Genomic DNA, 57,671 nt, shown 5'->3' on the forward strand with positions numbered 1-57,671 from the left:
CGCCCTCACCCCGCCCGGCACCACGAAGCAGCGCAGCCGACGGCGGCGGCGGCAGCAGCAGCAGCCAACGACGCTCGCTGCGGCATTCCGCACAGGCCCGGATCACCGCGCAGCGGCTCCGCGAGGCCTACGCGGCCGGCGCCCCCTTCTGACCCGTACCTCCCGGCCCGTACGCCCTGGCCCTGGCCTGTACACCCCCGTGACCCGCGATAATGGGCGGGCCCTGAAGGGGGGCCTGCCCATGTACGACCGAACCATCGCAGGAGGCCACGGGTGACCGCCGTCCAGACCAGTGCGGAGCAGAGCGGCACCACGACCGGCCAGGACCAGTACCCGGCCGGTGCCCAGGTGGTCGTGCGGGACGAGGTGTGGCTGGTCAAGAGCTCGATGCCGACGGCCGAGGACGGCACCCGGATCGAGGTCGTCGGGGTGTCGGAGTTCGTACGCGACCAGGAGGCCGTGTTCTTCTCCGGCCTGGACCGCATCGAGCTGCTGGACCCGCGCGCGACCGCCCTGGTCATGGACGACTCCCCTAACTACCGCCGCTCCCGGCTGTTCCTGGAGGCGGTGCTCCGCCGTACCGCGCTCCCCCAGTCGGAGCGCCGGCTCGCCCTCGCCGACTCGTTCCTCATGGACCCGCTCCCGTACCAGCGGCGCCCCGCCGAGCTGGCCCTGTCGGGCGCCAACCTCCGCCCGCGTCTGCTGATCGCGGACGTGGTGGGCCTCGGCAAGACCCTGGAGATCGGTCTGACGCTGGCCGAGCTGATCCGCCGCGGCCGGGGTGAGCGCATCCTGGTCGTCACCCCGCAACATGTGCTGGAGCAGTTCCAGCACGAGCTGTGGACGCGTTTCGCCATCCCGCTGGTGCGGCTGGACTCGGTCGGCATCGAGCGGATCCAGCGAGAGATCCCGGCCGGCCGCAACCCCTTCACCTCGTTCAAGCGGGTCATCGTCTCCATCGACACCCTCAAGAACACCGACCAGTACCAGCACCATCTGGAGCAGATCCGCTGGGACGCGGTCGTCATCGACGAGTCGCACAACCTGATCAACCGCGGTTCCCTGCGCAACCAGCTCGCACGCACCCTCGCGCCCCGCACCGACGCCCTGATCCTGGCGTCGGCGACCCCGCACAACGGCGACGCGAGGTCCTTCGCCGAGCTGATCGGCCTCCTCGACCCGGTGGCGATCCGCGACCCGGAGAACTACCGGGCGGCCGACATCGAGCACCTCTTCATCCGCCGTACGAAGATCAGCCGCAAGGTGCGTGAGCAGATGAAGGGCCAGTGGGCGGACCGCGGCCCCTCCCACTCCGTGCACTGCCCGGCCACCCCCGCCGAGGAGAAGATCTTCGAGGAGCTGGCCGCTGTCTGGCTGCCCCGTGACGGCGGCACCTCGGTGAGCTCGGTGCCCCTCTTCCCGTACACGCTGCTGAAGTCGTTCCTGTCCTCCCACGCGGCGCTGAGGGCGACGGTCTCCGCGCGCATCAAGACCCTGGAGAAGAAGGACGACCCGCAGGGCACCGCGGCCGAACTGGCCGCCCTGCACCGGCTGTCGGAGCTGGCCGTCGATCTGACCGAGGCGGACTCCGCGAAGTTCGCCGCCCTCGTACGACAACTCCGCGAGGAGATCGGTGTCGGGCCCGGTTCGGACGAAAGGGTCGTGGTCTTCTCCGAGCGCGTACAGACTCTGGAGTGGCTGGCCGAGGTGCTGCCCGCCGCGCTCGGTTTCAAGGGCCGTGCCGCCCGCGACTGCGTCCGGATCATGCACGGCGGCCTCTCCGACGAGCAGCAGATGGCCTGTGTCGAGGAGTTCGGCCTCGCGGACACGCCCGTACGGGTCCTGCTGACCGGCGATGTCGCCTCCGAGGGCGTCAACCTGCACCGCCAGTGCCACCAGTTGGTGCACTACGACGTGCCGTGGTCGCTGATCCGTATCGAGCAGCGCAACGGCCGTATCGACCGGTACGGGCAGGCCCGTCCGCCGGAGTTCCGCGCGCTGATCCTGACCAGTGAGGTCGAGGGCGCCAAGGACGACACGGTGGTCGCGGAGCGGCTGCTGGAACGCGAGGACCAGGCCCACCGTTCCCTGGGGACGGCGGAGGCGGTGACCGGCCTGTACCGGGCGGAGGCGGAGGAGAAGTCCCTCATCCAGGATCTGCTGCGCGGCCGGACCGTGGACGAGTCCCTGGACGCGCGCCGCTCCGGCGCGGACGGCGAGGACGCGGGGCTGGACGACTTCCTCGCGGACTTCTTCGGCCCGGTCGGCGAGGAAGCGCCCCCGGCGGAGCCTGCGGAGCCGGGCGGCTCGGCTCGGGCCGTCACGGAGTCGTCGGCCGGCCCGGCCGCCGCGAGTCCCGTGGTCCCCCGCCTCTTCGACTCGACCGCCCATTTCCTGGACGAGGCGCTGCGCGAGGTGTATCCGGACGCCCGCGAGCGGCTGGACCTGGACCGCGACGAGCAGTCGGGCCTGCTCTCGTTCCGTCCGCCGGCAGAGCTCGTCCACCGTCTCAAGGCGCTCCCCACCGACTACCTGCGCGAGCAGCGGCTGCGCGAGCGCGTGCTCGTGACGTTCAACCGCCGCCTCGCCGAGCACTCCCTCCAGCGGGCCCGGGAGTCGTCCACGTCCAGCTGGCCGGAGATCTCCCTGCTGACGGACCTGCACCCGGTCGTCGAGTGGCTCACCGACAAGGTCCTCGTCGGGATGGGCCGCCAGGAGGCGCCGATGATCACGGCGAACGTGGCGGAGCCCATCTATCTCGTGCAGGGCGTGTACTCGAACAAGCTGGGCAGGCCCACCGTCGTGAAGTGGATGGGGGTCACCTGGCGGGAGGCGAGCAAGGAAGGGCTGGTAGACGACGACATGGTGTCGCTGCTGCGCCGCTGCGGTGTCGGCCCCACCATGGCGAACAAGCTCCGCTACCGCGATCCCGTTCCGCTGCGCAAGGTCCTCCCCCAGGTGCTGGACACGGCGGAGGCGTTCCTCAACGCACACCGCGACGCCTGGGACGAACCGCTGCGCGAGCCCATCGAGCAGTACAAGCGGCGGCTCGGCACCTGGCGGCAGCCCACCCTCGCCGGGGAGCGCACGAAGGAGCGCCTCGCCGATCTCGCCGACTCGCTGCTGACGACGGGCAGGCCGCTGCTGCGGGTCCTCGCGGTGCTCCTGCCGGACACGGACCGAAGGCCCGATGACTACGGGCCGCCGCCCGTCTCCCTCACCGCCCCGGCCGCGTCCCCCTCCCGGTTCTGAGAGAAGCCCTGTCATGACGTACGACTCCCTGGTCAACCGCGGCGACTACTTCTCGGCCCACTATCTGGCCGAAGTGCTGCCGAAGGACCTCAAGTCGGGCCTGTTGCAGGCGTGGAAGGAGCGCGAGGAGGCGGCGAAGCCGCCCGCCGGGGGTGCCGCCGCGACCGAGGCCGACGTGCTCACCACGGCGGCGCCCGGCGGCGGCGAGCTGCCGGTGACCCCTCGGGCCGGGCTGCGGGCGCTGCGCCGCGACTACTTCCGGGCCCGGTCCTTCTTCGCCCTCCCCGAGGACGAGGACGGCATCGTCTCCGTACGCGACACCGACGACGAGACGCTGACGTACCACGCCCCCCAGTGGCGGGAGCGCGTACGGGACCTCAACGCGGAGGTGCTGCGCGCCCTCGGCTACGACGCGAAACCGCGCACGCTCACCGTGGAACGTGCGGGGCAGACGTACGAGATCCCGGTCGCGCACGCCGAGAAGGGCCTGGTCGCGCTGGATTGCGGCTGGGCCGCCGAACCGGACGCCGCTCTCGACCCGAAGGGCCGTGGCCGACTGCTGGAGCCGGTGCCGCTCGACGGCCCGACCCCCGTGGAGACCGGCTCCAAGCTGGCCTCGTTCCTGTTCGCCTGCGACGAGGTCGACGGCGACCGGCCGCCCCGGTACGTGCTGCTGCTCGGCGGCGGTGTGATCGTCCTGGCCGACCGCGCGGTGTGGGGCGAGGGCCGCTACCTCGGCGTCTCCCTGGACACGGCGCTCCAGCGCAACGACACCAGGGCGGGCGGCGAACTCGACACGGTGGCCGCGCTGTTCGGCGCGGACTCGCTGCGCACGCCGGAGGAGGGCGGCGAGAACCCGCTCTCCGAGCTCGTCGGCAAGTCGGCGAAGCACGCGGTGGGGGTCTCCAGCGAGCTGCGCGACGGCCTGCGCAAGAGCGTCGAGCTGATCGCCAACGAAGTGCTGGAACGGCTGCGCGAGCAGGGCGTACGCCCGGAGGACATCGGCGAACTCCCGGAGCTGGGCCGCCAGTTGACCCGCGAGTCGCTGCGCTACCTCTACCGCATCCTGTTCCTTCTCTACGCCGAGGCCCGCCCCGAGCTGGGCATCCTGCCCGCCGATTACCCCGAGTACCAGCAGGGGTACGGGCTCGGCCGGCTCGGTGAGCTGATCGCCGACCGGGAGCCGATCAGCGACACCGCCCGCAACGGCTTCTACCTGTACGAGTCCCTGGACCTGCTCTTCGGCAAGGTCCAGGACGGCTACCGCCCGCGCCGCACCCACGGCGTGGAACCGGAGGCCGGCGACGGCATCGACGCGAAGACCAGCGAGGACGTCGGCCTGCGCTTCGAGCCGCTGCACAGCAAGCTGTTCGAGCCGGAGGCGATCCGGCTGATCGGCGACGACAGCCTCCTCGACCCCCGCCACGACTCCGACGAGGCCCTGGCCCGGGGCGAGTCCGTCCGCTACCTCGACACCCGGCTGCGCAACGCCACGCTCCACCAGGTGCTGCACAGCCTCATGATCACCCAGGGCAAGCGGGGCGAACGCGGCGGCTTCATCTCGTACGCCCAGCTCGGCATCAACCAGCTCGGCGCGGTGTACGAGGGCCTGATGTCGTACAGCGGCTTCATCGCGGGCGAGGAGCTGTACGAGGTCGCCAAGGGCGGCGACCCGAAGGACGGCTCCTGGCTGGTCCCCAAGTCGAAGATCGACGAGTATCCGGACTCGGTGTTCGTACGCCGCCGGGACAGGCACACGGGCGAGGACGTCCGGGTGCGGTACGCCCCGGGTTCGTTCGTGTACCGCCTCTCCGGGCGTGACCGGCAGACCTCGGCGTCGTACTACACGCCCGAGTCTCTGACGAAGGTCACCGTGCAGCTCGCCCTCCAGCACCGCATGACCGAGGAGACGGAAGCGCGGGAGCTGCTGGACTGGAAGATCTGCGAGCCGGCGCTCGGCTCGGGCGCGTTCCTCAACGAGGCGATCAACCAGGTCGCGGCGGAGTATCTGCGGCGCAGGCAGCACGAGTTGGGGCGCTCGATCGACACGGATCAGTACGCCGTCGAGCTTCAGAAGGCGAAGGCGTACGTCGCGCTGCACAACTCCTACGGCGTCGACCTCAACGAGACGGCCGTGGAGCTGGCCGAGGTGTCGTTGTGGCTCAACACGATGCACCCCGGCATGGAGGCCCCCTGGTTCGGCCTGCACCTGCGGCGCGGCAACTCGCTGATCGGCGGGCGGCGGGAGGTGTACGGCCCCGACCGCCTGAAGAAGGGCGGCTGGCTCGGGACCACTCCGGAGCGGTTCCCGCTGGCGGACGCGGTGGGGGGTGCGTCGCTTCCGGAAGGGGCGGTGCATCACTTCCTGCTTCCCGCGAAGGAGTGGGGCTCGGTCGCCGCCGAGAAGGAGGCGAAGGCGCTGGCGCCGGAGGCCGCGAAGGCGCTGGGCGCGTGGCGGAAGGCGATCACGAAATCCCCGACGGCGAAGCAGACGGCCCGGCTTCAGGGGCTGGCTCGGCGGGCCGAGTACCTGTGGGGGCTGGTGGTACGGCGGCTGGAGCTGTCGGAGCGGGACATCTCGCGGCGGATTCGGGTGTGGGGCGCGGAGGACGACTGGCTGCGGCGGCCGGAGGTCGCGGTGCAGCGGGACGAGGTACTGGCCGACCTCCAGGCCGAGGACACCCCGTACTGGCGGCTGAAGACCTTGATGGACACGTGGTGCGCGCTGTGGTTCTGGCCGGTGCAGAGTGCGTCACTGCTGGACGGTACGGATGAGCGGTATGCGCGGGCCGAGGCGTTGGCTGAGCGGGCGGCGGAGTTCGAGGGGGCGGGGGCGGCTGGCGCGGCTGGTTCGGCGGCTGAGGAGGACTCCGGGGTTCTGATGGCCTGGGATGTGGATGCGCTTCCGGGTTTCGCGGCCGAGCCCCAGCAGATGACGCTGACCCGTGATTCGGTGTCGCGCCGCCGCACGGGGCGCCGGGCGGAGCAGGTCAAGGGGCAGCGCCGAGAGGTCATTCCGCTGGCGGAGCTGGAGGACTGGCTCGACTTCGCCGAGGCGTTGTTGGGGACGCAGGATGTGCCGAGCGAGTCGCTGGTATCGACGTTCGAGACGCTCGACGACTTGTCCGTGTATGAGGACGAGTTGCCCGAGTGGATGGGCATGGAACGGTTCCATAGGTTGGAGAACCAGTTCCTGTGGGCGGCCACGGCGAAGGATGTGGCCAAGGCTCAGGGGTTCTTCCACTGGGAGTTGGAGTTCGCGCAGGTTTTTGCGCGGGGTGGGTTTGACTTGCAGGTGGGGAATCCGCCTTGGGTGAGGCCGCGGTGGCAGGAGGACGTGGTTCTGGCGGAGTTGGATCCTTGGTTCGTGCTGGAGGAAAAGCCGAGTGCGGCAGAGTGGCGGCTCCGGAAGGACGAGGTGCTGGCCGCGCGTACGGACAGCCAGGGTTTTCTCCTCGATGAACTGGCCACCCATGCGGGTTTCGTCGCCACGCTGGGCAGCCCGGCTACATATCCACTCCTCGTTGGTACCCAGGGCGACCTCTACCGAGCCTTCATGGCACAGGTGTGGCAGCACTTCGCGCCGCACGGCAGGGCAGGCATGATTCACCCGGACACGCACTTCGGTGGCGTCCGCGAGGGTGTCATCCGGGCCGCCACATATCGGCATCTCCGGGTCCACGCACATTTCGTCAACTCGGCCAACTGGGCGTTCGATGACCTTTCCCGTGCCCAAGTGTTCGGGATGCACATCTACGGCACACCTCAAGAGCCCGACTTCCTGCACCTCAGCGAGCTCCGTGACGCCGAGGTCCTACCCGACTCTCTGACCCACGACGGACGAGGCGCGGCGCCCGGCATCAAGCACAACGGCTCGTGGGATATCCGACCACACCGCGACCGCGTGGTGCATGTGGACACAGCCTTGCTGGCTAGCTGGCATGCCCTGACGGGCTCGGAGGGTGGAGCAGCGCAGACCCCTCTGCTGTACCCGGTCCTTGTTGGCGAGCAAGGGGCTATCGAGGCGCTGGCCGCCTATGGCAGCAGCCTGGCCGACTATGGCCCGATGATCACAAGGGGATACGACGAAGCCAACGCCAAGAAGGACGGGCTGATCCGATGGGGCAACCGGGCCGTCCCCGAACTCTCTGATGTCATCCTCCAAGGGCCCCACTTCGCATCAGCGCTTCCCTTGTCGAAGGAGCCGAGGATCCCCTGCCGGAGCAACAGAGACTGGGACTTGCTCGTGCCGACGGAGCTGCCCGAGGCGTACGCTCCCGTGACCAACTATGTGCGGGCCAGCGACAAGGCCACATACCTGGCAGCCCAGGACTCCTGGCTCAATAAGCCGTACACCACATACTTCCGGCTGGCCTGGAGAGTCATGATCCCCTCCGACAACAGCCGCAGCTTGCAGGCCGCCCTCATCCCACCCGGCCCCGCACACGTCGATGCCGTGAACTCCATGTCTCTGGGCGATAACCGTCTCACCGCTCTCAATTCAGGGTTCTGGTCAGCCCTCCCTCTTGACTACCTACTTCGCATCACTGGGCGCTCTCACCTCCGCGTCGCCGAGGCCCGCAAGATGCCTGCCCCCGATCCGGAGCACCCCCTCGCCCCCGCACTGCTCCTGCGCACGCTCCGCCTGAACGCCCTCACTGCCCACTACGCGCCCCTCTGGGCGGAACTGTTCGACCCACGTTGGGCGGGCTACGAGAACTGGGCCAACCCGCACTGGCCCCATCTGAAACCCTTCGCCGCGAGCCTCAAACCGACCTGGGAGTACACCACCCCCCTCCGCACCGAGCACGAACGCCGCGCTGCACTCGTCGAACTCGACGCCCTCGTGGCCGTCTGGCTCGGCATCTCCGCAGACCAACTCGTCGCAATCTTCAAGTCCCGCTTCCCGCAGCTGTACGACTACGAGTCGGCGACCTACTTCGACGCCAACGGCCGCAAGATCGCGGGCGACTTCAACACGTACGGCCACGGCCAGACCAAGCAGGACTACCTCGATCTCCTCGCCCACCTGGAAGACCCGGAGCGCACCCCTCCCCCAGAGGGCTACCAGGCCCCCTTCTACAAGGCCGACCGAGAGGCCGAGATGAGGTCCGCGCACGCGCACTTCCAGGCCCGGCTGGACGCGGAGATCGCCACCGGCCGCTGGACCCCGCCCGTCCGCGAGGCCGTACAGGCGTAGTTCGCGAGCCCGCCGGACACAGGTCTGCCCCTGACACCTTGCCAGGGGCAGACTCAACGACCGGTCGGGCAAGCCCTACCTGACGGCGAAGCCGACAAACGCGGTCCAGGCCGCAGCGTCGACCGCAAGGCCACGGCGGGCTATGTCCTTGGAGTCGCGCACGTGGACGACGTGAGGGCGGACGGCGACCTCGACGCATTGCCCCCCATCTCCGGCGCTGTAACTGCTCTTGAACCAGGCAAGTTCGTCGGTCTCGTACCTGGCACGGTCCACGCTCATCCCTCTCCCAGCAACTTCTCAACCAGGGCAAGCGACTCCTGCGGAGTGAGCGCCTGTGCACGAAGCGTGCCGTACGTGGCTTCCAACTCCCGCACCCTTGTTCGCTCCGTGTGCAGTCGACTGTCGCTCTGCACCTCTGTGTAGGCGATCCTCCGCCCATCCTTCGTTTCCATCAAGGTGAAAGGGCCTGCGAGTCCCGCGTGCTCACCGCGCCGCATCGGCATCACCTGGATGTCGACGTTGCGCGCCTGCCCAACGAGGATGACCTGCTCCAACTGCCCCCGCCAGACATGATCGTCCCCGATGCGCCTGTGCAGTACCGCTTCCTCGATCACAAAGCTCATGTGCGTGAGGGGGCGCCGAGTGAAGATCACCTGTCGCGCCAGGCGTGCAGCGATCCGCTGCTCGATCAACTCTTCGTCGAGCGACGGCCTCCACATCCGGAAGACCGCCCTGGCGTACTCCTCCGTCTGCAAGAGCCCGTTGACCGCCAACGTGTCGTACACGTGCAGCTCGACCGCCTCCCCCTCCAACCGCGCCGCATCCCGAAAGAACGCCGGATACTGCGCCCGCGCAACCTCCTCCTTCATCTCCTGGAGGACCCCACCCGCGTCCAGCACCTCATCCGCCTGGTCGATGAACTTCGGCGGCGGCACCCGGCGCCCCTGCTCGTACGCGGCGATCGTGGACACCGAGTAGCCCACCATCGAACCGAACTCGGGCCGTTCCAGCCCTGCCCGTACCCGGAACCGCTTCAACTGGCGCCCGAAGACCCGGAGGATGCCCGACCCCGACCCCGAACCCGCCTCCCGCTCGGCGTCCTCCGCGCCGGACTCCTCCTCGGCCGTCCCCACCAACTCACTCACGTCCCACACCACCTCCCCGGCCAACGCGACCACCGCGCCGACCGTCACGCTCCGCCCCGCCTACACCCACCGACACACCACGTACAGCGACCGCCCGTGTGCACGTCGTATCTCGTCACGGTAAAACCGGCACGTCAGCGTGGACCACATGAACAACGAAACTTCCCCCGCACAGGGGGCGGCGCCCCGCACCGAACCGACCCCCGCGCAGCACACCGCCGAGGCGGGCAACCGCCCGTGCCCGGTGCGCGAGTTCGCGATGCGGTTCACGTCGTCCACGCGTGGGGCGCGCCTCGCCCGTCGTCTCGTCTCGCACTGGCTGGACTCCTGGGGGCACCCGTACACCGGCCACGTCAACGAGACGCTGACGCTGATCACTTCGGAGCTGGCCGCCAACGCCGTACGGCACGGGCATGTCGCCGGGCGGGACTTCCACGTACGGCTGACCGAGACCGGCGGCAGCCCGCGCACCCTGCGCGTCGAGGTCAGCGACACCCGCACCGAACGCGTACCGCTGGTCGCCTCGCAGGAGCCGCCCGGTGACGAGGAGTCGGGGCGGGGGTTGCTCATCGTGGCGCGGCTGGCGTCGCGTTGGGCGGTGGCTCCGCGCGTCAACGGGCCCGGGAAGACCGTCTGGGCGGAGTACACGTCGTAAAGCCGGAGGGACGCGGCACCCGCCGCGGCGGACGGTCCTGGTCGACCGCGGCGGGGCCGACCCCGACCTGCTGGAACTGCGCGACGCCGGACTGTGCCACGGAGTCACCGCGGGGCATCAGCGGCGATCTCCGTGCCGGTCCGCGTTCCGGTGGGTCTCCTTCTCACCCTCCGGGGTGGATGCAACGGCAAGAAAATGTGGACGGATTGCCAACGACAGTTGCGCGAAGCCTGTGCATGATCGATCCCGCGGGATGCCGAGGACTCATCGGCCCGCACAGCCGATCCGCCTCGCGGGTGCGGGGCGGCAATTGGGGGAAGAGGGAACAATCATGCGTTTCAAGGCCTTGACCATGGCTGTCGCAGTCGCCGGCACTCTTGCTTTCGCGGCCACGCCCGCCAGTGCCGCAGCGAACTGGAAGGAGGTGAGCACCAACTCCAACTGGAATTGCAGCGATTACAAGCCGCACCCGGTGTCCAGCTACGTCAAGTTCAAGGTCTGCCTCGTGATCAATGCGAGTGACGACGCCCAGGCGGTCCTGGTCGTACAGAACACGACGGGTGGGCCGATAACGATCGGCGGCGCGGTGCGCAGCGACTTCGGCAGCAACGTGGATTGCGCCAACAGCACTCTCAACACCAGCTTCACCCGTGGCTGCTTCGCGCCGACCGTGACCGACGCCGGTAGCAGATCGATCCTGAACGCCACGGGATACCTGACGGTCAACGGCGTCACGGCTTCGGTCAGCAACGGAATCGGGCACGTTTAGAAACGAAGGAATTCCATGCGTCGCTGGACCGCTGTTGCCGCCGCTTCAGCCACCGTCCTGTTGTTCGGAGCGAATTCCGCCTCCGCCAGCCCGACAATGAACTGGAAGGAGGTGAGCACGAACGACAGTTGGGTCTGTTCTTCGTACGTCACGCACGTGGACAAGCCGGGCGTGAAATTCAAGGCTTGTATCGTGACCAATCTCAAAGGGCACTCACAAGCCGTGCTTGTCGTCCAGAACGTCTCCGGGAGCGCGGTCACCATTGACGGCCGCATCGTCTTCGACTCGCAGGAGGGAGGCGATGCCTGGTGCGCTTCGTCGACCCTCAACAGCGGCTTTACACGGGGCTGTTTCGGCCCCACGGTCAAGGTCTGCAAGGCCCATGGTGATGCTGTGGTGACTCTCGGGGTCAACGGCAAGGACGACACCACTCGTCGCGAGTGGGACTTCACCGTCATCTGTGGGTGACGAACCTCGTCGCCGAACGAGAGGGGGGCGGCCGGTTCAGCTCGCGGACAGGCAACGGACGACATACGTCATGTGCTGCACGGTGCCCGCCCAGAGCCACTGGGTGTGGTTGCCGGAGCCCTCACCGTCCGTCATGGGGCCGCCGGCACAGTCGCGCAGCCAGGTCTCTCCGGCGCTCGCGGCCGCTCCCCGGAAGTCGGGCAGATCACGGATCCGACGGGCGCCGGCCCGGATGGTCGCCGTACGGTCGGGCCCCGCGTTCAGCACCTTGCACAGCACGAACGAGCGGCCGGTGGTGTAGCGGAGCACACCCCAGGGCGGACCTCCGTTTCCCGGCTCCGTGGCCAGGGCTGTGGAGGGCTGCACCCCGTAGCCGCCGTATCCGAGCCGTGCGAGGCGCTCCCGGCGGCCCGCTCGTATCTCGTGCCACATGTCCCAGGCTGGTGGCTCGGCCTGGCCGCGTTCTCGGCGGTGCGGGATGACCAGACCGGTGCCCCGGTAGCCGCCGTCCGCGATCACGATGGCGGTGCCGACCGAGTTCTTGGCTCCGGACAGTTCCCACGCCTTGCAGTCGTTGCGGTTGCCAGGCACGGGCCGGCCGACCGAGACGACAAGGCGCGAGTCAGCGTCGATGACGACCTGGCGGTTGGTCGAGTAGCGGTAGTTCTTCGACTGCTCGGCCACGGTGTGGTCACGTGTGGGTGTCAGGTTCGTGCGCCAGTAGGCCGCCACCAGCAGAACACGGTCCGTCAGGGGCAGGCCCCAGGGGCGTCCCCGGCGTGCCGCCTCGGCGTCCTCGCGCCGCAATGCGGTCACCGGCTTGGTGAAGCGGCGCGGGCTCAGCCCGGTGAACGGCACTGTCCAGGACGCCGGCGGTCCGATGACAGGGCTATCGCGAGTCCGAAGAAAGGTGACAGTGCGTGGGAAGTCTGTTGAAAGGCGTCTCTGGCGTCCGCTGGGGGGAACTGCGCGACGCGCGACAGCTCACCGCCGGGGACATCCCGCCGCTGCTCTCCCGGATCGCGTATGGAGGCGAGGACGCTGCTCGCCTCGCAGTCGACGAACTGGGGGACCGCGTCTGCGCGTTGGGGTTCGTGGTCGGCGAGGCGACCGCCTTGACGGTCCCGTTCCTCCTGGAACTCGCTGAGGCCCCCTATGCGCCCTGCAAGGCCGAGCTGTTGGATCTACTGGAGAGTATCTACCGGACCGACAATTGGCACTCTTCGGCCGTGGCGGCCGGCGGCTCGAAGCGCACGAACTTCCGGGAGCAGCCTGCCTGGGAGGCGGCCTCCAGGGAAGCCGTGCGCGCAGGCCGACCGGTCATCGAGGGCCTCGCCTCATCCACGCGACCGGAAGAGGCCGAACCAGCACGCAAACTGCTGTTGACGATGGACGAGGCACCACCGTTCCCGGACCTCTGAAAGGGGTCGCAGCTCGCGAACCGCACAGCCTCGGAAGAGCCCAAGGACGACGCTCAAAGATCATTGCGGGACAAGCCTCAGGCAGGTCGGCACCCAGTTCAATGCCATCTGATCGAGCGCTCCGACTCGGCCATCGGCAGGCTCTCGAAGGCAACTGGTCCAGGACAGAAGACGGCACTGCACAAAGATCCAACAGACCGACAGGAATCACCCGAAAGAGTTAGTTCGGTTCCGAAAGTGGTGAGGCCGATCGGAGCTGGATATCTTCGGCCCCTGGGGAGAGGGGAACAAGTGGGGGATTCCTACGTGAAGGACATCGCCGAACATCCGGCGTGCGAGGTGCTTCTCACCGCGTGGCAGTGCCCGGACGCCGAGCAGCGGCGGGCGCTGGTACGGGACATCAACCCTCCTGGACCCATCGCCTTGCGCAGCCGCTACCGCATGCTGCTGGACCCAGAAGCCCCGTCAGGGCCGTGGAATCCGGAGCTGACGCCGGAAGCCTGGGTGCGGCAGTTGCGTCTGGAAACCGAAGGCGACAACGCGGTGAGGTCGGGTTCGCTCGCCGTGGCACTCACCGCGTTCCGGACCCTCCTGGAGGAGGCGACCGGAGGCAGGCCACAGCTGTCCACGGTCCACGCCCACCTCGGACTCGGCAAGATCGCCATGGAGGGCAACGACATCGAGGCCGCTTCCGAGCACTTCGAAACGGCAGCGGCGGTCGCCGACGACTCGATGTACCGCTTCGGCCGCACGCAGACGCTGGTCCACTGGGCGTACATGACCCTGTGGCACCACTCCGCGGAACTTGCCCTTGAGCAGTTCCGGGAGGCGGCCGAGATCGCCGGCGCCCTCGACGACCCGGTGTTCCAGGGCAACGCACTGCTCGGCGCCGCGGAGTGCGCCGAACGGCTCGGCGAGCTGGACCGAATGGAACAGCACGGCAAGGACGCTTATGCCACGTTCTTGGCGGTCCGGTCGGCCCACGGCCAGGGCAACGCCGCCCAAAGGCTGGCCGGATGGCTGCACCGCCGGGGCAGGCACTCCGAAGCCTGGGAGTGGCTCGACCTCGCGCTGGCCGCCTTCCAGCAGGACGGCAACCCGACCGGCCTGGTCAACCTGCACTCGTTACGCGGCGACCTCTACTTGGACGAGCGTCGCTTCGACGAGGCGGAGGCAGAGCACAGCAAGGCCCTTGAACTCGCCATGTCCGCAGGCCTGTCACGGGCACGGGCACACGCCGTGCACGACTTGGGCAGAACGGCACGAGGACGAGGCAAGTGGGCCGAGGCGGCGCAGCGGTTCACCGAGTCACTGGAGCGATACCGGGAGATCGGCGACTTGCTGGGCATGTCCCATGCCCTGGGCAAACTGGCTGAGGCGCAAGAAGAGTGCGGCTGGGTGCAGGACGCGTTGCGGACGTGGCGCGAGGCCGTCGTGGAGGTCGAGTCCTATCGCGCCGACCACCAGGAGGAACGCTTCCAGGAGGAGTACCGGCGACGCTTCCGGGCCGTGTACGAGGGATCGCTGTCGGCGGCCGAGAAGCACGGCTCGGCCGAGACCTTCGCCGTGGTGGCCGACTTCCTGGCCGGTCGCCGGCTGGCGGGCCTGCTGGAGGCGAACAGCACGGCCATGGCCGGCGACGAACTGGATCAGCTCCAGGAACTGCTGGCCGGCGCGGACCGCAGGCTGCTGGCACACCGGCGCACCGCCCGCTCCGATGACGACCGCTTCGGCGACGAACGTCGGGAGAACCGGATACGCCGCCTGGGCGCCCTCGATTTCCGACAGGGAGCCGAACCCCCGGCGAGCAAGTCACTGGACGATCTGCTGGCAGCCGTGTACCTGCCCCCTGCCGACGAGGGCGGCGCGCTCCTGGAGGCACTGCCCGCCGGATGCCATGCGCTCCAGCTCCTCCTCGACCCGGTGGACGAGGATCTGGTGCGCTGGTCGTGGAGCGCCCCCGGGAACCGCTCCTCCATGGGCAGCTTCCGGCTGACGCCGGACGCGCTGGACCTGCTGTCCGTACTGAGTTCCGGTGACCAGGCCGCAGAACGTCAGGCGCTGACGGCCGACGATCTGCGACCGCTGTCCGCACTGCTCCCGCCGCCTCTGATGGCGGCTCTCGCGTCCTCGGGCTCGCATGATCTGCTGATCGTCCCGGCCGGTGAGCTGTGGCGGGTGCCGTGGGGTGCGGTTCCCCTGGAAAGCGGCCGACTCCTGGGCGAGGTCGCGAAGTTCGCGGTCTGTCCCTCGTTGACGATCCAGCGGCAGCTGGCCACACGAACCCGCGACCTGCTCCGCACACGCTCGCCTCTGGATGTCGACGTGTGGCGCAGCCCTCTTGTGATTTGTCATCCCCTGGATGTGTTCCAGGACCGACGATGGAATCCCCGTCGGCTGTCCTCGGCGGCCGAGGCCCGCGGCGCGATCTACGACGGGCGCGAGCTCATGGTGCTGACCGGACACGGCAGGCCCCGCGCCGAGACAGGCCACTATCTCGAACTCGACGACGATGAGTGGCTCCTGCCCACGGACCTTCTCGGCCGGCGCCCGCCCCGGCGACTCGCACTGATCGCGTGCTGGGGCAGCGCCTACCCCGGCCGTACCCCCAGCGACCCGATCAGCATCGCCACACTCGCGCTGGCCGGGGGCTCCGACGAAGTGCTGGCCACGGTGGGGGAACTGGGCGACTCCGTGCCGGCCACCCGTTACGTGGAGATGGTGCTGGACGCCCTGCCGGAGAACACCATGGCGGCGGCCGTGCACCAGGCCACGCGTCGGTTCCTGGCCCGACGGCAGCACCGCTCGCTCCCCATGCACCACTGGGCCCCCCTCATCCCCATCGGTACGCACCGGCCCCTCGGAGGTCAGCAGTGACGCCCCGCGCACACAAGGACCTGGACTACGAACTCGATGAACCACTGGCCTACAGGTGGACAAACGCCGCCTACGACATGTGCAGCGCGGACGACCCGGAACTGAAAGCGGTCGTGGAGAGCTCCGGCAAAGCCACCCGAGTGGTCGTCAGCGGCGCCTGCCCCCGTTGCCTGGGGGACATCTTCAGCGAGGAGATCCTGACCGCCGCCGGTGAGTCGGGCGTGCTCGGCGACGACACAGCGGGGACCCCGGACCCGTACACCCGTGTCACCGTGACGTGCAACTGCGAGCTCGCGCACAAGAACCGGCCCACCGACGTGAAGACGGGCTGCGGCATCACGTTCGCCATCGAAGTGCTCCGGGGCGACATCGCATGACTCCCCCGGCGCGATACCGGAAGCCGGCCGCTCCGCCGAGCGAGCGCGAACTCGCGGAGGACGCGGCGTGGCGTGAGTACGCGGAGGAGTCGCTCACCCGGGCCCAGGCCAGCGCCGAGCAGTGGCGCACCGGGCTGGGGCTGCTGGTCACCGTCATGGCCGCTGGGCTCATGCTGGGCGGTCCCGGCAGGATGGCCGACCTGGACCCCGCCTGGCGCGGTGTCGTGACCGCCGGTCTGGCATTCGGTTTCACCGTGGCACTCTGCGGTCTGTGGGCCGCGTCGCGCGCTGCCGCGGTGGGTGGTTCGGAGCCGATCGACCGGGACCGGGTGCGCAAGGCCCATGGGTCCTTGGCCAGTTACAAGACCGCTGTCGCGGCGCGCAGTTGGTCCGACATCCGCAGGGCCAGGATCGCGCTACTGGTTTCCCTGCCCGTGATCGTCGCCATGACGCTGACGTCCTGGTGGCTTCCCCGTGACACCCCGACCGGCGATCGGGATGCGCGGCCCCGCGTGCTCGTCGTGACACCCGGAGCCGTCCTCTGCGGCGAACTGACCAGCGGGGCCGGAACCTTCACCATCCTCACGGACAACTCCCGGACGCCGCGACGGGTGTCTGCCGCCGACGTCGTTTCCCTGGCGGTCGTCGACTCCTGCCCGCCGTGAACACACACCGCCGCGTCGCCCAGTGGCCACGTACCCGGGAAGGGGAAGTACCTTGAGCAGACCGAGCAGAGCCGCCTACGAGCGGAGCGAGCTGGACTGGAACAGGCTGCGGCGCTATGCGGAAAAGGTGGCCCGGGAGACCCGCGCGCCGCGCGGGACTCGACAGGTCGTCGAACGGTCGGAGCGAACCCGCCAGGTCAGGAGCGGGCCGTTCGGCCTGTTCACGCGACAGGAAACCTACTTCGTCGACGTCCCGCACACGGAGACAGACGACTTCTGGGTGCTGCAGTCCCGGTCCTGGCACAAGAAGGAGCGGGGACACGGGAATCAGGCGGACGAGGACCAGAGCGAGCGGTACGAGTACTGCCTCACCGCGCAGGGCGGCCTGCTGGTCAGGGTGACCTCGGAGACGGAGGTGTTCTCCAAAGGAGCGCCGATGTTCCGGGAGAGCAGCATGTCCGAACAACCGATGACCGCCGAGGATGTGATGCTCTTCGACTTCGAACCCAAGCGGTATTACCGGGAGGAGGGAAGGTTCACGGTCGAGACCAACCGCGACCCCGACCACAAACGGCTCAAGCACCATGCGAAGGGCGTCGGGCTCTCCCTGGCGCTGAAGCGGCTGCACCAGAGCTGAGCACAACCGCTCGGCCAGAAGGGACGGCCGGTTCAGCTTCCGGACAGGCTGCGGACGACATATGTCATGTGCTGAACGTTGCCCGACCAGAGCCACTCGGTGTGGTTGCCGGATCGCTTGCTGTCCGTCATGGGTCCGTCGGCGCAGTCGCGCAGCCAGGTCTCTCCGGCGCTCGCGGCCGCTCCCCGGAAGTCGGGCAGATCACGGATCCGGCCGGCGGCGACCCGGATGGTCGGCGTACGGTCCGGTCCCGCGTTCAACACCTTGCACAGCACGAACGAGCGGCCGGTGGTGTAGCGGAGGACGCCCCAGGGCGGCCCACCACCCCCCGGTTCCGTGGCCAGGGCCGTGGCGGGCTGCACCCCGTAGTCGCCGTATCTCAACCGAGCGAGGCGTTCCCGGCGGCCCGCTCGTATCTCGTGCCACATGTCCCAGTCGGCGCGGGGCTCTTCGTGCGGTTCGCCCAACTCCAGCATGTCGTCCGTTACCTGGGGGAATCCGCCCCCCAGGACGGCGACGGTCCGCCAGTCGTCGGCCAGGGGCACCAGAGCGTCCAGAGCGCGCAGCGCCTCCTTCCCCGCGTCGGGGCGGCCGGGCAGGACGCCGCCCAGGTCCAGCAGCAGGTCGACGGACACCTCCTGGTCGACCCGTTCCAGAAGGCCGCCGACGGCCTCGGCAGTGGCTCCGTCCCACTCCCCCGACATGCGGACACGGATGCCGACTCCGCAGCCACAGCGGCGGGCGGTCTCCACCGCGGCCGTCTGCTGAGCCTCACTCCGCTCGGGCCCGGTCACCGGGCGCAGCAGGCGGTTGAGTGCGCTGTACTCGGCCAGGATCTCGGCGAGTGCCGGTGTCTGCGCGGCCTCGGCGAACGGGGCGTCGAGCCAGCCCGGATGGCGCCGGTGCACGCCCCTCACCCTGCCCAGCTCCTTCTGCCAGTGGGCCCTCTTGAGCTGCGCCGGAGTCGTCCCTGGAGAAGGCGGGAGGTTCCAGAGGGGTGCGACCGCCGCCTGTATGTCGGGCCGGAGACGTTCGTACGCCATCCGGGCATGCTGCCGGACCGGCAGAACGGGAACGTAGAGCGGTTCGGACATCGCGGCTCCCCCTCGGCACTGCCCGCGCGCTTTCCCTTCTTGTCAGGGTCCGCGAGTGTCAATGCGTGTGAAAAGAGGGCCCTTTCGGTCCGACTGGCTGAAGTGCGCAAGTATCTGGTGATGGTGTGACGTAAGTTGTACTCTTCGTGATGCTCGGTGGTCGGACGCACCAAGTGGACGGCACACGTGGGGAACTGAGCGGCACTCAACGGCCTGCCTCGGGACCGTCCACCGTACGCCGACCAGTTCGATGACCGGGCCGTCGTCACCCGGCTGTTCCACGATGGGTGCGAGGCTTGAACCACCGGATACTCGGTCTGACGGTACGCAACTTCCGCACCCTGACCGACACGAAGCTGCCGCTCGGGCCCTTGACCGTCATGGTCGGGCCGAACGCGGCGGGCAAGTCGAATGTTCTGCACGCGCTCGAGTTCCTGGGGGACGTGACCCGGAAGGGGATCGAGCCGGCATTCGAGGAACGTGGCGGCTTCGACGTCCTGGCGTTCCGGGGCGGCCCCAGGCCGGTGTCACGGATCTCCGTCGGCGTCGAGGGCATCTGGTCCGACTTCGCCTCGGAGGAGACCCCGGACCGCTACGAACTGCGCATCTCCCGGCGTAGGCTGGCGCCGACGGAGCGTGGTCGCGCGCAGTACACGACGTACCGGCGGGAGCGGTTCACCCAGCATCCCGTGGAGGGCGCGGAGACGTCCGTCGAGCTGACGAGTGGTTCCCTGACGGTCGACAGTCCCTTGGAAGCGGAGCGGACCTGGGGTCCCGTCGGCGTCGGGCCGATGACCTCCGCCCTGCACAGGGACCAGGCTCTGCCCATGGGCCTGCCGTCGGCCCGCGCCATGGCGGACGTCAGACGCCATCTCTCCCAGATCCGGGTGTTCGACCCCGATGTACGAGAGGCCCGGAAACCTTGGGGCATCAGTGAATCGGGCCGCTATCTGCAGAGCGACGCGAGGAACCTCGCCGACTTCCTCAGAGGGCTTCAGGAAGACGGCGATGCCTGGGAGTTCCTTCTTGAGGACGTCCGGAAGGTCGTGCCGCAGATCCGCGACATCCACCTCGTGGATCCCCCTGACTTCGCGTCCCACCGGACCGCGGTGGAGTTGGAGGAAGAGGGCCTGCGGGGTCGTACCCGGCTGACGGAGGCGTCCTGGGGAACCGTCCGCATCCTGTGCATGCTCGCGATCTTCCACGACCCCGAGCCTCCTCTGCTGACCTGCATCGAGGAGATCGACCACGGGATCCACCCGCATGCGCTGAGCCTCATGGCCCAACGGCTCCGGGAGGCGAGCGAGCGGAGCCAGTACCTGGTCACCACGCACTCTCCGGTCTTCGTCAACGAACTGGAACCCGAGGAGTTCGTGCCCTGCGAACGCCGGCCCAGTGGTGCTTCCGTGATCCCCGCCCGGAAGCCCGCCGACACTCGCCGAGTGGTCGAGGTGGCCGAGTATGAGCCCCTGGGCAATATCTGGTTCTCGGGTTCAGTGGGCGGGACGCTGTGAGCCCCGCCCCGCGTCGGCGACGGTCTGTCATCGTCGTCGCCGGTGAGAGCAGCAACGACCGGGAAGTTCTCCAGCACCTGATACCCGCCCTCTACCCCAGATGCCCCAAAGTCGTCACGATCAACGACAAGATCAAGCTTGCGCCTGCGCTGCTCCAGCTCAGCCCGCGCGTCGAGACACTGCGCGACAGTGCCCTGCGCATGGCGGAAGGCTGTAATGCCGAGCTCGTCGGCTTCGTCGTCCATGCCGATCTGGACGAGGTCTCAGACCAGAGGTACGACCAGGTGCGGGAGAGAATCACGACCCAACTACGCAAGACCCTGCCCTGCCACAGCGCACTGGCGCTCTCCGCCGTCGAGATGGAGTCATGGCTGATGCTCTTCCCCGACGCGTTTCCGAAGGTGCGGCGCGGCTGGACCATGCGACCTGAGGACCGTCGCAAGGACTTCACCAAGCTCGCGAATCCCAAGGAGCACCTCCAGAGGCACCTGGGCAAGCCTCCGTACCGGGAGTCCGACTCCCCGAAGATCATGGCGGCAGCCGTGGCACTCGGCCAGATCAGCGCACGTCCACCCGGCAACAACAGGTCGTTCAGGGACTTCGCGGACCAGTTGGCGGCCTGGAAGAAAAAATAGGGGGCCGCCACCCGTCGAGGGAGACCCGGGCCCCGGTCCACCCCCGACCGGGCTGTCAGCCACCCCCTATACGGTGGTACCGATCACCAGGGCATCGGCATCGCAAGAGGGGGACCGTCGTGAAGCCCACCATGGCCGCCGCGCAGCTTCGTGGCAGTCTGACGCAGTACCTCACGACGACGTACGCCCTCGCCGACGAGGACACCCGCGGCGCGCTCGAACGCTTCCTCGGGCATCCCGAGACCGGTATCTTCCGCGGGCCCTACCTGCGGATCAGGACACCGTTCCATGTCGCCGACGACGGCTGGCAGCGGGACCTGGAGTGGTCGGCCGGGTTCCCGGGGTTCGCTCCGTGGCGGCACCAGGCCAAGGCGTGGGCCCGGCTGTCCACGCTGCACGGACCCGCCCGGCCGACGCTGGTGACCACAGGCACCGGCTCCGGCAAGACCGAGTCGTTCCTGATCCCCGTACTGGACCACTGCCGGCGGCAGAAGGCCGAAGGGCGGGCCGGGATCAAGGCCGTGCTGCTGTATCCGATGAACGCGCTCGCCACCGACCAGGCGGGCCGTATCTCGGAGTACCTGGCGCGGCCGGAGCTGGCCCAGGTCACGGCGGGCCTGTACATCGGCGACCGGCCCGACACGGACTTCCGGCGGGTGATGACGCGGCGCGAGGAGATGCGCGTCTCGCCGCCCGACGTGCTGATCACCAACTACAAGATGCTCGACCTGCTGCTGCAACGGGGCGAGGACCGCACCCTGTGGGACGGCGCCGAGCCCGCGTACGTCGTGCTGGACGAGTTCCACACGTACGACGGCGCGCAGGGCACCGACGTGGCGATGCTGCTGCGCCGGCTGGCCGCCGCGACCGGCGCGTCCCGGCCCGGCAGGCCGCTGGGGTCGATCTGCCCGGTGGCGACCTCGGCGACCCTGGGTGAGGGTGCGCCGGGCAAGGAGGCCGGAGGCATCCTCGACGTGGCGGCGCGGGTCTTCGGGATGCCGTTCCCGGCGGACGCGGTCATCGGCGAGGAGCGGATGACCGCCGACGAGTTCACCGGCACCGTCGACTACGAACTGCCGGAGCCGCCGACCCCGCAGGAGGTCGTGGCGGTGTCCGGCGGGCCGGACGTGGAGGCCCGGCCCGACCTGCTGGACCTGGACGCGCTCGCCACCCGGATGCTGGGGCGCTCCGGCCTGGACGCCTTCCGCGTCGGGCGGCTGCTGAAGCGGCACGACTTCACCCACGGGGTGCTGTCGCTGCTCAGCGGGGAGCCACTGGACGAGTGGGCGCTCAGGGACCGGCTCGCCCGGTTCGGCTACTCCTGGGGCCGCACCGCACGGGAGAACCCGCGGCTGGTGCTTCAGGCGCTGTCCCGGTTCGTGGCCCTGCTGTCGGCCGCCCGTGACCCGGACTCCGACGAACGCAGGCCCCGGCCGCTGCTGCACATCGAGGCACACCTGTGGGTGCGACCCGTGACCCGCGTGCTGCGCGGCGTGGGCCGGACCCCCGAGTTCCGCTGGTACGAGGACGACCGCACCGCCGCCCGCCGGGCCGCACTCAACGCCGCGCCGCCCGGCGACGAGGACCCGGACGCCTCGTCCGGCAGCTGGCCGTCGTCCTCCGCGAGCAGACAGCCGCAGCCGCTGCCGGGCACCGACACCGCGCCGCGCCCCGCCCAGGTGCACCTGCCCGCCGTGTACTGCCGCAACTGCGGGCGCTCCGGCTGGGCCGCCCTGTCCCCGGAGGCCGACCCACAGCAGCTGGTGATGGCCCAGGACCGGATCTGGCGGGCAGGGGTGGGCCGGGACAAGCGGCGTGTCCGGTACTTCATCTCCGCCACCGCCCGCGAGCGGCGGCAGGCCCTCGACGCGCTGACGGGGGCACGGCCCTCGGACGGCGGCGTCGACCCGCTGTCGGTGGTGGTGCTGGACGGTGGGCAGGGCACGTACCGGCTGCCCACCGCCGGGGACGACGGCGACCTCGTCGACGCCTGGTTCGCGCTGGCCGTGCTCGACAAGAAGACGGCGGACCGGGCCGCCAAGGACGACCGGTGCCCGGCCTGCCACACCGACAACAGCATCCGCTTCCTCGGCACGGCCCGGGCGGCCCTCGCCTCGGCGACGGTCACCCAGCTGTTCACCGGCGGCGACATCGCGCTCGTACCGGAAGAGCGCAAGACGCTGCTGTTCAACGACTCCACGCAGGACGCGGCACACCGGGCGGGATACGTCGCCAACGCCTCGTACAAGTTCTCGCTCCGCTCGCTGCTCGCCCACAACCTGGACGAGTCGGGAGCGCCGACCGCTTTGAACGATCTGATCGGCCATGTCCTGGACTCGGTGGACGACCCGGAGGCGCTGGCCGCCGTGGTGCCCCCCGATCTGCACGACGAGCCCGGCGTCGACCGGCTGCTGTCCGGTCGCGGCACCGGCGACGCGCGGACCTGGCGGCTGATCGGCGAACGGCTGGCGTTCGCGACGGTGATGGAGTTCGGCCTGCGCAGCCGCATGGGCCGCACCCTGGAGCTGACCCGGACCGCCGCCGCCGAGGTCGCGGTGGCGGAGCCGGACCGGGTCACGGACCTGGCCCGGGATCTGCACCTCTCGCTGCCCGGCCAATTGCTGGCGGTCGGTGGGCTGCCCACTCCCGAGCGCTACCTCGCGTATGTCCGCGGCCTGCTGGAGCGGCTGCGCCTGCGCGGCGCGGTGCGGCACCGCTGGCTCGACACCTGGATCAAGGAAGCCGGTGCCGACCGCTACCTCATCTCCGGGCGCAGGCCGGACGGCATGCCCGCGTTCCCCGAAGGGGTCGCCCCACCGCGGTTCCTGCTGGACGGGCAGAAGGACAGGTCCGAGTTCGACTCGATCACAGGACGCCTCGGCTGGTACCAGGACTGGACCCGCAGATGCCTGGACCTGGACGCCGCCGGGGCCACCGAGTACCTGCGCAGACTGCTGCCCGCCCTCGCCGACGCGGGCGTCCTCGCGGTGCGGACCGCCCGCGACCGGCAGACCCGCGTGTACGGACTGCAACCCGGCCACATCGAGGTGCGGCTCCTCGATGACACCGTCGTCAACAAGGCCTTCGTCAGATGCGAGGACTGCCGCTGGCAGCAGGTCGTGGCACCCGAGCGGCGCACCCGCTGGTACGGACACCCCTGCCCCCGGTACCGGTGCAAGGGCCGGCTGACCGCGCCCCAGCCCGGCCTGTCCGGCATGGAGGCCGAGGTGTCCCGCTTCGGCTCACTCGCACCGGAGCGGGACTACACCGGCGACTACTACCGCCGCCTCTACCTGACGGGCGGCACGTACCGAGTGGTGACCGCCGAGCACACGGGCATGCTCAGCCGCCCCGAACGGGAGCGCGTCGAGCGCACCTTCAAGGCGGGTACGCACTACACCGACCCCAATGTGCTGTCGTGCACTCCGACCCTGGAACTCGGCATCGACATCGGCGACCTGTCCGCCGTACTCCTCGGCTCCCTGCCGGCGGGCCCCGCCAACTACGTGCAGCGGGCCGGGCGCGCCGGGCGCCGCACGGGCAACGCGCTGGTGGTCGCCTTCGGGGGACGCAAGGCACGCGACCTCTACTACCTGGACGAACCCGGCGAGATGATCGCCGGGACCATCCTGCCGCCGGGCTGCTACCTGTCGGCGGTGGAGATCCTGCGCCGCCAGTACACGGCGCGGCTGCTGGACCTGGCGGCCCGCGGCGAACTGCGGACCTCCGACGGCGAGGTGCTCGCTCCGCTCCCCCGGCTCTCCTCCGCCCTGTTCGGCACCAGCGGATGGTGCCAGGACCTCGCGGACGCCGCCCAGACACACGGCGCGGACCTCGTCGAGGAGTTCCTGACCTTGTTCCCCGCTGACAGCGGTGGGCAGGACGCCGACGAGGCGGGCGTCTCCGAGTACGCGGCGGACGAACTCCGCTCCTACGCGACCGGCGGGATCGTACGGGTGCTGCAAGAGGCCGAGGAGGACTGGACGGGACGGCGCGAGGAACTGCGCCGCAGGATCGCCGCGATCGACGAGGCCGCGGGACACCTGGCCCGGTCCGACGACACACAGGACCGGGAGCGGCGGGAACTGCTGGCCGAACGGCGGGCCGCCGGCGACCTGTTGCGCGAGCTGAGCCAGTCCAGCGCCCACGCCACGCTGGTGGACCTCGGGCTGCTGCCCAACTACAGCCTGACGGACACCACCACCCAGCTGGAAGCGACGCTCTACTGGACAGAGACCCCGGACGAGGAGGACGACACCGACGGAGCAGGTTCCGAACAGGGCACCGCCCGCAAGGTGTACCGCAGCGAGACCCGGGCCTACGAGCGGTCCCGCAAGCTCGCCCTCACCGAACTCGCCCCCGGGAACAGCTTCTACGTCAACGGCTACCGGCATGTCGTACGCGCCCTCGACATCGGCACGCCCGAGCGGCGCGCCTGGTCGGTATGGCGGCTCTGCCCCGCCTGCGGCTATGTGCGCACCGAGGACGCCGAGCGCGACACCCGTCCGTGCCCGCGCTGCCGCGGGCGGGAGATCGCCGACGCGGGTTGCGTCCAGTACGTGCTGCGGCCCAGGCGGGTCCTGTCCCGCGACAAACGGGACGACGCCCGGGTCCGCGACGACCACGACGAACGGGACCGCAGGCGCTACGCGGTCCTCACCACCGTCGACGTCGACCCCGACCGGCTGGCACCCGGTTCCTGGCGGCACGACACCGCCGTGTTCGGCGTGGACTTCACCCGCCACGCCACGATCCGCACACTGAACCTCGGGCTGGACCGCGAGGACGGCAGCAGCACGGTGCCGCTCGCAGGCCAGGACGTACGGCTCAACCCGTTCTACGTCTGCACCACGTGCGGCGGGGCGACGGCCGACGGCCGGCCCGTGGTGGACGTGTCGCAGCACGCGCTCACCGAGTCGGGGGCGGCGAGCACCCCGGCCGCCCAGCACCATCAGCTGTGGTGCCCGCGCCGCCGGGTCCGGGGGCCGATGGCCGGCAAGGGCGAACAGCAGGGCAGGGGTCAGGACGTGCCGCTGCTGCTCGCCCACGAGCTGACCACCGAGGCCGTGCGCATCCTGCTGCCCGCGTCGGTGGCACGCGTCAAGGAGCGCCTCGCGTCGTTCACCGCCGCCCTGTTCGCGGGGATCGCAGCCCGCTACGGCGGCGATCCCGACCACATCGACATCGCCGAGGCGACCATGCCCGATCACGCGGGAGACCTGGACGCGGACTGGCCGAGGCGCTTCCTGGTCGTCTACGACCGGCTGCCGGGCGGCACGGGCTATCTGCACCGGCTGGCCTCCGCCGACGGCTTCCGGGAGGTACTGCTCCGGGCGCGCGATGTCATCGAGGGCTGCCCGTGCCGCGAGAAGGGACTCGACGGCTGCCACCAGTGCCTGCTGCGGCGCGTACCGGCCGCCGACTACGACAAGGTCAGCCGCAACGAGGTCCGCCAGATGCTGGACGAGCTGCTGGGCGCCGACGGTGAACGGTGGCACACCTCGCCGGTGGCGACGACACATCACATCCCGCTGCAGCGGCAGGCCGAGAGCGATCTGGAGATCCTCTTCATCGACACCCTCCAGGACTGGGCGAAGCTGGCGGAGTCGAAGGCCGCGGCGGACTCCTACACCACCTCCGCCGGTACGTACGCCCTCGACCTGCGGCTCACGGCGGCCGACGGCACCACCGTGAGCTGGCGCGTCTCCCAGCAACGCGCCCTGGACAGCGGCACCCGGCCCGACATACTCCTCGAACGGCTGGACACCCCCGGCCCGCGCGTCGCCCTGTACCTCGACGGCTACGCGTACCACGCCACCCGTGAGCACAACCGGCTGGCGGACGACGCCATGAAGCGCACCCGGCTCCGGGCGGACGGCCTTCGCGTGTTCCAGCTGACCTACCACGACGTCAAGGAGTGGCGTCGGCGGATCCAGGACATCGGGTACGCGGGGGCCGGTCCGGCCGCCGCTGTGTGGGAGCCGTACGGCACGCGCGGACAGCAGCGGGCCCGCGACTACTACGACCGCGTGGGCCGGGGCCTGCCCGGTGAGCTCGCCGAGACGGTGTGGGTCAACCCGGCCCGGCTGCTGCTGGCCTATCTGCGCTCTCCCGACCCGGAACGCTGGCGGCGGCGGGCGGAGGCGGCTGCCGCCGGGCTCAGCGGGGCGGACGGGGTCCGCGCCGCGGCACTCACCGGAGAGGACATCGGCGACGGTCTCCGGGAAGCACTGCGTGGCGGCATGCCCGCCGGGGCCGCCGGGCCTGTACGGCTGCTGTCGGGGCCGGACGCGTCGGGCTGCCGTCTGGTGCTCGCCGCGGACGGCAGACGCACCCCGCCCGTATGGACGGGACTCACCGTCCTGGACGACGATGACGCCGCCCTCGCCGACGAGTCGGCCCACAAACGGCGCTGGCGTGCCTGGCTGTACTGGAGCAATGTGCTGCAGTTCCTGGAGCACGGCGGCGGTGACAGCGCACAGCTGACGTCGAGCATGCTCGACGGCTTCGCCACCGAGGTGCTCACCGTGACCGGTGGGGAGGGTTGGCTGACGTCGACGCGTACCCCGGTGCTGTCGTCCGTGGAGGAGCTCGCATCCGTCGGGGTCGTCCCCGCGCCCTCGGTGCCTGCCGTGGGAAGCGGTGAGGCGGTCCCGCCGAGGCAAGCGGCAAGCGATGTATCCGGCGGCGAGGGACCGAGGCGGGATCCCGGCTGGGACCGGGTCATCGAGTACCTCGACCCGGAGGAGCCGGGGCTCGCCGACCTCGCCCACGCCCTGGCCGCCGCGGGGGTGCCCGCACCTCAGGACGGCTACGAACTGGACGGCCACGGCTGGCAGGCCGAACTGGCGTGGCCCGACGCCCGGATCGGCGTGGTCCTCGCACCCCGGGCGGACGGCGACGAGCCCGACTACGAGGCACAGGACCGGGACAAGGCGTTCGCGGCGGCGGGCTGGACGGTCCGCACCGCCACCGCATGGGACCAGGCGGCGGTGATCGCCCGGCTCCTGGAACAGCAGCACGACAGCGACACCACCAGCGACGGGGGGCCGAAACGATGAACACCTCGGGCGTCACACTGCGTCTGCTCGACAAGGCCGACAAGGAGATCCTCAAGCTCCCCCGCACGGTCAAGGGCGCGTTCTTCGACTTCCAGCACAAGTTCCGGAGCAACCCGCACACCACCGGGCTCAAGCTTCAGCAACTCAAGGGCGACAGCAGGCTCTGGTCGGCGCGCGTCAACGACGAGTACCGGGCGCTGCTGCTGCGGCTCGCCGACGACGACTGGCTGATCGTCTCCGTCAAGCACCGCAAGGACGTCTACAACCGGCTGTCGTACGGCGTCAACCAGGTCACCGGCGGCATCGAGTACGTGGACCTGGAGGTGGTCGAGGACAGCGTCCTGCGCAGACTCCCCACCCCGCCCGCACCGGCCCCGACGACCACCGAGGCGCCCACGCCCGCCCAGCCGGAGCCGGCCCGGCCGCTGTTCGCCGACTGGTCCGACCAGCAGTTGTCGGACCTCGGTGTCGCCGAACCACTGCTGCCGGTCATCCGCACCCTCGCCACCGAGGACCAACTGCTCGGACTGGTCGAGTACGCACCGCAGCTCACCGGCGAAGTGCTGCTCGCCCTGTTCGACGGGGCGTCGTACGACGACGTACTGGACCAGGTGACCCGGCCGGTGGCCGCCACCGAGCCGGTCGACCCGGACGACTTCGAGGCCGCCGCACAGCGCCCGGCCACAGTCGTCACCACCACGGACGACGCACTGCGCGAGGCATTGGAGAGTGGCGACTTCGGCCGCTGGAAGGTCTTCCTCCACCCCACCCAGGCCAAACTGGTCGAACGGCGCTACAACGGCCCCGCCCGGGTGGGCGGCGGCCCCGGCACCGGCAAGACCATCGTCGCCCTGCACCGGGTGCGGCATCTCGTACGGCAGCTCCCCCCGGGCCGCGACAAGCCCGTCCTGCTGACCACGTACAACAAGAACCTCGCCGCCGACCTGCGCTCCCGGCTGCTGGAACTGGGGGGCGAGGAACTGCTGAGCCGGGTCGAGGTGAGCCACGTCGACCAGCTGGCGCTGCGCATCGTCCGCGAGGCCGAACCGGGCAACGGGAAACAGGCCATCGACGACAGTCAGGCCGTACGCGAATGGCGCGCACTGCTCGACGAGTTGGGAGAGGACGGCTGGGACCCGGAGTTCCTGCACGACGAGTGGACGCAGGTCATCCTCGGCCAGGCCGTCGGGACCCGCACCGACTACTTCCGTGCCCGGCGCGCCGGACGCGGCAGGAACATCGGCCGCGCCGAGCGCGCCGAGATCTGGCAGCTGGCCGAGCGCTTCGCACAGCGGCTCGACCGGCTCGGGCGGCAGACGTGGGACCAGGTGGCGGAACGTGCCGCGCGGCTGGAAATGGGCCGGGAGCAGCGCATCCAGAACATCGCCCGGCAGCGGGAGGAGGCGGGCGGCCTCGACAACGTCCACCTCCAGGACGGCTCCGGAGGCTGGCTGCGCCACCGGTACCGGCACATCGTGGTGGACGAGGCTCAGGATCTCCGCCCCGCTCACTGGAAGATGCTGCGCGCGATGGCTCCTCGCGGCGCCGACGACCTGTTCCTGGTCGGCGACACCCACCAGCGCATCTACAAGAATCAGGTGACGCTGGGCAGCCTGGGCATCAACATCCGGGGCCGGTCCTCGAAACTGAGCCTCAGCTACCGGACGACACGACAGATCCTGCGCTCCGCCCTCGGCGTGCTGGGCGAGACGAAGTACGACGATCTCGACGGCAGCGAGGAAACGCTGGCCGGCTACCGGTCAGTGCTCAGCGGAGGGCGGCCGGCCGGACACGCGTTCCCGGACTGGATCGCCGAACGGGAAGGCGTGGCCATGCTCATCAAGGAGTGGGACGCCGACACGGACATGACCATTCCGCACGAGCAGATCGCGATCTGTGTACCGACGAACCAGATGGCGGCCGAGATGGCCTACACGCTCAAACTGCACGGCATCGACTCGGTGGAAATCCGTTCCGATGGCCCGCACGGCTCCACCGGCGTGCACATCGGCACGATGTTCCGGTTCAAGGGGCTGGAGTACCAGCGAATGATCATCTCGGGCGTCGCGGACGGCCTCGTGCCCCGCGAGGCCGTCAACAGGCTGCGTGATACGGACCCGGTCCGATACCGGCACGAGATCCAACGGGCGCGGTCCCTGCTGTTTGTGGCGGCGACGCGGGCACGCGACAGCGTCGACGTGTTCTGGCACGGAAAACCCAGCCCATTCCTCGACGGGTCGTGGGTGGCCGCGGGCCCTGCTGTGAACTGACGCTCTCGCCGGCCTCCCTCGGTGGTCCGGCATGAAGGCACCTGGGCGTGCAGCGCCAGCCGCCGGGGGGCGTGCCTGGTTGGGTGCCAGAGGCGACGGCCCGTATTCCATCGTGCGGCGAGACAGGTGTCGGTGTTGTCGGCATCGGCATGGCCCCGGCCCCATACCCGGTTCGCAGGTTCCGCAGGCCGGCTGTGCTCGGACGCCCATGTGCGTCGCCCCCCAATCCGGCGCCGAACCTCCATCCGGCCGAACCGCCCGCTCATCCGCAGGAACAACGGCTTGAGCATCCCTGAGACCTGTCAGTTCGCCAGGCTCGAAACTACGGCTCTGACCAGGGCGGTCTGTCGGAGGAATTCCCCACCCACGCACGAGTCGCGATGCTCGGTCGGGAACGTGAGCGGGGCAGACGGAGGAGGGTGAACGTCAGCTTTCCAGTGTCAGCACCGTCCTCAAGGCAGGGTGCATTCGACCTGGGGTGATGGTCGTAATGGTGTATTTCGCGACGTTGTTGAGGACGAAGGGGTCCTGCGCGGTGATGTGCTCGACGGTCGGGCGGTCGACGCCGTGCGCGATGATCACGCCGCCGATGGACGTGGGGACGGTCTGGCCGGAGACCAGGAAAGTGCCATCCCGGTGGTGTCGTTCCAGGTAGGCGACGTGGCCGTGGATGAAGGGCTCTGCGGCCTGTTCCGGGGCCGTGTAGTGCAGTGACAGCAGGTGCAGCATGGTCCTCTCCGGCTTGAGTGGTGGCCGGAGAGGATCATGTCACCGTGTCCCGCCCGGACGGGACGCGGTGCCCGTCGCCCGGAGGTCGGCGGCCGGCTATCGCTTTGGGATGGCGTCCCGCTGTGTGGTGCAGGGGATCTCCGCGGTTGAGTGCGCGGGTTCTGCTCCCTCGGGTGCACCGTCTGCCGGTGTCTGCTCCCTGCTCAATTGGCAGGCCACCGTGCAACTGTCCGGAGTGAACGGGCAGTTCGACCCCAGGGGGTGCACGGTGGCCTTGTCCCAGCATGACCTACTTCGCCTGCTTGAGTCACTACGTTCGGCCGATGGCCTTGAACTCGTCCGCGAGGACGCCGAGCGGCTGCTGCAGGAACTGATCGAGGCCGAGGCCACCACAAAGATCGGCGCCGAGTGGGGCGAACACTCCGAGACCCGCACGACCTGGCGCAACGGCCACCGGGAGAAGACGGTGACCACACAGGCCGGCGACCTGGAACTCGCCATCCCGAAACTGCGGGCCGGGAGTTTCTTCCCGAGCCTCCTCGAGCGCCGGCGGCGCATCGACCAGGCCCTCTACGCGGTGATCATGGAGGCATACGTCCACGGCGTGTCCACCCGCTCGGTCGATGACCTGGTCAAAGCCCTCGGCTCTGACACCGGGATATCGAAGAGCGAGGTCTCCCGGATCTGCGCTGAGCTGGACGATCAACTGGACGCCTTCCGGACCCGGCCGCTGGACCACATTCGGTTCCCCTACCTGTTCCTCGACGCCACCTATGTCAAGGCCCGCGTCGACCACCGCATCATCTCGCAGGCGGCCGTCATCGCCACCGGTGTCACCCAGGACGGCGGCCGCGAGGTCGTCGGTGTCATGGTCGGCGACAGCGAGACTGAAGCGTTCTGGACCCAGTTCCTGCGTCACCTGCGCGAACGCGGCCTGAGTGGCGTCCGCCTGGTCATCTCCGACAGCCACAGCGGCCTGGTCAAAGCGATCCGCAAGGTCATGCTCGGCGCCGCCTGGCAAAGGTGCCGTGTTCACTTCGTCCGCAACGTCTTCGCCGTGATCCCGAAGGGGTCGGCGGAGATGGTCGCCGCGACGATCCGCACCGTCTTCGCCCAGCCCACCGCAGACGCGGTCCGCACCCAGCTCGACACGGTCGCCGACATGCCCGGCCGCCAGTTCCCCAAGGCCAGAGAAATGCTGCTGGAGGCGAAGGAGGACCTGACCGCGTTCGCGGACTTCCCGCACCAGCACTGGAAGAAGATCCAGTCCACCAACCCGCTGGAACGGCTGAACCGGGAGATCAAGCGCCGGACCGACGTCGTCCAGGTCTTCCCGAACCCGACCGCAGTCCTCCGCCTGGCCACCGCGGTCCTCGCCGAACTCCACGACGAATGGATCGCCTTCCCCCGCCGCTACCTCTCCAACGAGAGCATGGATGCCCTCTATCCCGACGACACGACCGTCCTGCCGGCCGCATCAAGCGACTGATCCCCTACACCACGTAAAGGGACATGACCTTCGCCCCTCACGCACACAAGCCGTACGCCGCTATGACGAGGGCTTGCATGACCCTGTCGCCGAGACGGTCAACATCCCTGCGTTCGGAGCCGCCTGCTCTTTGACCTCGTTCGGCACGGGCGCCACACCGGCGGTGACGGACCACTCCCCCAGATTGAGGAAGGCGGCGAACGCAGGACTCATCTCCATCAGTTCGCCGTCGAAGTGCCAGCCCCGCTCCTCCAGAAGACGGACGCCTCGCAGCAGTTCCTCTTTGGGCGGGATCTTTCGGCTGAGCGCCGTGCCATCCACGACGCAGTCGCGCTCAAGAGGGTCCTTCGCGACAACGAAACCCTCACCTACGTCTCCGAAGGCGTACCGAAGATCCCCCACCACCTGAGCCCGGGTCTTCTCTGTGGTCTCGGAGGTCGAGGAGTGCGACGCCTTCGCTCGTGTCGGCTCGGACGACGGAGTCGACGAGCCGTTCTCACTTCCTCCGCAGCCACCCCCCAACAGCCCCACCATGACCGCACCAGTAACCGCGAAGCCAGCGTTCCTACCCATTCGCCCCCACCTCGATCAGGGCTGCCCATTGCAGCCCGCCCGGACCTGCCATCGACATCCTCAACAATGCCTGGCGGCACCGAGGAGCCTCTTGATGATGCACATGCCGGGGTGCTCGTCCGCTGCCATTGCTGTCAGCGTTGCCAGGAGCCCTGCCAAGTGCCAACTGTGCCAACTCGGCGGAGGCTCCCATGTGCGCCCCGGCGAACTCAGAAATCCCCGGCGATTCCTCCGACGACGCGCCGGGGGCGTTGTCGCCTACGGCAAGTTGCACCAGGCGTGACTATAAGTTCCTCGGCACTCCGTTCTTTGCTCAACTTGCTGCAGCGAGGAGAACCAGGCCACGGCTTCCTCCAAGCTGCGCAGCCCTTGGGAAATCTCGTTGATGATCCGCTCTGACACTCGTAAAGTACTCACCTCCTCCGGGGCTTGAATAAAAAGTACGGCCTATTCCTGGCCAGCTCCGCACAGTCTGGGCGGTTCGGATTATAGCTCTGCCAGAAATATCTACCACACCCACTCCCTTCACTGTCGCCCATTCCCCTTGGCAGTGAATTTTGACGCTGTGACGAGCCCTGGAAGGATCGGACAGGATGCAACCCCAGTCCGATGGAGTTATGGACAAGAATCGGCGTGGCTCCAGCCAGCACCTGGTACGTTTGGAGGTCGCTGACGGTCAGAATAGAAGTCCGCGGCGCTGGGGCGGACCTTGGCGGTGGTGATCCGTACGTGGTCGTCGGCAGCGGTGTCGAGAACGTAACCGGGCTTGAGTTTATCGGCCCGCACCCAGTGGTGGGTCACGTCGTCCGCAGCTCATAGAACAGAAGGACCACCACCAGGCACGATATCGGCAAGACGCTTAAACGAGCCAAGTCCCTCACCGAGCACATCCGAATGAAGAGTTTCAGATCAAGCTAAGAGAGTGATCGGGTCTGGGAACAGACTTTCACTGCACCTCCTTGAGCACCACAGCAGTGCTGGCAAGCACACTGAGCTGCACAGGCCCAGCCGCACGGACCCAAATGAGGGGCCGATCGATCCACTTACGCACTCGATCGAAATGAAGTCCTTCCGGCCAAGCAGCGCCTGTCGGCAGGAGAACCGAAGCCTGCAGTTCGCAGAGCGGCCCTGCCGGAACGCCCGCATCCCTGCCCATCTCGAAATACGTCACCTCCCGCAACGAAATCGTCATATCCGGCTTTTCAGGACCCCAGCGAAGTGAGATATCCAGCATATCTCCGTCATCCACGACCGCCATCGAGAGAGCGCCTATGCTGTACCCTTCGCACGACTCAATGACGCGACATACTTTTTCCAATTCATTCATCTGCGCACCATCTCCACTTTCGGATCGTGGTGTTGAGTAACATTTCCTCTAGGGTCAAGCCTCGGATGAAATGATTTACCTTGACCCGACGACGGACGCGTCTTCGGCGCAAGCATCATAACTTCTCCGTCCGGCCGGATATACACCTCGCTGCCGTCCTCGTGGCGGTATCTGATATAACCACTCTCCGACTCGCTGTGGAGCGTGAATCCCTTCCCTTCGAGTTCAGCCCGGGCTTCATCAAGCGTCTTCCCGTTCATATTGGGCAGCCCACCTGCCGCACAGGACGCATTGTGGACCAGAACCGGGCTATCGCCCGCCAGCACATAGTACGTGTGCAGGCCCTCGACCGTGAGGTTGTAGGTCCGAGCGTGCTGAATAAACGGGCTGTTGCCCATGACGACGACAGTGTCCCCGTCAGCGGCAAGCACCTCGTCGCCAACCTCGATGTCCTCAATGTCACGAGTGTCGCCGTCTGCCATGAGGACATCGATGCCTGCGAGGAAGCATTTGCATCCTTCGCTGGTGCCGCGATTTCCTCGTGATCCGGTACCGGTGGATGCTCTGCCTCCGACACCTCCCTCTGACATCCCAGCAATCACATTACTGCCAGCCCAGTTGTAGAAGAACTCCTTCTTCGACGGGCAGCCGGTGGCGTCGCAGGCATTGAGAAGTGCCTTGTTTATATCGCTGAGCACATAGGCGACGTCCTGGTGCTCCGCATAGAAGTCGATACCGTAGATCGTCAGGCTTTCCAGGTGGCTGTAGAAGTGCTCGATGAACTTCCCGGTACCTGACCACTCCGCCGGGACGTAAACACCCGGAAGCAGGTTTACGAGGCCGTCATCATCGAGGTCTGTTTTAGAGTTACCCTCGTCCTTCCAGGTGATAGGAGACGGCGGCGGCACATTGGTGTTCGACTTACCAGGGTTTACGACGCCGTCTCCGTTGGAGTCGTTCTTGGGGCACGGAACGTCATGCCCCGGGCCGCAGGCAATCCTCCGCCCATCCGGATCGGAGAAGGTGGCCGGGTTCTGCATGCCGTAGCTGTAGCCATTCAGCGTCTGATGCAGGTCGAGCTGAAGCAGAGGGTCGACGCTGATGAATTGACCCGCGCTCGGGTCGTATTCGCGTGCCCCGATGTGTGTCAGGCCGGTCTCGGTGTCAGTCGACATTCCGAGGAATGCCTTGTCGTCCGGCCAGACACCAGTGGCCCCACCCCTGCTCGCGCCGAACGGAGTGCTGTACCGCTTGCTCAGGGTCTGGTTGGAGTCGCCGGAGATGGCGATCGAGCTGGTGCCGTGGGGTCGGAAGCGAGGAAGCTGAGCTTCTCGACGCCGGATTCGTTGGTACGCAGGGCGACGGTGGCACCAGCCACGCTGTAGTAGCGGTTGGCCCACTTCTTGCCGGTCTTGAGGTGGACTTCTGTGGCACCGAGGTAGAGGACTGTTTCGCCGTCGGTGGCGTTGTCTCGGCGGATGAGGAGTTCGCCGTCGGCATCGTAGAGATAGCTGGTGGCGGTCGCCGCCTCGTCATCGGTGAGGCGGGTGAGTTTTCCTTCCGCGTTCCAGTCGAGGGTCTGCGTGGCGGTGGACTCGACGCTCTTGACACGGTGCTCAGCGTTGCCAGTGTCGTCGTACCGGTACTGCTCTGTGAGCCCGGTGCAGGTGCCGGTGGTCGTGGTGGCGGTCAGCGCGTGCGGGCGGGCTGTGTCGTAGCAGTAGGTCCTGGTGACCGGTGTGCCGGTGTTTCGCTTCTCCGTCTTGCGCTGGCCGGATGCCGTGTAGGTGTAGCTCGTCCAGTAGGGAGCGGGGCCGCCGAGGTTGGCTTTGGTACGGCCGGAAGTTGAGCAGTCGGCTGTCTTGGGCGTCCAGGCCTCGGTGAGACGGCGGTAGGCGTCGTAGGCGAAGCACTGGTTGTCGGTGCCGGTGCCGACGATGGCGCTGTCGGTGGCGGCGGTGACGTTGCCGGCCTGGTCGTAGCTGTACGTCAGGTCCTGCACCGGGCCACGGGTCTGGTCATCGACGGCTGCTTCCGTCAGTCGCCCGGTGCCCTTCTCGTAGGTGTTGGTGAGGAACACTCGCTTGGTGCCCGAGGCGCTGGAGGTGCCGAGTTGGAGCTGGGCAACCTGGCCCAGCGCGGTGTAGTCGGCGGCGAGCAGATAGCCGGAAGCCCCGGAAAGCTCACTGGGCAAGCCGGCACTGTTGTAGCGGTGGGTGAGGGTTTCGGCCGCCAGTCCCCCGGCAGCGGGTTCCTTGGCGGTGTTCACCGTGCCGTCAAGACGATAGGTCGTCTCGTAGGTCGTGGTGGCCGCGATCGCCTCCGAGGTCACCAGCGGGTCGTCGGAAGGCAGTACCAGACTCGTGCTGGTGGGGCGCCCGAGTACGTCGTAGGCGTTGACCTGCTTGGTGTAAGCCTTGCCCGTAGCCCCCGCTCCGTTCTCGTAGTGGATGGACGCGGCTTCGGCATCGAAACCGCCGCCCACCACAAAAGGCCAGTTCACGTGCCTGTGAGATCAAATCCGGATGCGCGCTCCTCTCCTCGACGGCCACCCATAAGCCGACCAACCGTCAGGAGTTCAACACAAAAGACCAGGTCAGAGCACGTCTGACCTGGTCTCGGATAGAGCCGCCTTCGGGATTCGAACCCGAGACCTACGCATTACGAGACCATGAGCGATCATGTTGTCTCGTACCAGCTGGTACCGACTGATGCTGTCCTGCCTGATCAGATCAGGTACGGCGCCCCGACCGGTGATGCCTCGTGCCGCACCGTCCAAAGGCGTCCGGCCACCGGCTGGCCACCGGGGGCCGTCACTGAGCAGCGAAGCGAGGTGTTGGGGTCGAGTTGTAGGTGACCTCCAACAAGCGACTTGCCGGCCTTTCACCAGCCCGCCCGTGCCGCCTTGAGCCGGCAGCCCCCCGGCCGCACCGCCGTCAGTTCGAGCCGAAGACCTCAATGCCGCATTTCGCGGCACCGCTCCGTCCGATCCTCGCATCACTGGTGATCAGCGTTGCGGCGAGAGCCTCGGCCAGGGCGACGTACTGTGCATCGTAGGCACTCAGGTTTTCGTGGAGAGCCTGAACGCGATCCCAGAGGGGGAGCGTCTCGTGTCGGACGAGTGGGAGCTGCCGATAGGCATCGACAGCCTTGGCCACTTCCCGCGCCGTGAGCTTGTCCCCTCTCCTCATACCGAGGAGTGCGGACTGGATCTCATAGTCGATGAGCGTGGGCACGGCGACGGCATCGGCGGCGACCATGCGGGTGCGGACCGCAAGGCCGAGCGGGTCGTGGTTGGTGAGGAAGTGCACAAGAGCGGAACAGTCCATGACGACCGTCTCGCTCACCTCCCGGTCCTGGCCTCGTCAATCGCGGCCAGCACGTCCTCCGTGCTGACACTGGCCGTGGTCTCCCGGTTCAGGCGCGCCACCATCTCCGCCATGGTGGGCTTGGACGTCTCACGCGCGATGAGATCGAGGAAGTAGGCCTGGAGGGACTGGCCGGCCTGGGCAGCACGAACCTTCAGGGTCTGGATCTGGTCATCTGGGACGTCCCGAATCGTCAGAGCAGTCATGCTTGCATCATAGCGTCAACGCATGCAAAACGCAGACACCGTGCCGGGCGGGGCAGCTCCCCGGCTCACACGCCGGAGGAGTCGTTCAATAGGGGACCGGGGCTTCGACAGCACGTGCGCAGCGCGTCGTCGACACGGCGGACGGCGGTGACCGGCGCCATCTGCTGCGGCGCCGAGGCGAGTGTCGGTGCGGTCGGGGTGAACGGGGCCGGAAGTCCTCACCACGCAAGGCCAGAGCCACCACACGGGGCGTCCGCGCCACTGACGCGGCAATGCTTCGCGTTGTCGGCTTCTTCGCCGGCCAACAGGGGCCGGCCGGGTCGTTTGCGGTGCGGGACGACCAGGCCGGTGTTGATGTAAGCGCCATCGCCGAGCACGGTGACGCCCTGGCACCGGTCCGGCAGGGCGGAGTTGCGCCACACGCGGGCGCCGACCTTGCGGTCGCGGACCGGGACCAGCGTGCCGTCCACGATCCACAGCCGGGCCGCGGCACCGACCGGAGGGGAGGCCGGCTCGAGCGCGAGGAGGGGCCGCATGAGCGCCAGGGCGGTGGCCGTCGCCAATACGGCCGCCCGGCGAAAAGTTCTGAGAGGCCGAATCGGAGCTTACCGACACGGCTTCTTGGCCGTTCCTGGGGCCGGTTGGGGACCATGTCAAGGCCGCTCGCATCGGCTGACGACCTGGTGGGGCAGGGTGCGTGGTGCCCGCGGCATGGTGAGGTGCGCGGAGAGCGAGCAGTTCCTGGCCGTCGGCAGTCGAGACGCCGAGTTGTACCGCACCCCCTGTCTCAGCAGCGGGACGAGGTGGCGAACACCCGTCACATCGTCTGCCAACCACCTTCATCGGCATGATCTTTGAACGTATGATCCAACTACAGGGTCTGCGTGACGTTGGGTCAGTTGACCTATGGGATCGTCAGGAGGCGGTATGTCCGGTGACCCTGGTCCGGCGGAACGTGAGCCCCTCGCGCTGTTGGGAGCTCCGCCGGTTCTTGGGCACATCGTGGCGTTCGCCCGTGACTCGGTCGCCTTGTCGGTAGGCGCTTGTGAGGAGGTCGGCGAGGTGTTCACCATGCCGACCGCGGGCCGGAAGTTTTCGGTCCCGACGACGTGGCCGTCACGGCGGCGCCGCGCTCGTCGTGCCGAGTGCGCTGTCGCCACCGGGTCGCCGCCCCGACAGCACAGCAGTGGCCGCTACCGGTCCGTGAGCCGTCTGGAAGAACCAAGAGGAGAAGGATCAAGGCATGCGCCCGGACACCAGCACTCCACCGCTGTTCCCGCTGACCCGCCCCGCAGTACAGCGATGCCCGTTCGCCCCCGCCCCGGTCCCGCCGACTGAGCACGGGAGGCTCCCGAGGGTGCTCTGTCCCTCAGGCATCGAGGCGTGGCTCGTGACTGGTTATGACGATGCGCGCGACGTCCTCGGTGACCGCGAGAGCTTCAGCAACCGGTGCGGCACAGGCTCTTACGTGCTCACGCACACAGCACCCGACGCCCCGGTGCAGCCGGGTGAGTTCGTTCGGATGGACGGCCTGCCGCACCGGCGCTTTCGCGCGGTGGTCACCCCCGAGCTGTCCCCAGCCGCCGTGGAGCAACTACGGCCTGACGTTCGGCAGATCATCGAAGAGCAGGTGGACGCACTGGCTGAGGCGGGAGCACCCGCCGATCTGTGCGAGCAGTTCGCCAGGCCGGTGGCCGCGTCCGTGGTCTCCCTGGCCTTCGGCCTGCCTCGGGAACTGCACAACGTGGTCTCCGACGCCGTTGCCGCGTTCGACGCGGATGCCACCGCCGAACAGATGACGGCGGCCCAGATGCCGTTGTTCCATTACCTCTACGGAGTGGCGCTCGACCCCGGTACCGCTTCCGGTACGAGTGTGCTGAGCCGAATAACCGCCCGCGTCTGCGGGGACGCCGAACCGTTCACTCCCGAAGAACTGGTGGCCACAGCCGTCATCCTCATCGTCGCGGGTCTGGAGGCGACCGCCACCGCCATCAGCAACGCCCAGCTGGCCTTGTTCCTGAACCCCCGCTCGGCCGCGGTCCTGCGCGACGACCCCGGTTCCGTGCCGGGTGCCGTCGACGAACTGCTGCGGTACACGGGGGTGAACGCTGGCCTGCTGCGTGTCGCGGCGAAGGACACCGAGATCGCCGGGCAACCCGTACGCGAGGGTGAATTCGTACTGGTCGTTCCCCCCGCCGTAGGCTGGGACTCCTCCCGCTTCGCCGAGCCCGACGTGCTGGACCTGGCCCGACGGCCCAACCCGCACCTGGCCTTCGGACACGGAGCCCATATCTGCCCCGGACAGCACCTGGCGCGCCTGGTACTCGAGACCGTGCTGAGCACCCTGCTGGACCGGATGCCGACCCTCCGCCTGGCCATGCCCGTCGACCAGGTCGACTTCACCACTCGGGCCACGACCCGCGGCCCGGTGGCCCTGCCGGTTGTCTGGGACGCCGTCCGCGATCGGTCGGCCGGTCATAGCGCGTAGCCACCGCCGCTCAGGAACTACGAAGGGTGCAGATCTTCTGAGGGTGCTGTCGATCAGGCGGTGGGTATGACCTGGTCGCGGTAGCGCGTCTGGTGGTTGCGGATGAACTCCTGCTGCTGGTGCCAGGCCCAGTAGGCGTCGAAGTCGCCATTGGCGCGGACGGCACGCAGTTTGAGTACGGCTTCAGCTCCGGACAGGCCTCAGTGGGCGCCGGTGATGTCCAGGCGGTCTTTGACCAGGTGTCGGCATGCTCCCTCGATGATTCCGGTGGCGATCGGCCAGCCGCGTTCAAGGGCGGTGTCGAGCGCAGGTGCTCGGCCTTGCCGGTCAGGTAGTTCACGGCCTCGTCGATGCTCTTGCGCTGGGTGCCACGCAGTCCGGCGGTGCAGGCGGCTGCCCCCGGTGCCGCGGCGGTCTGCTGCACGCCTCCGCCCAGCAGGACGCGGGCGTGGTGGGCGACCCAGCTCTCGGCGGAGGCATCGCCGCCGTCGTGCAGGCACCAGGCCGCTCGCCAGAGATATTCGAGCACGTGGATGAGGTCGACGATGATGTGGACGTCCACGCCGCGCTGTAGTGCTTCGGCCTTGATGAGGTCGATCTGATGGCGGGCCCCGCCGACCAGGACGACCCAGGGACGGCGGTGGCCGGGGCCGCGGTGCTCCGCCTGATCGAACACGGCGGCCACCACCTGCGCGGCAGTGTCGTTCACCGAGCCGCACAACCACTTCGACCGGGCCTTCGGCCCCTGGCGGCGCTCGGGCGCCGCGTTGTGGGCGGCGTCGTCCTGCCGGTCGGGGTCGGCGATGATGTCGTCGACCGTGTGTGGCGCGGGTTCCGCATCGTAGACGGCTCCCAGGGTGGCCATCCGTTTCCTGCCGTGCTTCTCGCCGGACGCCAGCCGGGTCTTCATCGCGTTGCCGCCCTTGGCCGCCGCGGCTTTCGCGGTGTCCTCGCGCAGCGCTTCGGGCCTTATCACCACGCCTTTGCCGTCGACCGACAAGATCAGCGGCGTGGTGTCGGTGCAGGGAGCCGGCACGAGGGCGTCGCAGAAGGCGTCGATGTCCCCTGCGGCGCCGACAGCGAATTCCTGGACCTGCCGGTGCCCGATGCCGGAGCCGGTGACGGCGTTGATCCGTTCGCAGGCGCCGGCGAAGCCGCCGCGGGCGGACTCGATCGCGGTAAGCCTGGCCAGCCCATGCGAGTGCATTGCGTCCGGCAGGTTCAGCGCCGCGTCGGCCGGGCGCAGGTCCGCCACGCCGGTGCCGCGGTAGGCGATCCGGACCACGGTGACCTTGCCGAACACCGTGGCCAGCCTCCGGTGCCGGTCCCGCTCGATCCGGGAGCGCCCGGCACCGGCAGCGTCCACGACCTCAACACCGGCGTGCTGAAGGCCGAAGCCGCGGTCGACGGCTGGTACCCACTGCTGACGTCCGTCCCCGCCGGCCAGGCGGACGCCGGGCATGCCCTGATCCCCTTAGAGGTCCTTGCAGAAGGATCTCGTTGTGGCACGGTGGGGATGGAAGTGATTCCGTGCTTTGTGGGGTGTGACCATGGTGCGGCGGAAGCCGTGGGAGGTCAGTGACGAGTTGTGGGCGGTGATCGAGCCGCTGTTGCCGAAGCATGAGCGGCGGTTCCGGTATCCGGGGCGCAAGCGGATCGATGACCGCAAGACGCTGCAGGGTGTGCTGTTCGTGCTCTACACCGGCATCCAGTGGGAGTACCTGCCGCAGGAGTTGGGGTTCGGTTCCGGTCCTACCCGCTGGCGGCGGCTGGCCGAGTGGCAGGAAGCCGGGGTGTGGGAGGAACTGCAGCGGGTCCTGCTGGACCGGTTACGGGCGGCGGGCCGTCTGGACTTCTCCCGCGTCACCGTTGACGCTTCGCACGTGCAGGCCAAGCGGGGGCGAAGCAGCCCAAAAGTCGGCCCGAGCCCGGTTGACCGCGGACGGCCGGGCTCGAAGCATCACGTCCTGACCGACGCGCACGGCACCCCGCCGCGGGTGTCGCTGACCGGCGGACACCGCAACGACGTCACCCAGCTTCTGCCCCTGGTCGACAGTCTGCCGGCGGTGCGGGGCAAGCGCGGGCGTCCCCGGCGCAAGCCCCGTCAGTTGTATGCCGACCGCGGCTACGACTACGACGTCTACCGACGCCGGCTGCGCGAGCGCGGCATCGTTCCGAAGGTCGCCCGGCGCGGTCAGCCACACGGCTCGGGCCTGGGCCGTGTGCGATGGGTTGCCGAGTCAGCCATCGCCGGGCTCCACGGTCCCCGACGCCTCCGCACTCGCTGGGAAACCCGAGACGACATGCACGACGCCTTCCTCCAGCTCGCCCACTGCATGACCCTCGCCCGCAAGCACCCAGCGTTTTGAAAGGACCCCTAAAGGGCCAGGGCGCGGTCGAGCACAGATACCACGACATCAAGGGCCCGCTCGCGCGCGCCGGTCTTCGTGCATCACAACCGGCCCGTCGCCGCCCTGATCCAGGTCATCTGCCTGGCCCTGCTGGTCTTCTGCCTGATCGAACGGCAGGTCAGACGCGCGCTCGGCCCCGAGCAGACCATGAGCGGCCTCTACCCCGACAACCGCCGCGTCCGCCCCACCGGCCGCATGATCTTCTACCACCTCGGCGAACTCACCCTGCGAATCGGCAACGTCACCGACCCGCCCACCATCCAGATCCCCCGCGGCGTCCAACTCCACCTCCTCGACACCGACATCAGCATCGGACAAACCCGCTCGCCACAGACCTGAAACGGTGACCCTCGAAGTACGGGACTAGAGTCTGCCGACATGCAACTGAACAGAGACTTCCTGATCTCCACCGCCGTCCAGGCCACGGGCCTTTCGGACTTTGGCGAGTGTTCCTGGTCGGAGGGGCTCGACCGACTGCTCGGTGCGCTCGACACGGAGGCCGGGCTTACCGACCTCGGCCGGACGGTGGCGGCGCAGGACATCGGCGCCCACATCGCCAACCGGTTGCGCATCGTGGACTGGTGCTCCCGCGCCCCGGAGACCGCCGAGCGCGAGGTGAAGGCCCCGCTCGTCATCGCCGGCCTGCCCCGTACCGGCACCACCATCCTCCATGACCTGCTCGCCCAAGACCATGAGCGGTACCGGGCGCCGCTGACCTGGGAGGTGGCCCGGCCGGTGCCCCCTCCGGCGGCGGCGACGTACGACACCGACCCGCGGATCGACGAGGTGCAGGCCGAGTTGGACATGAGTAACCAGTTGGTGCCGGACCTGATGAAGTTCCATCCGGTGGGCGCGCGGCTGGCGCAGGAGTGCGTGCGCATCACCGCATCCGACTTCCGCAGCATGACCTTTCCGGCGCAGTACCGGATTCCCGGTTACATGCGGTGGCTGCTGAACGAAGCGGACATGGCCCCGGCCTACCGCTGGCACCGTTCCTTCCTCCAGCACCTCCAGGTCGGCGAGCGGCCTCGGAGGTGGCTGCTCAAGGCGCCCGCACACACCTGGCACCTGCCGGCGTTGCTCGCGGAGTACCCGGACGCGGTACTCATCCACGCACACCGCGACCCGCTGCGGGTCATCGTCTCCGTGAGCGAACTGGTCACCTACCTTCGTGCGGCGGTGAGCGAGGGCCGGACTCACGCGGAGACCGCCTCCGAGTACATTGAGCCGCTGCTGGACGCCCTCGCCCGCTCCGAACAAGCCCGCGCCAACGGTCTGCTGGCGCCGGGGCGGGTGATCGACATCCGGTACCGGGAATTCGTGGCCGATCCGCTGCGCACGATCCGCGAGATCTACGAACGGCTGGGTACGTCGCTCTCCGCCACCGCTGAGCAGGCGATGCGCCGCTTCCTGGCCGCCCACCCCGCGGACACCGGCCCGCGCTACAACTTCGGGAGCACCGGTCTGGACGCGGAGGCCCTGCGGGACCGGGTCCGGGGCTACCAGGAGCGGTTCGGCGTGGAAGACGAACCGCTGGCGTGACCGGCCACCACTGTGACGTTGTTCAACTTTTAGTCCGCGGGCTGTGTCCTGATCGCATTGTGCTAGAAGATTGCGACGGACAGTCGCATCCTCAATGGCTGGAGACAACGTGGGGGACACCCGCACTGATTCACTGATGGAACCGCCCGCTCTGGACGGCGGATTACCCCTGCTGGGACACACCCTGGCATTCGCCAAGGACCCGGTCGCCCTACTGCTCGACGGCCACAGGCGGTTGGGGGAGGTGTTCGTCGTCCGCATCGCCGGGCGCAGGTTCACCGTCCTGAGCGGCCCCGCCGCCACCGACGCCGTCTTCCGTACCTCCGACGAGACCGTTGGGCGCCGCAGGGCCTACAGGTCGATGACTCCGGTGTTCGGCGAGGGCATGCTCTTCGATGCCTCGCCGGCCGATTTCGACGAGCAGATCGCGCTGATCCTTCCGGCCCTGCGCGGAGGCGCGGTTGAGGGGTACGCCCCCGTGATGCAGCGCGAGGTCGAGGACTACCTCTCCGGCTGGGGACCGACGGGGCGCGTCGACCTGGTCGAGGCGATGAGCGAGCTTTCGGTGAACATCGCCGTCGAGTGCCTGATCGGCGCGGAGTTCCGCCGCCGGGTCGGTCCGGACCTGGTGCGCCTATTTCGCGACCTGAAGTCGGCGGGCCGGGCCTCGTGGCTGGTCCACCCCCACCTCCCGCTCCCCGCCTTCCGCCGCCGCGACAGGGCACGCAGCGAGCTGATCGAGCTCATCCTGGACGCTGCCAGGTCGATCCAGCGCGACGGCCCGGAGGCCGGACGCTTCGTCAGCACGCTGATGTCCTCCCGATTCCGGGACGGCACTGCGGTGCCGGAGGAAGTCGCCGCGTCCCTTCTCTTGGCGATCATCGTGGCGGGCGAGCACAACACGGCGGCTCTGGCGTCCTGGACGGGCGCCCTGCTGCTGCGGAACCCCGAGTGGCTGGCCGCGGTCCTCCGTGAGCAGGAGGAACTCTCCGGCGACGCCGACGGACCCCGGGCCGTTCATCAGGACCTGCGTCGGATGGACGTACTGCGCCGGTGCATGATCGAAGCCGAACGCCTACACCCGCCGACGACCGTGCTGCTGCGCGACGCGGAGCAAGAATTCAGCTACGGCAGTTACCGGATCGCCCGCGGCAGCAGGGTGATGGTGTCCCCCACCGCCTCGCACCGCCTGCCGGAGGTCTTCACGGAGCCGGAGCGCTACGACCCCGACCGGTTCTCGGCCGAACGCGCCGAGCACCGCGGGACACCCCAACCGATGCTGGCCTTCGGTGGCGGCCGCCACCGCTGCACCGGGATGGCCTTCGCCTACCAGGAGATCCAGATCATCTGGAGCTGCCTGCTGCGCGGCTACGAACTTGAACTCGTGGGTGACACGCCGCGTCCTGACTACTCCGCGGTCACTGCGGTACCGCGCAGCCCCTGCTGGGTCCGCTACAGCCGCCGGGGCGGTCCGCAGGACGACGGTGGCGCGGCGCGGTGCGCGACCACCTGACAAGAGCGCTGACCACCCGGATGACCGATGCGACGCACTCCCTACGGGAACCCGCAGGCCCGAGCTGGGGTCGCTCTGCTCCCGATCCCGGGCCTGCGCACCAGCACCTGACAGGAACCTGATGCACGAGAAGAATTGCGCACCGCCGAATTTTCCGAGCGGCATCCGGCTCTACCGAGCAACCTTCACGAACTGGTCGGGGCAGGTGGTCGCCGGGGGAGTGTGGACGTGCGCGCCCGCGGCGCCCTGTGATGTCGTCACGCTCGCCAACTGGGCCCGCGCCAACGGCTGGCGGCTACGCCCTCGCGGCGGCGGCTACAGTTGGTCGCCGCTGGTGGCTTGCTCGGGCAGTCCCACCAACACACTGCTGGTGGACACAACAGAGCATCTGACGGCGGTTACCGTGCACCCGGGGAGCCCGGCAAGCGTCACCGCGCAGCCGGGCGTCAGCATGGACGCGCTGCTCGGCGCTCTCAAGACCGTCGGCTACGGGCTCACCGCCTTTCCTGTTCTCGGCGCCGCGTCACTGGGCGGCGTCCTGGCGACGGCGGGGCGCGGTACAGGGGTCCCCGCGAACGGTGAGACACCGCTCGCGGGCCATACTTACGGCTCGGTGGCCAACCTCGTGACCAGCCTCACCGCCGTCGTGTGGGACGGAAACGCGGCGTGTTACGTTCTGCGGACCTTTCAGCGGAGCGAGCCACAGATCCAGGCCCTGCTCGTGAACCTGGGCCGGGCCTTCGTCACCGAGGTGACGCTCCGGGTCGGAGCCGACCAGCGGCTTCGCTGCCAGAGCCGCTTCGATGTCAGCGCCGACACTCTCTTCGCGCCGCCCGCCGACGCCAGCCCGCATTCGCTCGCTTCACATGTCAAGCGTTCCGGCCGTGTGGTGTGCATCTGGTTCCCTTTCACCGCCACGCCGTGGCTACGGGTGTTCACCCCCATGGCCTCCAAGCCGCGGCGGTCCAAAGAAGTGACCGCACCGTACGCCTTCAGGTTCAACGACATCGTCCCCAGGAGCGGATCAAAGCTGCTGAGCCAAATCGCCGCCGGAGCCGGGTCGCTCACACCAGTGTTCACCCGGGCACAGATGAACGCCGTCCGTGCCGGCCTGACCCTCACCAGGACATGGGATGTCTGGGGCTGGTCGAGCGACCTGTTGCTGAACGTCCGCCCGACCACCGTGCGGATCACCTCCGCCTGTTGGAACGTCATGACCAGCAGGGACCGGATCCAGCAGGTCGTCAGCGAATTCCACACCGCCTACACCGCATGCCTGGAAAAGTACCGGACCCGCGGCAGCTTCCCCGTCAACGGCCCTTTGGAGATCCGGGTGACGGGCCTGGACCAGCCAGCCGACTGCGGCGTCCCCGGCGCTCTCAGCGCACAGCTCTCCCCGTTGCGCCCGCGCCCCGATCACCCCGAGTGGGACGTCGCGGTCTGGTTCGACATGACAACCGTGCCGATCACTCCCGACTGCCACGCCTTCTACGCCGACATGGAGCAGTGGATCAGATCCCACTACACCGGCTCCTACGCGGCCGTACGCCCCGAGTGGCCCAAGGAATGGGCCAGCACCTCGACCGGAGCGTGGACCGACAGGACGGCGGCGCGGAGCGCAATCCCTGACTCCTACCGGGCGGGGCAGCCGGCCGACGACAACTGGGACACAGCGCTCGCGACATTCAGCGCCCTGGACCCCGCCGGCGTCTTCAGCAGCGACTTCCTCGACGAAGCGCTGCTGTGAGCGAGCGACACGACCATCTCCGTCTGCGCTGCGGACGGGGGCTCGCCCATGCGGCATGCACCCCGTGCGGCTCTTGAAGCCTCCGGCATCCAGCGCACGCACCCCGTTGTCGGCACCTCTCCGCCAGCACTCGACGCGTCGGCGCACCAGTACTGAAAGGCAACGACATGAACCACGGATCCAAACCCCTGTTGTCACGCCGGACCTTCCTCGGCGCAGCCGCGGCCGGTGCCGGACTCGGTATGACGCAGTGGACGCCCGCCTTCACTATCACTCCGGCCGAGGCCGCTGACGCGTCACCACCGGACTTCCCCGGCTCCATGGAGGTCTACCAGCAGGCATGGTCCAACTGGTCGGGAGAGATCCGCGTCAGCTCCGTGTGGACCTGCTCCCCCAGGACTCCCCAGGACGTCGTGACGTTGGCGAACTGGGCGCACGCACAGGGCTGGCGTCTGCGCGCGCGTGGAGCGGGCCACGGCTGGTCGCCGCTGCTGGAAGCCAGCGGGGCCGCCGCCGACGTCCTCATGGTCGACACCACCCGGCATCTGACCGCGGTCAGCGTCGCCGGTGGATCCCCCGCCTGCGTCACCGCGCAGTGCGGCGCGACCATGCTCTCCCTGCTCACCGCTGCCGAGGAGGCCGGCTACGGCCTGACCAACGTTCCGGCCGCCGGAGACGTCACCCTCGGCGGGGTACTGGCCATCGGCGGCCACGGTAGCTCCGTACCCGCCGAAGGAGAGGAGCTCCTGGCCGGGCACACATACGGCTCCGTCAGCAATCTCGTCGTCTCCCTCACCGCCGTCGTCTGGGATTCCGCGGAAGGCGCGTACGTGCTCAAAACCTTCGAGCGCGACGATCCGGACATCGGTGCCTTCCTCGTCAACCTGGGTCGAGCCTTCCTCACGGAGGCCACACTCCGGGTCGGACCGAACACCCGGCTGCGGTGCCGGAGCAGCTTCACGACGTCGGCGGACGCCCTTTTCGCGCCGCCGGCGAGCGCTGGCGACAACTCGTTCGCGGCGCTGGTGAAACGGTCCGGAAGGGTGGAGACGATCTGGTTCCCCTTCACTGCGGCTCCCTGGCTCAAGGTCTGGACCGTCAAGCCGACCAAGCCGCTGCTGTCCAGGCAGGTCGACAGCCCCTTCAACTACACCTTCTGCGACTGGGTCAGCCCGGAGACGTCCGACTTCGCCTCGGACATCGTCCGCGGCAACGTCGCGGTCACCCCAGCCTTCGAGAACCTGCAGTTCGGCAACTGCAGCCTGGGATCGATCACCACCGCCACGTGGGACATCTGGGGATGGGCGAAGAACACCCAGCTGTACGTTCGCCCCACCACACTTCGCGTCACCGCCAACGGGTACGCCATCCTGTGCGCGCGCGGGGACGTCCAACGTGTCGTCAGTGAGTTCTACGACTACCTCAGGACGGTGTTGGCCGACTACGAAAAGGCCGGGCAGTACCCCATGAACGGCCCCTGGGAGGTCCGCGTCACAGGCTTGGACGACCCGGCCGACTGCGGGGTCGCGGGTGCCGTTTCGCCGCTGCTCAGCGCGGTCCGCACCCGTCCGGACCAGCCCTCGTGGGACACCGCGGTATGGATGGACGTGCTCAGCCTCCCCGGAACACCGCAGTCCCAGAGGTTCTTCCGCGAGGTCGAGCAGTGGGTGCTGTCGAACTACACGGGCGACTACGCCGGGGTCCGCGCCGAATGGTCCAAGGGCTGGGGCTACTCCGGCACCGCCGCCTGGTCCGACCCGACGATGCTCGCCGACACCGTTCCCGCCTCCTATCGGGAGGGTCAGGAGGTAGGCGGCACCTGGGACACCGCGAGGGAGATCCTCGGCCGCTACGACCCGGCCCGGATCTATTCCTCCCCTCTGCTGGACGCCCTCATGCCCTGACTGCCGACAGCTGTGTCTCACAGCGCGGCACGTCCCAGCACGCCGGGCTGTGGGACAGGGGGCACCGTGGGGGCGTATGGGGAGGTGAGTGTCACGAAGTGCTTCGCGGACGCAGGACGATCACCGGCAGCGGACGGTGGGTTTCCTGGGCGAGATGGTGGTACCGCCCGCGGTTGGCGGTATTGACGAGGTTTCACAGGCGTGAGTCGTCAAGTACGAAGTCCGTCGCTACGTCGGTTGGTACCGGCACATCACACTGGCCATGCTCGCCCACGCCTTCCTGGCCGCCACGGCGCACCAGGTCCGGGAAAAGGGGGGCGGCACCGGTGGGACAGCCGGGCCAATCGAGTTCACAGTGGCGAAGGTTCGGCGACTCCTGGCAGCTTGTCGTCCCCGACCGCCGCACCTTCGTGGCCGCCGAGGACGACACCACGCGCTGAGTTGGTCGAACTGGCGCCGACGACGCCAAGCGGTCGCCCGCCACTGTCACTACCTGCGGCGCTATCGCACGATCGAGGGGCGGCCTGCCGAAGGCCACCCCTGACCACTCCGCGGCCCGCTACACTCCAGCCGCCCAGCCAAACCCGCAGGTCAAACAGCAAAATACTGCTGGAGTACTAGGGTCCGTCTTCAAACGGATCTTGCCCAGAGCAGGAATGACGCGAGTGTGACCGCCGCTTCGTAGGAAGCGGCGGTCTTCTCGTATCTGGTGGCGATGCCACGGAAGCCCTTGAGCCGGTTGAAGCAGCGCTCAATGACGTTGCGTCGGTGGTAGATCTCCCGCTCGAACCCGGGCGGCCGCCCGCCGCGATGGCCGCGATTGTGCCGGTGCCGTCGCTGGTCGGTCTTCTCTGGGATGGTGTGTGCGATGCCGCGTTTTCGCAGGTAGGCGCGGAAGCCGCGCGAGCTGTAGGCCTTGTCTGCGATGACGTGGTCGGGACGGCAGCGTGGTCGGCCCGGGCCAGTTCGAGGGACGTGGATCCGTTCCAGAAGGGGGCGAGCGCAGATGCTGTCGTGCCGCTGGCCCGGGGTGACCAGGACGGCGAGAGGACGGCCGCGGCCGTCGCAGGCGAGGTGGATTTTGGTGGTCAGGCCTCCTCGGGATCGGCCGAGGGCGCGATCGTCCGGTTCGTCCTGCCGGTGCTGCCCCCTTTTCGGCCGGTGGCGGCTGCGTGCTGGTGGGCGCGGACGACGGTGGAGTCGATCTGCACCAGCCAGTCGATGTCACCGGCCGCGTCGGCCCGGGCCTGGATCTGCTGCAGGACCCGGGTGAACACGCCGTCCAGGGCGTAGCGACGGAAGCGGGTGTAGACCGTCTTCCACGGACCGTAGCGGTCCGGCAGATCACGCCACGAGATGCCGGTCCGGATCTTGTAGACCATCCCGTTGACGACCTGCCGGTCCTCCACACGAGGCCGGCCTGTCGCGGCCCGCGGTATCAACGGAGCGAGCAACTCCCACTCTTGGTCGGTGAGTTCATGACGGCGTACCACCCCACCATGATCCACCGTCTGACGATCTTTGAAGACGAACCCTAGGGTGCGTTTCATATGTGGATCTTGATGTGTCAAGATCCCACTTCGTGGGGCGGCATGATCTGACGAATACACAGTGGGCGAAGCTGGAGCCCCTGCTCCCGGTCGGCAAGAAGCCTGGACGGCCACCGGTGCACACCAAGCGGCAACTGATAGACGGCATACGGTGGCGCACCCGCGCCGGTGCTCCCTGGCGGGACGTGCCCGAGCGCTATGGCCCGTGGGAGACGGTCTACGGCCTGTTCCGCCGCTGGCAGCGGGACGGCACCTGGCACCGCATCTTCGAACAGCTGCAGGCCCAGGCCGACGCCGAGGGACTGATCACCTGGGACGTCTCGGTGGACTCGACCATCGCCCGCGCCCACCAGCATGCGGCCGGCGCCCGCAAAAAGGGGATCTGCAGACCGAGCCGCCAGGCGGTGTGTTCATCGAGCCCGACGACCACGGGCTCGGACGCTCCCGGGGCGGGCTGACAACCAAGCTCCACCTGGCGGTCGAGCAGGCCCAGAAACCGATGTCGCTGGTCATCACGGCAGGACAGCGCGGTGATTCCCCGCAGTTCCAGGTGGTCTTGGGCCGCATCCGGGTGCCCCGGCTCGGGTCGGGCCGCCCGCGCACCCGGCCGGACAAGGTGCGTGCCGACAAGGCGTACGGCTCCCGCGCGAACCGTGCCTACCTGCGCAAGCGCGGTATCCGCTGCACGATCCCGGAGAAGCGCGACCAGATCGCCAACCGCAAGAACCGCGGCTCCCACGGCGGCCGGCCACCTAAGTTCGACAAGGCCGACTACAAGGAGCGCCACGCGGTCGAGTGCGGAATCAATCGCCTCAAGCGGCACCGCGCTGTCGCCACGAGATACGACAAGTTGGCAGTTCGCTACGAGGCGACCGTGCTGGTCGCAGCCATCAACGAGTGGCTGTGACCAGCACTTTCAAAACGCACCCTAGCAGGTCACAGCCGGTCCGATCCCGTAAAGTCGCAGGTCAGAAAGGTGCTCCAGGAATACCCGGCGTACAGCCCGACTCGTCTGCCGCCACCTGCGGCTTCGCCTTGGGAAGGGCCTCTGATCCGCGACGGAGGCCCTTTCCGGTCTTTCAGGGGCTTGCGCGTTACTGATGTTGAACTCGTGATGTCGTGACGTTGTTCAGGCGGGTCTGATGGTCAGGCCGGTCTCGGCGAGGCAGCCGTCTATGAGGTGGCTGCGGTACTGGATGTGCCGCAGGCCGCGTCGGATGCGCTGGATGAGGTGTTCGGGAGTGCTGAAGGCGACGTTGGACAGCCAACCGCGTCGCAGGAGCGACCAGATGCCTTCGACGGGGTTGAGGTCGGGTGCGTAAGGCGGCAGGTAGCAGATGGTCAGCCAGTCCCTGGAGGCGGCGAACTTCTGTAAGTCGGCGGCCTTGTGGACGTTGAGATTGTCCCAGATGAGCACGATCGGGCCGCCGAGCTGCTGGTGTGCGGCGATCAGCAGGTCCCGGTAGTCACGCCAGGAGAAACTCCTGCGTCCGTCGCGTCGGCCGTCGTCCCGACGCGGCCGGTAGATCAGCCTCGAGCGTTGGCCGGGTTTGTAGCAGGTCAGGGCGGCGATAGAGATACGTCTGCGGGAGCGGCCGCGGACCCGTACCACCGGGGTGCGGCCACGTTGTGACCAGGTCTTCGCGTGCGGCGGCGTCATGGAGAAGCCGGCTTCGTCTTCGAAGACGAGCCAGGCTCCACGGGCCGCCGCGAGTCTTCCGCGCAGGGCCAGGTCTCCTTCACCCAGCCGGCCACAGCTTCGTCATCCCGCTCGATGGCGCGTCGGGCTGGGACCTGGCAGGACCAGCCGTTGCGGACCAGCAACTTCCGCACGCCCTGGATGGTGTAGGTCAGGTGGAAGCGCCGGCCGATCACGGTCTTGACCCGCGCCAGGGTCCACCGCTGGTCCTCCCAGCCGTGTGCGGCCGGCCCCTTGGCCAGCTCTGCCTCCAACTGCGCGAACTGCTTCCCGCTCAGCCTCGGCAACGACGCCGGCCCCTGCGACCGCAGAGCACGCGGACCGCCCTCCTCCCACGCCTGCCGCCATCGCTGCACCGACCGGACACTGACACGCAGGTCTTTGGCGATCACCGAGCTCGCATCGCCCCTGGCGAACCGCTCGGCCGCCTGGAGGCGCAAGTCCTCACGGAACCGCTGCCGTTCGGCGGTCAGCCCGCCACCCTGTGGATACCGCATGTCCCGGTGATACCGCAGGGGACAGCGGCCCGTCAGCCCCTACGACATCACGCATTCAAACTCAGTAGCGGTAGTTCGTTAAGACCGTGTCCTACGTGGTGAGGCGGACGAGACGCTTGTAGCAGCACAAGGCCGCGGCGAGACCGAGAAAGGCCAGGTAGTTGCGGGGATTACGTTCGTAGCGGGGGCTGAGTCTGCGGTAGCCGGACAGCCACGACATCGTTCTTTCGATCACCCACCTGCGGCGGCCCAGCCGTTCGCTGGACTCGATGCCTTTGCGGGCGATCCGGACTCCGATGCGCTTGCCGTGTAACCATTTCCGCAGGTCCGGTCGATCGTAGGCTTTGTCCGCGTGGAGGCGCTGAGGCTTGAAGTACCGGCCGCGATGGGGGTCGTGTCTCGTTTGGTGACCCGCCACCATCGGCTTCAGACCTTCGCTGTCGTGGGTGTTGCCGGCCGAGACGCCGACGACCAGGGGCAGTCCGTTCGCGTCCGACAGGATGTGCATCTTGGAACCCGGCTTGCCCCGGTCCACGGGGCTCGGACCTGTGTGTTCGCCCCCTTTTTTAGCCCTGACGTGGGCGGTGTCGAGGACTACACGGGTCACCTCGACCAGGCCGGCGTCGTCGAGCCGGTGCAGCACAGCCTCGTGCAATCGGCCCCAGACGCCGGCTCTGGACCAGATCAGGAAGCGGCGGTGAGCGGTCGACTTCGATATGCCGAAGCAGGGCGGCAGAGCCCGCCAGGCACAACCGCTGACCAGCACGTAGATGATCGCCGCGAACAGCGTCTCATCAGGCGTGTCCTGTGTACCGCCGCCCTGTGGCCGCACCTTCGACGGCGGGATCAGCGGCTTCGCGATCTCCCACAGCCCATCCGGAACAATCCAACTCCACGTATCCCGCCCCATGCCCTGCCCAACGTCCGCCTCACCACGTAGGACACGGTCTAAGGCGTCGTCTCATTTGGAGCGCGAGGTAGTCTGCACCGTGTGGTGATGGTCGAACGCATGGTGCCGGATGAGTTGTGGGAGCTGTTCCAGCGGGTTGTTCCATCTGCTCCATTGAGGCCGCAGGGCGGTGGCCGGCGCCGGTACGGGGATCGCGAGGTGCTCGCCGCGATCATCTTCGTGGCCACGACGGGCTGCACCTGGCGGCAGCTACCACCGGTCTTCGGCCCTTCAGGACCGACCGCGCACCGGCGCTTCACCGAGTGGAGTGCCGCCCGGGTCTGGGCGAAGCTTCACCGCCTCATCCTCGACGAGTTGGGCTCGCGCGGAGAGCTGGACCGGTCGCGATGTGCGATCGACTCGGTGAACATGCGGGCCCTGAAAGGGGGGACCTGACAGGTCCGAATCCGGTGGACCGGGGCAAGAAGGGCTCGAAGATCCACTTGATCACCGAGCGGACCGGTTTACCCCTCTCGATCGGGATCTCCGGCGCGAACCTGCACGACAGCCAGGCACTCGAGCCGCTCGTGCGCGGCATCCCGCCGATCCGCTCCCGCCGCGGCCCGCGCAGACGACGGCCCGCCAAGCTGCATGCGGACAAGGGCTACGACTACGACCACCTGCGCCGATGGCTGCGCAAGCGAGGCATCCGCCACCGCATCGCCCGCAAGGGCATCGAGTCCTCGACCCGACTGGGCCGGCATCGCTGGACGATCGAGCGCACGATGTCCTGGCTGGGCGGCTGCCGACGTTTGCACCGCCGCTACGAACGCAAGGCCGAGCACTTCTTGGCCTTCACCGCCATTGCCTGCAGCCTCATCTGCTTCCGCAGACTCGCCAAATGAGACGACGTCTAAGACCGTGTCCTACGTGGTGAGGCGGACGTTGGGCAGGGCATGGGGCGGGATACGTGGAGTTGGATTGTTCCGGATGGGCTGTGGGAGATCGCGAAGCCGCTGATCCCGCCGTCGAAGGTGCGGCCACAGGGCGGCGGTACACAGGACACGCCTGATGAGACGCTGTTCGCGGCGATCATCTACGTGCTGGTCAGCGGTTGTGCCTGGCGGGCTCTGCCGCCCTGCTTCGGCATATCGAAGTCGACCGCTCACCGCCGCTTCCTGATCTGGTCCAGAGCCGGCGTCTGGGGCCGATTGCACGAGGCTGTGCTGCACCGGCTCGACGACGCCGGCCTGGTCGAGGTGACCCGTGTAGTCCTCGACACCGCCCACGTCAGGGCTAAAAAAGGGGGCGAACACACAGGTCCGAGCCCCGTGGACCGGGGCAAGCCGGGTTCCAAGATGCACATCCTGTCGGACGCGAACGGACTGCCCCTGGTCGTCGGCGTCTCGGCCGGCAACACCCACGACAGCGAAGGTCTGAAGCCGATGGTGGCGGGTCACCAAACGAGACACGACCCCCATCGCGGCCGGTACTTCAAGCCTCAGCGCCTCCACGCGGACAAAGCCTACGATCGACCGGACCTGCGGAAATGGTTACACGGCAAGCGCATCGGAGTCCGGATCGCCCGCAAAGGCATCGAGTCCAGCGAACGGCTGGGCCGCCGCAGGTGGGTGATCGAAAGAACGATGTCGTGGCTGTCCGGCTACCGCAGACTCAGCCCCCGCTACGAACGTAATCCCCGCAACTACCTGGCCTTTCTCGGTCTCGCCGCGGCCTTGTGCTGCTACAAGCGTCTCGTCCGCCTCACCACGTAGGACACGGTCTAAGGACCTGTCGGCGGAGTGTTCCTCGGGCCACGGAAGTGCGGGTCATGGCGGAACGGAGCGACGGGCTTGAGTACGGCTCACGGGCGGATATGGGTCGGCATCGACGCCGGCAAGGGGCACCACTGGGCGGTGGCGGTCAACACCGACGGCGAGACGGTGTTCTCGACGAAGGTGGTCAACGACGAGTCGCAGATCCTGACGCTCATAGCGGCAGCCCGGGAGAAGGCCGGCGAGGTGCGGTGGGCGGTGGACATCTCCGGCCGGGCCTCCGCCCTGTTGCTGGCCCTGCTCGTCGCGCACGGTCAGCAGGTCGTCTACGTGCCCGGCCGCACCGTCAACCGGATGACCGGCGCCTACCGGGGCGAGGGCAAGACCGATGCCAAGGACGCGCTCGTCATCGCCGATCAGGCCCGCGTGCGACGGGACTTTGCTCCGATCGAGACCCCGCCGGAGCTGGTCTCCACGCTCCAGCTGCTGACCGGCTACCGGCGTGACCTGATCGCCGACCGGGGCCGGCTCATCAACCGGCTGCGTGACCTGCTGGTGGGCATCTGCCCGGCTCTGGAGCGGGCTTTCGACTACTCCGCCGTCAAAGGCCCAGTGGTCATGCTGACCGAGTACCAGACGCCGGCCGCCCTGCGGCGGATTGGCGTCAAGCGACTGACGACCTGGCTGGAGCGCCGAAAGGTCCGCGGAGCTGACACGATCGCGGCCAAGGCAGTCGAGGCCGCCCAGTCCCAGATGACCGCACTGCCCGGCGAGAGCCGGGCCGCGAAGCTGGTGCGCGACCTGGCCCACCAGCTCCTGGCACTGGACGAGCGGATCAAGGACAACGACCGGGAGATCCACGAGACCTTCCGCACCGACGACCGCGCCGAGATCATCGAGTCGATGCCCGGCATGGGTCCCATCCTGGGCGCCGAGTTCGTCGCCATCGTCGGTGACCTGTCCGGCTACCGCGACGCCGACCGGCTGGCCTCCCACGCCGGCCTGGCCCCAGTGCCCCGCGACTCCGGCCGCCGCACCGGCAACTACCACCGGCCCAAGCACTGCAGCCGGCGCCTGCGCTGGCTGTTCTATATGTCCGCGCAGTCCGCGATGATGCGGCCCGGCCCCTCGCGGGACTACTACCTCAAGAAACGCGCGGAGGGGATGGTCCACACCCAGGCGATCCTCTCGCTCGCCCGACGGCGCGTGAACGTGCTGTGGGCGATGCTGCGTGACAAGAGGCTGTTCACCCCCGTCCCGCCGGTCACGCAGGCGGCTTGACACGATCATTGAGATTCTCCGGGGGGTGCCCTTATCTCTTTCGTCAAGGGGCGGGGCGGTTGTTCTGTCGTGGTTCAGGCGGTTTGGGGGGCGGAGTGGGGCTCGAAGAAGGTGCCGTCGCGGAGCATGGCGAACAGCACGTCGACGCGGCGGCGGGCGAGACACATCAGGGCCTGCTTGTGGCGCTTGCCCTCGGCTTTCTTCCGCTCGTAGTAGGCCCTGGAGGCGGGGTCGGCCAGAGCCGCGAACGCGGACACGAAGAAGGCCCGTTTGAGGTGCTTGTTGCCTCTTCGGGAGGGGCTCTCGCCACGGATGGAGGACCCGGACCGTCGGGTGACGGGAGCCAGGCCGGCGTAGGCGGCGAGGTGGCCGGCGGTGGGGAAGGCGGATCCGTCACCGACGTCGATGAGGATCCTGGCTCCGGTCCTGACGCCTATGCTCGGCATCGACGTCAGGAGCTTGGAAAGAGGGTGGGCCTCCAGCAGTTCCTCGATGCTGGAGGCGAGTTGTCTGCGCTGGTCCAGCAGGGCGGACAGGTTCGCGGCGAGTTTGGGCACGATCACCGCGGCCGCGTCGGTGCCGGGAACGACGACGGTCTGTTCGTCGAGTGCGGTGAAGATGTCCTCGACCAGGCGCTCGGCCA

The 57,671-nt window shown here is 68.4% G+C and carries 41 protein-coding genes and 3 pseudogenes (1 of these 44 running past the window's edge); 26 read left to right on the plus strand and 18 right to left on the minus strand.

What is annotated here, in order from left to right; all coding sequences use genetic code 11:
• The first annotated feature begins 273 nt into the window (after positions 1 to 273).
• The gene (locus STRIP9103_RS43440; protein ID WP_009342095.1) at positions 274 to 3,252 is read left to right on the plus strand and encodes a DEAD/DEAH box helicase; all 2,979 of its coding nucleotides are present in this window, start codon (positions 274 to 276) and stop codon (positions 3,250 to 3,252) included.
• A 13-nt stretch (positions 3,253 to 3,265) separates the two neighbouring features.
• The gene (locus STRIP9103_RS43445; protein WP_009342166.1) at positions 3,266 to 8,452 is read left to right on the plus strand and encodes an Eco57I restriction-modification methylase domain-containing protein; all 5,187 of its coding nucleotides are present in this window, start codon (positions 3,266 to 3,268) and stop codon (positions 8,450 to 8,452) included.
• 75 nt (positions 8,453 to 8,527) lie between these two features.
• Here STRIP9103_RS43445 and STRIP9103_RS43450 read toward each other — a convergent pair whose 3' ends face one another.
• Both STRIP9103_RS43450 and STRIP9103_RS43455 read right to left on the minus strand, forming a co-directional pair.
• Positions 8,528 to 8,731 (minus strand): DUF397 domain-containing protein, encoded by a 204-nt coding sequence (locus STRIP9103_RS43450; protein WP_048822174.1) that lies wholly within the window; start codon positions 8,729 to 8,731, stop codon positions 8,528 to 8,530.
• Entirely contained in the window at positions 8,728 to 9,645 is a 918-nt protein-coding gene (locus STRIP9103_RS43455; protein WP_009342171.1) for a helix-turn-helix domain-containing protein, read from the minus strand. The genes STRIP9103_RS43450 and STRIP9103_RS43455 overlap by 4 nt, the downstream gene beginning before the upstream one ends.
• Positions 9,646 to 9,736: 91 nt before the next feature.
• Between STRIP9103_RS43455 and STRIP9103_RS43460 the strand changes: the two genes are divergently transcribed.
• The 3 genes from STRIP9103_RS43460 to STRIP9103_RS43470 all read left to right on the plus strand — a co-directional run bounded on the left by STRIP9103_RS43460 (position 9,737) and on the right by STRIP9103_RS43470 (position 11,489).
• Positions 9,737 to 10,252, plus strand: coding sequence for an ATP-binding protein (locus tag STRIP9103_RS43460; protein ID WP_009342111.1), 516 nt, complete (start codon positions 9,737 to 9,739; stop codon positions 10,250 to 10,252).
• Between the two features lie 331 nt (positions 10,253 to 10,583).
• On the plus strand, positions 10,584 to 11,021 hold the full coding sequence (locus tag STRIP9103_RS43465; RefSeq protein WP_009342105.1) for a hypothetical protein: 438 nt from the start codon (positions 10,584 to 10,586) through the stop codon (positions 11,019 to 11,021).
• 15 nt (positions 11,022 to 11,036) lie between these two features.
• Positions 11,037 to 11,489, plus strand: coding sequence for a hypothetical protein (locus tag STRIP9103_RS43470; RefSeq protein WP_009342182.1), 453 nt, complete (start codon positions 11,037 to 11,039; stop codon positions 11,487 to 11,489).
• A gap of 36 nt (positions 11,490 to 11,525) precedes the next feature.
• On the opposite strand, the pseudogene STRIP9103_RS51020 reads toward STRIP9103_RS43470, so the two are convergent.
• Positions 11,526 to 11,867, minus strand: a pseudogene (locus STRIP9103_RS51020) (beta family protein); the annotation flags it as partial.
• A 6-nt stretch (positions 11,868 to 11,873) separates the two neighbouring features.
• Positions 11,874 to 12,371 (minus strand): annotated as a pseudogene (locus STRIP9103_RS50465) (transposase); the annotation flags it as partial.
• 38 nt (positions 12,372 to 12,409) lie between these two features.
• On the opposite strand from STRIP9103_RS50465, the gene STRIP9103_RS43480 reads away from it, so the two are divergent.
• The 5 genes from STRIP9103_RS43480 (at position 12,410) to STRIP9103_RS43500 (ending at position 17,466) form a co-directional block, all read left to right on the plus strand.
• A complete protein-coding gene (locus tag STRIP9103_RS43480; protein WP_009342089.1) occupies positions 12,410 to 12,910 on the plus strand; it encodes a hypothetical protein in 501 nt (166 codons plus the stop codon).
• A 291-nt stretch (positions 12,911 to 13,201) separates the two neighbouring features.
• Complete coding sequence (locus STRIP9103_RS43485; RefSeq protein ID WP_009342081.1) at positions 13,202 to 15,787, plus strand: CHAT domain-containing protein; 2,586 nt, start codon at positions 13,202 to 13,204, stop codon at positions 15,785 to 15,787.
• Positions 15,784 to 16,164 carry a hypothetical protein gene (locus tag STRIP9103_RS43490; RefSeq protein ID WP_009342203.1) on the plus strand — a complete coding sequence of 127 codons (381 nt, stop codon included), beginning with the start codon at positions 15,784 to 15,786 and terminating at the stop codon, positions 16,162 to 16,164. Before STRIP9103_RS43485 ends, STRIP9103_RS43490 begins: the two co-directional genes overlap by 4 nt.
• The gene (locus STRIP9103_RS43495) at positions 16,161 to 16,829 is read left to right on the plus strand and encodes a hypothetical protein (RefSeq protein ID WP_009342093.1); all 669 of its coding nucleotides are present in this window, start codon (positions 16,161 to 16,163) and stop codon (positions 16,827 to 16,829) included. The genes STRIP9103_RS43490 and STRIP9103_RS43495 overlap by 4 nt, the downstream gene beginning before the upstream one ends.
• 52 nt (positions 16,830 to 16,881) lie before the next feature.
• Complete coding sequence (locus STRIP9103_RS43500) at positions 16,882 to 17,466, plus strand: hypothetical protein (RefSeq protein WP_048822180.1); 585 nt, start codon at positions 16,882 to 16,884, stop codon at positions 17,464 to 17,466.
• Between the two features lie 32 nt (positions 17,467 to 17,498).
• Here STRIP9103_RS43500 and STRIP9103_RS43505 read toward each other — a convergent pair whose 3' ends face one another.
• Complete coding sequence (locus tag STRIP9103_RS43505) at positions 17,499 to 18,560, minus strand: beta family protein (protein WP_048822181.1); 1,062 nt, start codon at positions 18,558 to 18,560, stop codon at positions 17,499 to 17,501.
• Between the two features lie 296 nt (positions 18,561 to 18,856).
• Here STRIP9103_RS43505 and STRIP9103_RS43510 point away from each other — a divergent pair, with 296 nt between their 5' ends.
• The 4 genes from STRIP9103_RS43510 to STRIP9103_RS43525 all read left to right on the plus strand — a co-directional run bounded on the left by STRIP9103_RS43510 (position 18,857) and on the right by STRIP9103_RS43525 (position 30,040).
• Entirely contained in the window at positions 18,857 to 20,074 is a 1,218-nt protein-coding gene (locus STRIP9103_RS43510) for an AAA family ATPase (RefSeq protein ID WP_009342191.1), read from the plus strand.
• Complete coding sequence (locus tag STRIP9103_RS43515) at positions 20,071 to 20,709, plus strand: hypothetical protein (RefSeq protein WP_009342083.1); 639 nt, start codon at positions 20,071 to 20,073, stop codon at positions 20,707 to 20,709. The genes STRIP9103_RS43510 and STRIP9103_RS43515 overlap by 4 nt, the downstream gene beginning before the upstream one ends.
• Positions 20,710 to 20,828: 119 nt before the next feature.
• Positions 20,829 to 27,770 carry a DEAD/DEAH box helicase gene (locus STRIP9103_RS43520; protein WP_009342153.1) on the plus strand — a complete coding sequence of 2,314 codons (6,942 nt, stop codon included), beginning with the start codon at positions 20,829 to 20,831 and terminating at the stop codon, positions 27,768 to 27,770.
• The gene (locus STRIP9103_RS43525; protein WP_009342140.1) at positions 27,767 to 30,040 is read left to right on the plus strand and encodes a UvrD-helicase domain-containing protein; all 2,274 of its coding nucleotides are present in this window, start codon (positions 27,767 to 27,769) and stop codon (positions 30,038 to 30,040) included. Before STRIP9103_RS43520 ends, STRIP9103_RS43525 begins: the two co-directional genes overlap by 4 nt.
• 426 nt (positions 30,041 to 30,466) lie before the next feature.
• Here the strand turns inward: STRIP9103_RS43525 and STRIP9103_RS43530 are convergent, their stop codons facing one another.
• Positions 30,467 to 30,769: a YciI family protein gene (locus STRIP9103_RS43530; protein WP_009342159.1), complete on the minus strand. Its 303-nt coding sequence runs from the start codon at positions 30,767 to 30,769 to the stop codon at positions 30,467 to 30,469.
• Positions 30,770 to 31,037: 268 nt separating this feature from the next.
• Between STRIP9103_RS43530 and STRIP9103_RS43535 the strand changes: the two genes are divergently transcribed.
• Positions 31,038 to 32,258 carry an IS256 family transposase gene (locus STRIP9103_RS43535; RefSeq protein WP_048822183.1) on the plus strand — a complete coding sequence of 407 codons (1,221 nt, stop codon included), beginning with the start codon at positions 31,038 to 31,040 and terminating at the stop codon, positions 32,256 to 32,258.
• Positions 32,259 to 32,318: 60 nt separating this feature from the next.
• Here STRIP9103_RS43535 and STRIP9103_RS43540 read toward each other — a convergent pair whose 3' ends face one another.
• The 7 genes and pseudogenes from STRIP9103_RS43540 to STRIP9103_RS43560 form a co-directional block, all read right to left on the minus strand.
• Positions 32,319 to 32,831 carry a hypothetical protein gene (locus STRIP9103_RS43540; protein WP_141582005.1) on the minus strand — a complete coding sequence of 171 codons (513 nt, stop codon included), beginning with the start codon at positions 32,829 to 32,831 and terminating at the stop codon, positions 32,319 to 32,321.
• Positions 32,832 to 33,777: 946 nt separating this feature from the next.
• Positions 33,778 to 34,158 carry a hypothetical protein gene (locus STRIP9103_RS50470; RefSeq protein WP_158696963.1) on the minus strand — a complete coding sequence of 127 codons (381 nt, stop codon included), beginning with the start codon at positions 34,156 to 34,158 and terminating at the stop codon, positions 33,778 to 33,780.
• The gene (locus tag STRIP9103_RS52625) at positions 34,155 to 35,501 is read right to left on the minus strand and encodes an RHS repeat-associated core domain-containing protein (RefSeq protein ID WP_234022454.1); all 1,347 of its coding nucleotides are present in this window, start codon (positions 35,499 to 35,501) and stop codon (positions 34,155 to 34,157) included. The genes STRIP9103_RS50470 and STRIP9103_RS52625 overlap by 4 nt, the downstream gene beginning before the upstream one ends.
• Positions 35,414 to 36,661: an RHS repeat domain-containing protein gene (locus tag STRIP9103_RS43545; protein ID WP_234022450.1), complete on the minus strand. Its 1,248-nt coding sequence runs from the start codon at positions 36,659 to 36,661 to the stop codon at positions 35,414 to 35,416. Before STRIP9103_RS43545 ends, STRIP9103_RS52625 begins: the two co-directional genes overlap by 88 nt.
• A gap of 433 nt (positions 36,662 to 37,094) precedes the next feature.
• A complete protein-coding gene (locus STRIP9103_RS43550) occupies positions 37,095 to 37,505 on the minus strand; it encodes a type II toxin-antitoxin system VapC family toxin (RefSeq protein ID WP_009342090.1) in 411 nt (136 codons plus the stop codon).
• Positions 37,502 to 37,732 carry a FitA-like ribbon-helix-helix domain-containing protein gene (locus STRIP9103_RS43555; protein ID WP_009342206.1) on the minus strand — a complete coding sequence of 77 codons (231 nt, stop codon included), beginning with the start codon at positions 37,730 to 37,732 and terminating at the stop codon, positions 37,502 to 37,504. The genes STRIP9103_RS43550 and STRIP9103_RS43555 overlap by 4 nt, the downstream gene beginning before the upstream one ends.
• A 263-nt stretch (positions 37,733 to 37,995) precedes the next feature.
• Positions 37,996 to 38,262 (minus strand): annotated as a pseudogene (locus tag STRIP9103_RS43560) (IS5/IS1182 family transposase); the annotation flags it as partial.
• Between the two features lie 860 nt (positions 38,263 to 39,122).
• Between STRIP9103_RS43560 and STRIP9103_RS43565 the strand changes: the two are divergent.
• Positions 39,123 to 40,220, plus strand: a complete 1,098-nt coding sequence (locus STRIP9103_RS43565; protein ID WP_158696964.1) for a cytochrome P450 — start codon at positions 39,123 to 39,125, stop codon at positions 40,218 to 40,220.
• 10 nt (positions 40,221 to 40,230) lie between these two features.
• Here the strand turns inward: STRIP9103_RS43565 and STRIP9103_RS43570 are convergent, their stop codons facing one another.
• Positions 40,231 to 41,523, minus strand: a complete 1,293-nt coding sequence (locus STRIP9103_RS43570; RefSeq protein ID WP_158696965.1) for a hypothetical protein — start codon at positions 41,521 to 41,523, stop codon at positions 40,231 to 40,233.
• Between the two features lie 247 nt (positions 41,524 to 41,770).
• Here STRIP9103_RS43570 and STRIP9103_RS43575 point away from each other — a divergent pair, with 247 nt between their 5' ends.
• The 6 genes from STRIP9103_RS43575 to STRIP9103_RS43600 all read left to right on the plus strand — a co-directional run bounded on the left by STRIP9103_RS43575 (position 41,771) and on the right by STRIP9103_RS43600 (position 49,337).
• Entirely contained in the window at positions 41,771 to 42,589 is an 819-nt protein-coding gene (locus STRIP9103_RS43575) for an IS5 family transposase (RefSeq protein WP_009342092.1), read from the plus strand.
• Positions 42,590 to 42,667: 78 nt separating this feature from the next.
• A complete protein-coding gene (locus STRIP9103_RS52630; RefSeq protein ID WP_009342169.1) occupies positions 42,668 to 42,970 on the plus strand; it encodes a hypothetical protein in 303 nt (100 codons plus the stop codon).
• 39 nt (positions 42,971 to 43,009) lie between these two features.
• Positions 43,010 to 44,173 carry a sulfotransferase family protein gene (locus STRIP9103_RS43585; protein ID WP_009342197.1) on the plus strand — a complete coding sequence of 388 codons (1,164 nt, stop codon included), beginning with the start codon at positions 43,010 to 43,012 and terminating at the stop codon, positions 44,171 to 44,173.
• Between the two features lie 136 nt (positions 44,174 to 44,309).
• Positions 44,310 to 45,686: a cytochrome P450 gene (locus tag STRIP9103_RS43590; RefSeq protein ID WP_048822188.1), complete on the plus strand. Its 1,377-nt coding sequence runs from the start codon at positions 44,310 to 44,312 to the stop codon at positions 45,684 to 45,686.
• Between the two features lie 121 nt (positions 45,687 to 45,807).
• Entirely contained in the window at positions 45,808 to 47,433 is a 1,626-nt protein-coding gene (locus STRIP9103_RS43595) for a cholesterol oxidase substrate-binding domain-containing protein (protein ID WP_100244145.1), read from the plus strand.
• A gap of 167 nt (positions 47,434 to 47,600) precedes the next feature.
• The gene (locus STRIP9103_RS43600; protein WP_009342084.1) at positions 47,601 to 49,337 is read left to right on the plus strand and encodes a cholesterol oxidase substrate-binding domain-containing protein; all 1,737 of its coding nucleotides are present in this window, start codon (positions 47,601 to 47,603) and stop codon (positions 49,335 to 49,337) included.
• 630 nt (positions 49,338 to 49,967) lie between these two features.
• Here STRIP9103_RS43600 and STRIP9103_RS48045 read toward each other — a convergent pair.
• A protein-coding gene (locus STRIP9103_RS48045; RefSeq protein WP_100244023.1) for an IS5 family transposase occupies positions 49,968 to 50,887 on the minus strand; the annotation gives its coding sequence in 2 pieces (ribosomal slippage) (positions 49,968 to 50,471 and positions 50,474 to 50,887; 918 coding nt in all).
• A gap of 32 nt (positions 50,888 to 50,919) precedes the next feature.
• Here STRIP9103_RS48045 and STRIP9103_RS48050 point away from each other — a divergent pair.
• Positions 50,920 to 51,794 (plus strand): IS5 family transposase gene (locus STRIP9103_RS48050; RefSeq protein WP_234022174.1). Its coding sequence is split into 2 segments (ribosomal slippage): positions 50,920 to 51,301 and positions 51,301 to 51,794, totalling 876 coding nucleotides; the frame shifts between segments, so codons are not numbered across the junction.
• Between the two features lie 222 nt (positions 51,795 to 52,016).
• Here the strand turns inward: STRIP9103_RS48050 and STRIP9103_RS53815 are convergent.
• A protein-coding gene (locus STRIP9103_RS53815; protein ID WP_445081954.1) for an IS630 family transposase occupies positions 52,017 to 53,083 on the minus strand; the annotation gives its coding sequence in 2 pieces (ribosomal slippage) (positions 52,017 to 52,637 and positions 52,640 to 53,083; 1,065 coding nt in all).
• Between the two features lie 91 nt (positions 53,084 to 53,174).
• Positions 53,175 to 53,993, minus strand: coding sequence for an IS5 family transposase (locus tag STRIP9103_RS48055; RefSeq protein ID WP_009300981.1), 819 nt, complete (start codon positions 53,991 to 53,993; stop codon positions 53,175 to 53,177).
• Between the two features lie 87 nt (positions 53,994 to 54,080).
• Between STRIP9103_RS48055 and STRIP9103_RS43640 the strand changes: the two genes are divergently transcribed.
• From STRIP9103_RS43640 to STRIP9103_RS43650, 3 genes are all read left to right on the plus strand, one after another.
• Positions 54,081 to 54,877 (plus strand): IS5 family transposase gene (locus STRIP9103_RS43640; RefSeq protein ID WP_106437500.1). Its coding sequence is split into 2 segments (ribosomal slippage): positions 54,081 to 54,416 and positions 54,419 to 54,877, totalling 795 coding nucleotides; the frame shifts between segments, so codons are not numbered across the junction.
• Positions 54,878 to 54,928: 51 nt separating this feature from the next.
• Positions 54,929 to 55,747 carry an IS5 family transposase gene (locus tag STRIP9103_RS48060; RefSeq protein ID WP_009300981.1) on the plus strand — a complete coding sequence of 273 codons (819 nt, stop codon included), beginning with the start codon at positions 54,929 to 54,931 and terminating at the stop codon, positions 55,745 to 55,747.
• Between the two features lie 78 nt (positions 55,748 to 55,825).
• Positions 55,826 to 57,028 (plus strand): IS110 family RNA-guided transposase, encoded by a 1,203-nt coding sequence (locus STRIP9103_RS43650; protein WP_009342114.1) that lies wholly within the window; start codon positions 55,826 to 55,828, stop codon positions 57,026 to 57,028.
• Between the two features lie 74 nt (positions 57,029 to 57,102).
• Here the strand turns inward: STRIP9103_RS43650 and STRIP9103_RS43655 are convergent, their stop codons facing one another.
• A protein-coding gene (locus STRIP9103_RS43655) for an IS110 family RNA-guided transposase (RefSeq protein ID WP_009342146.1) crosses the window boundary here: on the minus strand, positions 57,103 to 57,671 show its 3' portion. 637 nt of this gene lie beyond the right edge of the window; 569 of the gene's 1,206 nt are visible here — the last part of the coding sequence; the start codon falls outside the window, past its right edge; the stop codon is at positions 57,103 to 57,105.

This window comes from Streptomyces ipomoeae 91-03 (genome assembly GCF_000317595.1).
Classification (GTDB): Bacteria; Actinomycetota; Actinomycetes; order Streptomycetales; family Streptomycetaceae; genus Streptomyces; species Streptomyces ipomoeae.

Coding starts and splice junctions, on each gene's coding strand:
- STRIP9103_RS43470 (WP_009342182.1), top strand. CDS start 11,037: ATGCGTCGCTGGACCGCTGTTGCCGCCGCTTCAGCCACCGTCCTGTTG.
- STRIP9103_RS48060 (WP_009300981.1), top strand. CDS start 54,929: ATGGGGCGGGATACGTGGAGTTGGATTGTTCCGGATGGGCTGTGGGAG.
- STRIP9103_RS43495 (WP_009342093.1), top strand. CDS start 16,161: ATGACTCCCCCGGCGCGATACCGGAAGCCGGCCGCTCCGCCGAGCGAG.
- STRIP9103_RS43575 (WP_009342092.1), top strand. CDS start 41,771: ATGGTGCGGCGGAAGCCGTGGGAGGTCAGTGACGAGTTGTGGGCGGTG.
- STRIP9103_RS43540 (WP_141582005.1), bottom strand. CDS start 32,831: ATGGGTAGGAACGCTGGCTTCGCGGTTACTGGTGCGGTCATGGTGGGG.
- STRIP9103_RS43585 (WP_009342197.1), top strand. CDS start 43,010: ATGCAACTGAACAGAGACTTCCTGATCTCCACCGCCGTCCAGGCCACG.
- STRIP9103_RS43595 (WP_100244145.1), top strand. CDS start 45,808: ATGCACGAGAAGAATTGCGCACCGCCGAATTTTCCGAGCGGCATCCGG.
- STRIP9103_RS43465 (WP_009342105.1), top strand. CDS start 10,584: ATGCGTTTCAAGGCCTTGACCATGGCTGTCGCAGTCGCCGGCACTCTT.
- STRIP9103_RS43445 (WP_009342166.1), top strand. CDS start 3,266: ATGACGTACGACTCCCTGGTCAACCGCGGCGACTACTTCTCGGCCCAC.
- STRIP9103_RS43450 (WP_048822174.1), bottom strand. CDS start 8,731: ATGAGCGTGGACCGTGCCAGGTACGAGACCGACGAACTTGCCTGGTTC.
- STRIP9103_RS43530 (WP_009342159.1), bottom strand. CDS start 30,769: ATGCTGCACCTGCTGTCACTGCACTACACGGCCCCGGAACAGGCCGCA.
- STRIP9103_RS43525 (WP_009342140.1), top strand. CDS start 27,767: ATGAACACCTCGGGCGTCACACTGCGTCTGCTCGACAAGGCCGACAAG.
- STRIP9103_RS43505 (WP_048822181.1), bottom strand. CDS start 18,560: ATGTCCGAACCGCTCTACGTTCCCGTTCTGCCGGTCCGGCAGCATGCC.
- STRIP9103_RS50470 (WP_158696963.1), bottom strand. CDS start 34,158: ATGAATGAATTGGAAAAAGTATGTCGCGTCATTGAGTCGTGCGAAGGG.
- STRIP9103_RS48055 (WP_009300981.1), bottom strand. CDS start 53,993: ATGGGGCGGGATACGTGGAGTTGGATTGTTCCGGATGGGCTGTGGGAG.
- STRIP9103_RS43600 (WP_009342084.1), top strand. CDS start 47,601: ATGAACCACGGATCCAAACCCCTGTTGTCACGCCGGACCTTCCTCGGC.
- STRIP9103_RS43555 (WP_009342206.1), bottom strand. CDS start 37,732: ATGACTGCTCTGACGATTCGGGACGTCCCAGATGACCAGATCCAGACC.
- STRIP9103_RS43590 (WP_048822188.1), top strand. CDS start 44,310: ATGGAACCGCCCGCTCTGGACGGCGGATTACCCCTGCTGGGACACACC.